Below are 57671 nucleotides of genomic sequence, written 5' to 3' on the forward strand. Positions count from 1 at the left end.
GTAGCCATCGGGATTCCCCAGCCTTGGTGAGGTTCACCTGAAGGATTGAAAAGAAGATAAATAAGGGCCGGCATAACCATACCTCCGACTGCGGCAACAATAGGTAAAAGAGCCTTTCTGACATTGGAAAGCTCTCCCCCGATGATCTCCCGTTTCAGTTCCAAACCGACTACAAAGAAAAATATGGACATCAGACCGTCATTAATCCAGTGGTGAATGGTATAGTTAAAATAGGTTTCATTGTTCCACCGGAAGCCAAAAGATTGTTCCAGAACTTCATGGTAGCTATGAGACAGAGGTGTATTTGCCAAGATAAGGGCCAGTATAACGCTGATTCCCAATAACAGTCCTCCAGACTTTTCCTGCTGAATAAATCTTTGCATAGGCTGCACGATCTTGTCTATCGGTTTCTGATTGTAGTTATTGCTCATCGTTTCTTGTTTATATAATTGTAAATTTACGATTTTTGGATGTGATTTCCGCTGTAGCCAATTTTATCAGGTCTGTTTGATATACAAGGTTTCAGTGAATAATTTGATTTTTAAAACGTTGCGTATTAAAATTTAAACAATAATTTCGAAATAAAAAATAGCATTGGCAATAAATTAATTTATAATATTACAGATCAAATATAAATTAAAGATAATGTCTACAAAAAAACTTGGCGAATGGTATGCCACCGCAATCTGCGGGAATGATATCACTTCATCCTGTTTATATGTTTCTGCTTTGGCAATTGTTTCAGCTGGCCAATATGCCTGGATTGCCCTTTTACTGGTAGCCGCGGTATTGTACTTATTCAGAAAGATCTATGGGGAAGTCGTAGGTGCGCTGCCTCTGAATGGCGGGGCCTACAATGTATTGCTGAATACGACATCGAAGAGCAATGCATCGGTGGCAGCATGTCTTACCATCCTGTCATATATGGCCACGGCTGTTATCTCCTCCAGTGAAGCGATGCATTATCTTCATCACATTCTGCCTTATTTCAATGTGAACATTGCTACATTTGTGCTGTTATTGATATTTCTGGGACTTACCATTCTTGGAATCTCCGAGAGCGCAGTTGTTGCATTGGTCATTTTTATTTTCCATCTCACGACGATGGCCCTGCTTATCGGCTCATGTGCATATTTTGTTTTTGAAAACGGGTTCTCCATATTGAGGGAAAATTTCCACCTGCCGGTACGGAACGGAAGCATCATGACAGCTATCTTTTTCGGATTTTCAGCTGCAATGCTGGGAATCTCTGGTTTTGAAAGTTCATCGAATTTTGTTGAAGAGCAGAAGAGAGGAGTATTTACCAAAACATTACGTAATATGTGGATTGCTGTTTCCATATTAAATCCGCTGATTGCATTTCTTGCCATCTGCATTATTCCTATATCACAAGTCGAATCACATCAGAATTCTTTTTTAAGCTATGTTGGTACACTTACGGGTGGTAATTGGTTGGCCACTGTTATTTCAATCAACGCAGTATCTGTTTTAAGTGGAGCTGTTCTTACCTCTTTTGTAGGAGTAAACGGGTTGATTAAAAGAATGACTCTGGACCGAATTCTTCCCAATTATTTCCTGAAAGAAAACGGAAGAGGAAGCACATATAGGATTCTCATTTTATTTTTTCTTCTCTGCTGTTCGGTATTGTTGGTTACCCGTGGTCAGCTTGGGCCTTTAGCAGCGGTATATGCATTATCTTTTTTAACGGTGATGGCTTCGTTTGCTTTAGGGAATATCTTGTTGAAGCTGAGACGCTCACGCCTTCCGCGACCTGAGAGTGCAAGACCCGGAGCTGTAATCATTGCTTTGTTTGCCATTATTATTGCTCTCTATGGGAATATTAAGACCAAACCCCAATATTTGGTTACCTTTCTGCAATATTTTATTCCTTCTGTGTTGATTATTCTTGCGATGCTGATGCGAAAAGATATTATGCACTTTGTGGTCGATATGCTGGAATCTGTATCCCGAGGATATAAAAAATATACGGTTACAAGACAACGATTTCTGAACAGGAAACTTAAAAAACTCTATGAGCAGAATTTTGTGTTCTTCTCAAAAGGAGATGATATTGCTACCTTAAATAAAGTGATGATGTATCTTCATGAGAATGAAGTGACTAATAAAATGAAAATTGTTACTGTTCTTGAAAAAGAGCAAAATCCCGATCCTAAGTTTCTGGCCGATTTCGAAGTTCTGGATAGGGCATATCCGGATGTCGATATGGAATATATAACTCTTGTAGGTCGGTTTACCCCCGAACTTGTGGAGGAACTTAGCCAAAAATGGAATATCCCAAAAAACTTTATGTTTATAAGCAGTCCCGGAGAAAGATTCAGCTACAGAGTTGACGAGCTGGGTGGAGTGCGGCTTGTTCTATGACAGATGTTATTTTTGATGAATACGTTTATATTACTCAACAATAACCATCTTTTTAATAATTAGTTTTGAAAATTGTTTGATTTATTCAAAATTACTGTATAATTTTCATTGGTAAGATGTTTAAAATTTTCTTGTGAAGCGGTGATTTAATTATCGTGAACAACAATTATGTCTCTGTTGACTATGTCGTGAACAGAATTTAACGGCATGTATACCTGGCTTTTGGGTAAAGAAATATCGATAAGGTACAATGTAATATCTTACCTGAACCTAATTTTAGATTCTAAATATAAAGTGTATCTAAAACTGACATGAACTGCAAAGTAACATGATAAGTCAGTTTTTCGTATTAAAGATTTTTCGGTTGCTCAAGATGATAAGCGGGAAATAATAGAAGGTTTACTTATTGTACAGTCTGAGAATTTCTACCAATTCGGGGACGGATCGTATTTTCAGCTTCTCAAACAGCCTGTTTTTGTAAGTGCTGACCGTTGAAGAATGGATGTTCAGTTGATTAGAAATTTCTTTGAGGGGAAGACCTTCTGCAAGCTTATTGGCAATTTGCAGTTCGCGGTCTGATAACGCTTCAAAGGGCGAATCTTTTGCAGCACCGTTTAATGATTCTAAAAACATCGCTTCCTTTACCTGGTCACTGAAATATCGGCCCTTGTCGAGCATTGCCGTTACAGCAGTCTTAACCACTTCAGAAGAGCTTTGTTTGCTTAAATAGCCACCGGCACCCATCTTTAGGTAACGCATTGCATACAACTCTTCATCCTGTGAAGAAAATATTAAAATTTTTAATTCAGGTTTATGAATTTTTATGTAATGTATTGCTTCCTGAACAGTACCATTAGGCATATTGACGTCCATAATGACCAGATCAAACTCTTCTTTCAGAATTACTTTGTAGAGTGATTTATAATCTTCTACTTCTGAAATTACTGCTTCGGGACTAAGTCGTTTGATCGTTTGTACCAGACCCATCCGGACAATACCATGATCATCTGCCACCACAATCCGGGTATTTAATTTTAAATCCTTCATGCGGTAAATTTAGGCAAAAAAAGAGATATGATTCTATTACTTTCAGACGAAAGAATACCACATTTCTGCGCACTAAGGATATAAAATTTTCACAATTTTTTCAAACTTAGTCCAGCTCCTTTCCCGCAATAGTTACCGGAATTTAAAATAATCAAAAATGTAAATCGCTCATAAATGCTTTTCGTCTATTCCTATTATTGCTGTTAAAAAAGCAAAAAAGAGCTTTTTAGAAGTATTGTTAAATTGCCGTAAAGCTATAATAAACATTGATAGAGTACGTGGTATTTTCCTTTCCTACCAAACTTTGGGCACCTGCAGGCGGTATGGTGTACATTACGTCCAGTTGCCTGTCCAGGACCGGGGTTCCGTTAAAAAGTATTTTTTGAGGCGTTTTGGATAAGGGAGCATTTACAGAACTTCCATCCACGCCTATTTGTAATATGTTGGAGTTAATGTCAGTCTGCAGACCGCCTTTCTTGAAATAATTTTCGTCTGATTTTACGTACAATTCAAAACTTTCATTATTAGACAATATAATTTGGCTTGGTATGACCTGTGACTGGCCATTGGCGTAATGTGAAGCGGTATTAAAATTGAAGTTTACATTTCGTCCGGAACTGGGAATGGTGATCTCCGACCGGGGAAGCACCTTTAGCTGAACCGCCGTATTTTGTAAACTGTTAATTGAGTTATCAGTACTTCTTACACTGAAGTTCAATTCAAACGTATACGTTCCTGCTTCAAAAAAATAGTTTTTAAAATCTTCTGCAGACACATAAAGCTCCGGCATGAAGCTGTTTCTGTTTCCTGCTCCCACACTGAAGCCGGCTGGGGAGAAATTCTGAAAATCAGCAGATAAGGCTTTGGTTGTGAGTGCAGATCCACTACTGCCCAATTTAATGCTTGCTATATTTCTGGTTCCAGGAACGCCTTTGGAAGAAGTAAACTGAATATTAGCAGCAGCAGCTTTCGCCCATAAATTAAAATCGACGGTATGTGCGATCTCCGCATTATCCAAATTCAGAACCCGAGTGCCTGTAATTCGGTAGTCACTCAAAGAAGATATTTCTATGTATTTTGTTAACGATGTTGTAAGCCATCTGATGGATTGGGGAATGACTAAAATTGTTTTAAAATTACGGGGCGTGAAATCATTATAATTCTGAGTAATATCCATAGAGTAATTCCCGGCCCGGAAGGTATTGGCAGCAAACTGTGCGGCAGGGATTTTAAACGTGAAATTGATATTTCCCTTGTTGAATCCTCCTCCAAAAATAATGGACCCGGGCGGTTCAAACCATCTTACAGCGCTTGTACTGAATGATTGAAAACCTGGTAAAGAACCCGAATATCCGGTAGATGGCAGCTGCCCGCCCATACTTTCCAACTGCCACAGAAGAGCGGAACTGGGTAAAGTAGATGAAGACGAAGAGTGCGTAAAAGCTGGTCCCGACACAGAAGTAAATGTAGGAGCTATCGGCGCCAATCCGAAAAAGGCATAATCCCAGTTTGTTCTGTAGGCGTTCACCATTACCCTTGTCGGTACTGAGGTAAATTCACTCCTGTTAAAAATATTATTTTCAGGAATCGTCAGGTACACATCCTGAGCGTTCGTGAATGCTGACCCGCAGAACACTGTAAAAATTCCTATTAAAAATGCCCTCATCGTTTTCATACCTTTAAATTTAAAACTTTTTCACCTTAATGGTGGTGTCTTTCTTTTTATATTCAAAAATCACGGTTTCTGAATAACCTTCTTTCGTCACGTGAATAGTTTGGGTAGGTTGTGTATAGCTGTATTTGTCGTTTTCAATATAGAGATCGTACTTTCCATCTTTAAGGAAAAACTCAAACTCATTTTTTTGGTTAACCACGGCAGTATAGATCATCCCATCTTCACTTTTTGCATACACCACGATTCCGGTTACATCCGTTTCCACGACATCATAGTCCTGTTTGATCTCTTTTAATTTTCCGCTTACCCTGATGTTTTTTACCAAGCCCACTTTGCGGTTGATATTGTTATTTACCATAATTACAGGATCCATCATCAATCGGGAACCCGCACTTTCGTTCACCTTTAATTTGTAAATGCCTTCAGGTACATTTTGAAAGACTACTTTTCCGTTCTTATCCGTCATCGCTACATAATTGTCCAGCTTCACTATTTCATTCGCAAGAACCAATTCACCCGCATCCAGAAGTCCATTGAAATTTTTATCTTCAAATAACTGGAACGTCACTTTATGATTTCCCAGAGCCGTTGCTGCGGCAAAATATTTTTTTATCCCCACTCTGAACTGGTAATAATTGCCACTGCTGGCATAAGCAGCCGTAGATTTATAACCGGATAAATTAAAATAACCTGTGGTGGACCATGAAGGTGAAATCTTATATTCCAGGTTACCGCTCACATTGCTGTTTAAGTTTTTATAAAGTTGCGAATAGGACGTTCCGGCTGAAAAAGATCCCGTCAGGTTATTATTAAGCATATGGAAATTATACGAAGCGTATAAATTGTAGTTGGCGAAATTACGGTCTGCATCGTAATAAGAATTTAAATCAAATACACTGGTTGCATTCCATTGGGCTGTTCCGTTGAGGGAAAAAGATTTATACCTGTAAGATAATGTTGCTTTCAGACTGTTGAACCAATCGGCCTTATTATTCTCTTTGGAATAAGAATATTCCGCAGTTAAATTCAATCCGTGAGCACCCAATGTAGTGCTTATGTTGGCCTCAATACGGTAAGAAAAAAGTTCCTGTGAGTTGTAAAAATTAGCTGTTTTTTGTCTTTCAACCTTTGGAGCAAGTAGAAAATTCCAATTATTTAAAGAAAACTGGTACCCTGATCCCAAAGCCTCTGTACTGTTGAAATAATAACGTAGATTATCGGTATTCCCCGTTTCGATAGGCGCACTCTGAATACTCAGGAACTCCGGATCTATCTGCGAATTCTGATATTGTATAAACGCGCGCTGCGTAGGAGAAAATTGGCGGCTGATCCGCTGATTTAAGAAAAAAGATCCCCGTTTGATTCCTGCATAACTTTTGGTGGCAAAAGAATTAACAGATTGTATATCCCATTTTCCTACTTTTCCTTCGTAATTGGCTCCCATTGAAGCGCCTGCATTTTCATCTTTGTTCAGAAGGCCTTTTTCGTGGCTCAGGCCCGCCTCCGTGCGGATGGTATGCTTATCGTTAATTAAAAATGATGTTACCGCATTTGCCACCTGTGTATCTACGTTAAGGCGCGGATCATGTTCAAATAGATAAGACACTTTTCCACTGAAAGATTTAGCATTCCCAAAATTATATTTTGCACCCGCTATGGTGGATCCTTTTGTTTGTTGGAAATATGTACCATACAGGTTATAATTATTTTCCAGCGCAAGAATTTCAATCTGATTATTTAGACCGAATTTGGTAGAAACTTTTCCGCCTCTCCCGAAAACCGGATAATCGTAATCGTTGCTGTTAACATTTCCCAACCGTAATACCGTATTCTTTCTCTCCAGCTCCAGCCAGGTATCATACAGGTTATAGCGGCCGTCTTCAAGATAGTAATCCGCACCAATATTGAAGCGCGATTTTAGATTTTCCGTCATCCGGAACACTGTGTTTCCCCTCAATTGAAGAAAATTGAAACCTGAACTGTTTTCGTTATAGCTAAATTCTGCAAAATTACTTCCGTTTGACGCTTCATTTTCGCGAGCAATTTGTCTGTTGTTCGATAAAATGACTAAGTGGAGCGTATTGCCTCCCACAATTTCATTATTAAGCACGTCTGTGGCGTTTGCATTAATATTAAATTCTGGAAAAAGCATATTCTGTTTTCTGACCACAATTTTGATCTCAACCGTTTGCTTTTCTAAACCTTCCAGCGATACGGTCTGTTGTTTTGGCATCATTTCCAAACCGTCAGGAATGGATTGCAAATCAATCTTTACGGTTCGTTTACTATAGCCTTGGTTTTCTACTATCAGCAGAATTGAGGAGTCCGGCGCAGCAGGATTAATAAAATTCTCGTAGGCTGCCGTATAAATTGCGATATTATTGTTCTCTTCTTTTTTAATGAAGAACGAGGCACTTTCAGTTCTGGTGACCGATGGAGTGGTGTACGAAACCTGGAATCTGATCTCATTGGATCTCAGTTTCATAAAATCTACGTTGGCGATCAGTTTTACGGGAAGATTTTTAGACTGGCCCGCACCTAAGGTAAAGTCATTTTTAGAATAGAAAAGCAAACCCGGGTAATTTTCCTGAGGCATGATATTCTGAATTGTAATTTCTTCAGAGCTTTTATTCTCAACAACCAGGAAATTAGTAAAAGTCGAACCCTTTTCAACAGCTACACTGTCATTTTCAAAATGGATTTCGACATCCTTCTTTTCCTGCGCAAAAGCTAACGAAAAGTTCAGAAGAACAAATGCAAAAAGTAAGATTGTTCTTTTTATGATTGACATCGACATTCCATTTTGGGGTTTCAAGACTTAATTTTTAAAATTTAAAGTTTTTTTCGCCTACGCGTAAATCGTTGGATCCTGCCATTTTGATAATAGCCACGCCAAGGAAGTTCCCGGAAATGTTATCCGGTAAAGAAAAATGAACCACCTGATCGGTATTGGGAAGCATGGAGATGGAAATTGCGGGTAATTTTATTTCCTTACCATGATCTGTGTCGGTTAGTTCAAGCTCAACGGTGGCATCATTGACGGTGTTTCCATCGTTATGAATGCTTACGGCGACTTTTCTGTTCGCTGCACCTGCATTACTCACCTCTGAAATATTGGTAATATCCAAACTTTTAACATTGTTCCCTGGTGGAGTATAAAAGATGTGAAGTCCCACTTCGAATAAGGTGATAATACCAATCCCGTTTTGAGCCCGTACCTGATCTGCCTGTTGAGGAAGCTGCGTAAAAAACAACATGCTGTTCGTCACGGCAGACTTTGATGCGTTTGTCGGAATCTGCATGGTTACTACGATCTCCTTTGTGCTTTTCGCAGGAACTGTGATAGCGTTTTCTAAGGTAGATACCCAAGAAGCATTGGAGGTTTTTGAACTGCCTGCATCAAGATATACCTTATTTCCATCCTCATCTCTAACCCAGTCTTTATAGTTGAGATTAAAAACATAATCCTTATCCGAGCTGTTTTGAAGTGTGACTGTCTGTGTTACTTTTTCTCCTGGATTACCGGTAAAAAATAAGCGTGTAGGCGACATAGAAATACTTTGTGCCAGAAGTGAAGAAGACCCTGTAAGGATGAAGAAAATGAAAAGGTGAATAAACTTGTGCATGGTGTAAATTGTTTAAAAATAAAGATTCCCAAAACTACTGAAACTTAACTAAAGGAACCTTCACAAACTAAAGAAATTATTATAAAGCAGTCGCAGTATACGTTACGGTTTGTGTATATGTTCCTGCTGGTTTTCCTAAAATATCAGAAGAAGAAGATTTTGCTGCTGGAATCGTGTAGTCCAGATTCAATGTCAGTGCGCTTCCCAGCGGGGCATTTGCCACTAAAGTCTGATCAGCTGCGGATAACACAACCGCATTTTTTGTACCGCCCATGGTTCCGGCCGCTGCTGAAGTTTTAATGGTCAAAACATTTACAGGAATTAAGTTGGTTCCATTGATAAAATTCGCACCCCCTGCTTTTACTTTTACATCGAAGCTCTTGGTTGAAGTCACTTTCAAAGCGTTGGCTTGGGCCACTGTTTTTTCTGAATTATAGTCCGCTGCAGTAACATAGTTAAAAGCAACTGCACCACCACCTGCAGTACTTCCGTTATCGATAGAGATTACATCATTCAGGGTAATGTTTACAGTGGTTGTTGCCGTAGTATTCTGAGCCTGGATAGTGTTTGTTCCTAATACGAATGCTCCGATAGTTAATGCTGCGATAGCGATTTGCTTTTTCATAATGATATTATTTTATTTTTTATTCTTGTTTAGTTGTTCCCTTTTGAACATTACAAATGTACATCGGCAATACATTTTTCTCTGTAGTGGAACATGGAAGTTGATGTAGTGAAATCGCCACAGATATTTCGATTATTCGTTTAAAATATAAATCGTCATTAAATGATAATTCTTTTTAAGGTACATTTCTCTATATCGAATTAAGACATACAAAAATCAAAGGCCTCCCGTAGGAAGCCTTTGAACACCAAATCACAAAATATTAATATGAAATTAATTTACTTTTAGTCAGGAAATAAATTTTATAAAGCAGTCGCAGTATACGTTACTGTTTGTGTATATGTTCCTGCTGGTTTTCCTAAAATATCAGAAGAAGATGATTTTGCCGCTGGAATCGTGTAGTCCAGATTCAGTGTCAATGCGCTTCCCAGCGGGGCATTTGCCACTAAAGTCTGATCAGCTGCCGATAACACAACCGCGTTTTTCGTACCGCCCATGGTTCCGGCCGCCGCCGCCGCTTTAATTGTCAGAACATTTACAGGGATTGTGCTGGTTCCGTTCATGAAATTCGCACCTCCTGCTTTTACTTTTACATTAAAATTCTTTGTTGAAGTCACTTTTAAAGAGTTGGCTTTAGTAACCGTCTGATCAGAGTTGTAATCTGCTGCAGTAGCATAGTTAAAGTCAACTGTATTGCCGATTGCAGTACTTCCCGCGTCGATAGAGATGACATCATTCAGGGTAATGTTTACAGTGGTTGTTGCTGTAGTATTTTGAGCCTGGATAGTGTTTGTTCCTAATACGAATGCTCCGATAGTTAATGCTGCGATAGCGATTTGCTTTTTCATAATGATATTATTTTATTTTTTATTCTTGTTTAATTGTTCTCTTTTGAACATTACAAATGTACATCGGCAATAAACTTTTCTCTGTAGTGGAACATGGAAGTTGATGTAGTGAAATCGCCACAAGTATTTTCGTTTATTCGTTTAAATAAGAAAGCCCTCAACACTTTTAAGTGTTGAGGGCTTTCCTCAAATAGTTGTTTGATATAATTATAAAGCGGTCGCTGTATAAATAACTGTTTGCGTATACGTTCCGGCAAGGGTTTTAAGAGTCATCAGCTACAATTACTGCAATAAGAGGATAAATGATGCTGTATCAGCAAATTTTTAACTGGCTTTACGATTTCGGCAAAATGGTTTCAAAAAATTGAGCAATATTTTTTTTCAGTTTCTCAAAAATACTTGAATTTTCAAACTCTTTATTGTCATATCCTATCGGAAATCCTTTCTCAACATATTGATTATTTTTCTCAACCGTAAGATTTTGAAATTCATTGTTGACCATTCCGGTTTCATCAGTGTGAATATCTAAATATTTTACAGCAGCATTTTTAGAAAAATCCAGCTTTCTGATATTGATGGTCTTTATCTCTTTTTTGAGATCTGATCTAAAATACAGATTCATTGTCTTGGTATCGATAACGGTCTGCCATTCGCCCGGATATATCGAATTTAAAATATTCCAGGCATAGTCTACAGGCTTTTCATCATACGTATAATTTTTCAGCATGTAATAAGCACGGTTGTAGCGATCTTCCCAGTTTTGGTTTTGTTTAACATCAAACTTTTCAGGTCCGCCGAGAAAATCAAATTTTTTGGCCGCAGTTAAATCCTTTTGGTATTGATTATTGCACAGAAGCGGCATCGGCATTTCCTTATTGGTCAGAACCGTATACTTACCATTCAGCAAAGCGATCGTTGCTGAGTTTCCTTCTGCATCGGTGAGGAAAAAGTGACTGCCGGCCGCGTTAGGCCACCAGTCGATATTGGGCCCGTCATTAAGATGGTTGATTACTTCTTTCACCGTTTTGTAATTATCCAACTGGTATTGGATCCATTGCGCCCAGAACATATTGGCTTGTTTTGGATTATATACCTTACTGGTTTCTTCCAGGTATAATTCAACTAAGAAAAGACCTTTTTCATTGATTCCATAGCAGGGAAAATCGTATCCTAAAAGATTAAAGGTAACAGACCCGAATTTTGAGGTCCACTGTTGATGAGGCTGAAGCTGATCTGTTGTTAAATTCTGCCAGCTTATATTCCTTTTATAAACATCACGTTTATTGACCACGATCATTCCCGGCATTGTTTTCCAGTTTTCATTGAAGCCAACGATGTTGTAATTTTTACCAGTAAGCAAAAAAGCGGAGCATGCCTTACTTTGAACTGAGTATAGCATAACACAAAGCATGATATGGCGGAGAAAGAAAATTTTCATAAACAAATAATTATATTGATTAATGGCCCTAGCAATAGGAAGATTCACAGACTTTATTTCTAAGAACAAATATATCATAATCAACCACAATAGGTCAATGGTTATTTCTAACCAAAATGGATAATTAACCAGACTTAAAGCCCATAAACCTCGAGAATCAAATGATTAACTGACCATAATTACTAAAAATCCCGGCTTTGTTTGCCGGGATTCTAAATTTTTGATCTTATTTTTCTAATTTTCAGAGAAACTTTCCCTGATATTAGAAGAAATATTGATCCAGTTCTTCAATAAAACTATTTTCAGAAGGTTCCCATCCTAATTTTTCCCGAGTCTTCACACTTGTTGCCGGACAATTTGCCCCAACAAAAAACGTCATCCAGGTGAAATATTCTGATGCCTCTTCCTGAGACAAAGATTTAACAGGAATATCAAGTTTTTGACCGATTAATTCTGCAAAATCTTTCATTGACAAGGGCTGATCATTATTAACAGCATTATATCGCGCTCCAACTTCTCCTTTTTCAAGGGCCAGACGAAATAGTTTTGCGGCATCTGTACGATGAACAGAAGGCCAGACGTTATTTCCCTCTCCAATGTAAGCTGCTAGTCCTTTAGTCTTCGCCTGTTCCGCAAGCATCACTCCAAAACCTCCTTTGAAACCTGATTCAGAATTTCCGTAAACACTTGGGGATAGACGAACGATAGATGCCCTGACACCAGATTCCGACAGACTTACAAATGCTTTTTCAGAAAATCTGATTGATTCTGCCGGTGCTTTACTTTCCTCCGTGACTTGTCCGTTGATAAGGGGAAGCCCTAAAGTCCCGCCTGTTACCACAATGGGTTTGTCGGTTCCTTTTAACACTTCACCCATTGCTTCAATAGCTTTCTGATCTTTGAGCGCATTGCTTTGATAATCTGAAAAATCGTGTATAAAAGCGGTATGAATGACACCATCCGTTTCTCTTGCTCCTTTTTGCAAAATATCGAGAGTCTCCAAATCTCCTCTTAAAACTTCTGCTCCGGCTTCTCTGATGGATTTTGCAGATTCTTCCGAACGCGCCAGTCCAACTACCTGATGTCCGTTTGATAACAACTCTTTTACAACTGCTGAGCCTACAAATCCTGAAGCTCCTGTTACAAATACTTTCATATTCTTAAATTTTGTTTTTGTAATAATTTCTACTGCAAATTTAGTTGTGAATAAATCCCGAAAACGAGGTCATTTGACACAATTTTCATATTAATCCAATAAAAAGGATTAATTTTAAATATAATTTCAGTTTTTGAAAATGTCAGAGATTCTTAAAAATTACTTTCAGAGAGTTCTTCCCGATTTCACGGATGAAAAGTTCAATTTCATCCTGTATAAAAGTCAATTGATAAAACTTCAACGGAAAGAGATTGTATGCCGGCAAGGTGATATTTGTAATCTGAAAATCTTTGTTGCCAAAGGACTTCTTCGAAATTATTCAACCTCTGAAGATGGCAATGAACATATTCTCCAGTTTGTTAACGAAATGTCATGGACAACCGACCCCGAAAGTTTCTACAACAATACACCTTCTAAGCTGACGATTGAAGCAATGGAATCTTCGGAAATCTTCGCTTTTAATCTTGAAGATTTTGCTGTACTGCGAAAACAAATCCCTGAACTCAATATTTTTGTAGAGAACATCCTGACAAGAAAGTCCATGGAAATCCATAGACGGCTTTTGATGAATATCAGCAGCAGTCCGGAAGAGAAATACCTGGATTTCATCAATACGTATCCTGATATTTTCAACCGGGTTCCCCTGCATATGGTAGCTTCTTATCTTGGGCTTTCGAGGGAAACATTATCGCGTGTCCGCAGAAATATTCTGAAGACAGTGATTTGAAACTTTTATAATCCAGTCGCCAGGACTCGTTTATAAGAATTACGAAATGGAAATTTCTTTATTTTTATATCTAAATATTACCATCTTTAATGTAGATCTTAATACCATTTCTTATAGTGATAATACATTTGCATTCTTTCTTATAGGTATTTTATAAGGAAGTTCGTTTAAAAAAGAAAGCCCCCAACACCTTGAAAGCATTGGGGGCTTATATAAAATTCCCTTTTTTTTATTATAAAGCAGTCGCAGTATACGTTACGGTTTGTGTATACGTTCCTGCTGGTTTTCCTAAAATATCAGAAGAAGATGATTTTGCCGCTGGAATCGTGTAGTCCAGATTCAATGTCAATGCGCTTCCCAGCGGGGCATTTGCTACTAAAGTCTGATCAGCTGCGGATAACACAACCGCGTTTTTTGTACCACCCATGGTTCCGGCCGCTGCTGAAGTTTTAATGGTCAAAACATTTACAGGAATTAAGTTGGTTCCATTGATAAAATTCGCACCCCCTGCTTTTACTTTTACATCGAAGCTCTTGGTTGAAGTCACTTTCAAAGCGTTGGCTTGAGCCACTGTTTTTTCCGAATTATAGTCCGCTGCAGTAACATAGTTAAAAGCAACTGCACCACCACCTGCAGTACTTCCGTTATCGATAGAGATTACATCATTCAGGGTAATGTTTACAGTGGTTGTTGCCGTAGTATTCTGTGCCTGGATGGTGTTTGTTCCTAATACGAATGCTCCGATAGTTAATGCTGCGATTGCGATTTGCTTTTTCATAATGATATTATTTTATTTTTTATTCTTGTTTAATTGTCCTCTTTTGAACATTACAAATGTACATCGGCAATACATTTTTCTCTGTAGTGGAACATGGAAGTTGATGTAGTGAAATCGCCACAGATATTTCGTTTATTCGTTTAAAAATATAAATCGTCATTAAATGATAATTCTTTTTAAGGCACATTTCTCTATATCAATTAAGACATACAAAAATCAAAGACCTCCCGTAGGAAGCCTTTGAACACCAAATCACAAAATATTAATATGATAAAATTAACTTTTCAGTCAGGAAATAATTTTGCTAGCATCCTGAATCTGGATTTGCAGAAAAAATTCAGCAATTTATAAAGCAGTCGCAGTATACGTTACTGTTTGTGTATACGTTCCTGCTGGTTTTCCTAAAATATCAGAAGAAGATGATTTTGCCGCTGGAATCGTGTAGTCCAGATTCAGTGTCAATGCGCTTCCCAGCGGAGCATTTGCTACTAAAGTCTGATCAGCTGCCGATAACACAACCGCGTTTTTCGTACCGCCCATGGTTCCGGCCGCCGCCGCTTTAATTGTCAGAACATTTACAGGGATTGTGCTGGTTCCATTCATGAAATTCGCACCTCCTGCTTTTACTTTTACATTAAAATTCTTTGTTGAAGTCACTTTTAAAGAGTTGGCTTTAGTAACCGTCTGATCAGAGTTGTAATCTGCTGCAGTAGCATAGTTAAAGTCAACTGTATTGCCGATTGCCGTACTTCCTGCGTCGATAGAGATCACATCATTCAGGGTAATATTTACGGTTGTAGTTGCCGTAGTATTCTGAGCCTGGATAGTGTTTGTTCCTAGTACGAATGCTCCGATAGTTAATGCTGCGATAGCGATTTGCTTTTTCATAATGATATTATTTTATTTTTTATTCTTGTTTAATTGTTCTCTTTTGAACATTACAAATGTACATCGGCAATAAACTTTTCTTTGTAGTGGAACATGGAAGTTGATGTAGTGAAATCGCCACAAGTATTTTCGTTTATTCGTTTAAATAAGAAAGCCCTCAACACTTTTAAGTGTTGAGGGCTTTCCTCAAATCGTTGTTTGATATAATTATAAAGCGGTCGCGGTATAAATAACTGTTTGCGTATATGTTCCGGCAGGTTTCCCCAGAAGCACCTTCGATGCTTTTTCCGCCGGAATAGAGTAAGCAATATTTAAAGATTGTTTAGCGCCTGAAGCTGCATTACTTACCAGTACCTGATCATTTGTAGATAAGGTAACCTCATTCAGGGTTCCCACTAAACTTCCGCCCGGTACTGCTTTTACCTGTAATATATCTACCGGAATTACGTTCGCGCCACTTACAAAGTTTGCGCCTTCAGATTTTACTTTGACATCAAAATTTTTGGAGGAAATGATGACCAAACTGTTGGGAACCGTCACATTTTTTGATGAATTATAATCTTTCGTACTCCCATAATTAAAATCTATAGTGCCTCCTGACGCAACAGTGCCTGCATCCAATGCAATAACATCTGCTAAAATAATATTTACTGATGTAGTTGCCTGTTCAGAATTTTGTGCCAGAACCTGGTTGGTTCCTAAAGCGATTGCTCCCAAAGACAGTGCAGCGATAAAGATTTGTTTTTTCATGATAGAATAAATTTAAAGGAACTGTAATTAAAATGATGCCATTCAAATAAATTATACTGACAAATATCATTAAAATCAAATCTAGTAACATTATTTGATATTACCAAGAGTTATTTTATATAAATTAAAATGCTGTAAATCTGGTTTTTATAAGTATTTTTCTCTTCATTCAGGTAATTCTTGCCGTGATATTTCACCCTAAAATGATAAACAAATGTCGATTTTCTGAATTAAGAACAATTATTTTCTCATTCAGCAGCAACGATGTATCCTACACCTGACCGGTGTAGTTTATGAACAGGAATCGTTAAGCTACCAATATATTAATTCCTATATGATTCTTGATTTTGCAACAACCGTAGAGGGTTTTACGGTAAAATGCTGACGGGTAACTAAGTATAAGTGATTACAAAAATAATTACTGGGTCATGGTGAGATTAAGATCATGTTGCAGATCGATCCAGGCTCCTCCGTTGTACACATGCTTAAAGCCTCTTTCTTTTAAAATCTGCTCTGCCTTTACACTTCTTAATCCATGTGAACAGACCGTAATATAAGTTTTAGCAGGATCCAGCTCAATATATCGATCCCGGATCGTACCCAGAGAAATGTTTTTTGAACCTTTTATGTGTCCTGTTCTATATTCTCGTTCAGTTCTTACATCGAGGATTACAGCTCCTTTTTCCACCAGCCGGTCAAGTCCGTTGTCCAGCGTTTGGAATTTATAAATTCTGTAGGCAATATATAAGGCAATAATGATTACGCAGCCTAATAAAACGCTCTTCATAGCCTGCTTAATATTTTCCGGTCAATATAAAATGTGCCAAACGGTATCATGCAGGCGAGCAGTACGATCCAGGTTGTTTGTTTAAATTTCCAGTTTTGTTCGACACCTACACTCAGCGTACTGAACAGAAACAGCAAAAATAAAGAACCGTGAATAGGCCCCATTGTTTTTACCATGGCCGGATTACCCAATCCATATTTTAAAGGTACTGCTATAAACACAAGCACCAATAAAGAGATACCTTCAAGAATGGCGATCAATCTTAATCTTCCGATTTTAGTTTTTAATAAATGTATCATATTATCTTAAATAAGGTCTATTAGCTAAAGGCGAAAATGGCCAGGGAATGGCAATAAATATAATTACCAGAGCGATACCATAATAGAGGAGTATGGTTCTAAACTTTTCTTTATCAGAAACTTTTCTTTTTGCAAGCGCAGATCCAACGGTGATTAAGGTAATGGAAAAGAGCATTAAAATCATATGAATCAATCCAAAAAAAAGAAGATCGAGTGATTCTTTAGCTACTCTGAAATTTTTCCAGAAATAGGTTACCAATGGACTTTGGGAATACAGGATAATACCAAGAATCAACTGGAAATGGGCAATCGTGGCAGTCCAATGTCGTAACGTATTGTCATTTCCTGAAAACTTCTGATTATTAAAATAGCCCTTGCATGATCTGAAGATAGAGAAGGTTATGCTTACAAGAACTAACCAACGCGTAATAGAATGTAAAAAAATCAGTGTCTGATACATTATTATATTTTAATAATGAGACAAAGGTAAATAAAAAACATACTAACTGGTATGTTTTTGAGTAAAAAAATTATCTCTGACTGTTAAGATATGATTTAAGTCCCTTAAGGAAAACCAGATACAACGACTTGGACGTTTCCAGCTTTCCCAGGTTTCTAATGCCCCAATAGCCTGACAATACAAAAACAGTAATCTCTTTCGGATCAGCATTGGTATTAATGAGTCCTTTCTCCTGGCTGTTTTTGATGGCTTGGATCATGGCCTGTTCCCAGTTTTGCGAGAGTTCGTTCAAAGTCATTGTAAAATCCCTGTTCCAGGGTGCCATTTCCTGAGTCAGGTTGGATGCAGGACATCCGCTTTCTAATGTCATCAAAGGATCATTAATCAAAAGATGATAGATTAGGTTATAAATAGTTTCCAATGCGTCATCTGCACGTTTTAAGGGTTCGATAAAGTTGGTTGAAAAAATAGGTTTTAACAGTTCGTTCAGAATGGCAAGGCCCATCTCATCCTTAGTCTTGAAATGATAATAGAATGCTCCTTTTGTAACGTTAGTTTTTGCAATGATCTCATCCACACTGGTAGTCTGGTAACCATTATTGTAGATGAGGCCAAAAGCTGTTTGAAGAATATGAAGCCGTGTTTCCTGTGATTTTTTCATTTAAAAGTATCCTGGCACGTTTGCAAAGTAACAAATTATATTTCGTAGAATACAGCGATTCCCCAACTTGTTTTTAATAATTTTCTAAATATTTAACGTGTTAAAATTATTAAGATTACAATTCATAATAATAACATTTTTATTTTTTAAATCTTTTAAATTTTTAAATTTTTCCGGTCGAAAATTCTCAGCAGTTCATTTATAATATGCAGTTATTCAGGTTGGATGATGACAAAACGAACGAGTGGAAACTCACGTTTTACCGTCTCGCGGATGCGCTGTATGGCTTGTGTAATCTCTTCCGTATCAAGATGGTCCTTAAAGTCGATGATGAGCATCAGAACCACTTCTTCGGGAGACTGGTAGGTGGATAAAATGTTCCGTGTTTTCACCACAGCGGCATCCTGTTCGCTAAGCTTTATAATCTTTTCCCTTGTTTCGGGTGCGATGCCTTCTCCCATCAGCAGGCTTCTGCTTTCCCTTGCAAGAATCAGCGAGACAAACACCAGAATCAATCCCACAATAACGGAGGCGACACCATCCAGTTCAGGGATATGGAAATAATAGCCGATTCCCATTAAGATCATAACCACCACCAGACCCGCTACGGCTGCGCCGTCTTCAAAGACGACCAGAAAGCTTGCAGGATCTTTGCTTTTGACGATGGAGTCCCACCATCTCTTACCATTACGGGTCTTGTTGAACTCCTTTGAGGAAATCAGCAGCGACGTACCCTCAAACACAAGAGAAAGGATAAGAACGACATAGTTCCAGAAAATATTTGTCACGAGTTCAGGTTCCCTGATATGTAATATTCCTTGGTAGACAGACAGTCCTCCGCCCAGCCCGAATATCAGGATTGAGACCACAAAACACCAGAAGTAGAGCTCTTTTCCGTATCCTAAAGGATGAGACTCATCCGGCGCTTTTTGGCTTCTCTTTAATCCATAGAGCAGCAACAGCTGATTGGTGGTATCAACGGTGGAGTGTATTCCTTCTGAAATCATCGAGGAGCTGTTGGTAAATGCTCCTGCTATAAACTTTGTCAAGGCGATCAGCAGGTTGGCAGCGAGTGCACTGTAGATAGACTTGCGGTTATTGGCCATTTTGTATAAAATTTAGCATAAAGTGAAAAATTATATAATGAATACACTTAAACATTGATCTATAGACTGGTGAAAAGATAGCCGATCAGAAAAATGCTGACAGACATGATCAGGACTGTCACGGTCAATATCAGCGTATTATTTCCGATAAAAATGTTCTCTTTGATCTTCCTGTGAGTGCTCCGGTAGTTGAGGTAGGAGAGGAACAGTGTTGCCATACCCGCGGCAACCAGAACCATGCCGGTCAGTCCGGAATAGTCCTTTTGAGTATGGATAATCACGCGATTCGAGTCCAGTAGGGTGATTTGTTTAAGGAATACGGAAAACTTCACGAGAATCAGCCCGAAACCCATTAGTGCTACCGAGGTCCTGAGCCAGGCCAGGAAGGTCCTTTCATTGGCGAGGTAGTCGCCGGTCTTGTTTTTATCGTCATTCATAACGCTGTTGTATGATATTCTTAAAAACCAATGCAAACGGTAATCCATTAAAAGCTAATACGGATAATTTCTTTTCTTAATATCCTAAGCCCTGCTCATATAGTCATTTAGCACTAATATTTCTGGCATTTCAGCGACTCTCTCCGTTGGGAGAAGCGTCTTGCTCGCTTTGGCAGATAAAACGATCTACTGCAAATTGACCTCATCCGAAGTTTACAAGTAGTAATGATCGTAACATAAGTCGTGCTTCACGCGACAAAACCCTCAATCTGGCTTCATATTTCATCAATTGGGATACATCAATTGTTTTTTATGGATGCATCTTTGTAATGTAAATTTAAAATAATTTGAAAATGGTAAATAGAAATGAAACTAAAATAGCGCTGGTATCGGGTGCCAATACGGGCGTTGGTTTTCAGATTGCAAAAGCCCTTACAGAAAACGCTTATATTGTGTATTTAGGGTCTCGTGATGTAAAAAAAGGAGAAGTTGCAGCAGCTGAATTAGGCGAAAAAGCAAAAGCTATCCAGCTGGATATTACGGACACAGAGTCGATCAGAAGGGCAGTGGAAACCATTGAAAATGAATATAATTACCTGACGCTGTTAGTCAATAATGCAGGGATCTCCCATGTTGGTAAAGAAGGCCGAACTATGGAAGAAGTTCTGGGTTCACAGCGTGCAAGCATTGCATCCATCAGCGAACTGAAATCAGTCTGGGAAACGAATGTTTTCGGAACACTTGCATTAACACAGGCCTTTTTACCGCTGCTTCATAAAGCGCGGGGCGCACGCATTGTAACGGTTTCCAGTGCATTGGGCTCTCTTGGAATCAATGCCAATCCGGAAAATCCATACCGGGAAAATTTTGATGCGGTGTATGGTGCTTCTAAAACAGCACTCAACGGAATTTTTCTTTCATTGGCCATAGATCTGGAAAAAACCAATATTAAAGTACATCTGGTAAGTCCAGGATTTACCGCAACAGCACTTAATAATTTTCAGGGAACAGATTCTGTGGAAGAAGGCTCAAAAGAACCGATCCGTGTAGCACTGGCAGAAGATCTCCCGAATGGAAGTTTTACAGGCCCGGCCGATTTTAGCGGAAAGGATCATGTTCTTCCCTGGTAAATTTTAAACTGAAACCTGTAATCTTTGATCATGGGTTTTTTTATACATTTAAGTCATGAAAAATAAAGAGGATAAAATAGTGCGTTTTATATCCATATCGGAAAGTCATAGAGCTTTCGGGTTGCCTGCGCCGCAGCATCCGCTTATCAGTCTCGTACATTTCAATCAAGACAATCCTTTCAATACGGACATGGCGCCTATCTACGATATCCTAAGTTTTTATAAAATCACTTTCATCACAAGAAATAAGGGAAGACTGAAGTACGGACGGAGTTATTATGATTATAATGAAGCCAGCATGCTGTTTCTTGCGCCCAATCAATTAGTTGGCAGCACCGACTATAACAGCGAGACATACTGCTATATTTTGCTTATTCATCCTGATTTTCTGTTGGGTTACCCTTTGTCCAAAAAGATCAAACAGTACGCTTATTTTTCATATTCATGGAACGAGGCACTGCATTTATCCGATCCGGAGAAAGAGATCATTCTTTCCGTTTACAAAATGATGGAGCAGGAACTTGGAAGCAGAGTAGATGAATTCAGCCAGGAAGTGGTAATTGCGCATCTTGAATTGCTGTTGAGCTATGTCAATCGGTTCTACAAACGGCAGTTCATAACGCGAAAAGTAATGAACAATGATATACTCCATAAATTAGAAACGATTCTTGATAATTATCTTAATGATCAGAATTCTTTAGAACTGGGACTTCCTACCGTACAGTTTCTTTCTGATCAGTTGGGCATCTCGCCGGGTTATCTTAGTGATGTTTTACGCTCAGTGATCGGGAAGAATACACAGCAATATATTCGCGAAAAGCTTACTGAAAAAGCAAAAGAAAGATTGGCTTCCACCAATCTGACAATAAGCGAAATAGCATATGAACTTGGATTTGAACATCCGCAGTCATTCAGCAAAATGTTCAGATCACAAACCGGTCTTTCTCCAATAGAATTCCGGAAAAATACGATTTCTTAATGTGTTGAGTATGCGTGCTTAATTTTTGTATTTATTCAGGAACCTATCAACGCTATCTGCTTTACCCAACCTTTAATTTTAAGGAATGAGTACTTTACTTGTTCAGACTCCCTTTAAAATAAAAAACCTCTGAAAATCAAATGATTTCAGAGGTTTTTTTGTACCCAGGACCGGGATCGAACCGGTACTCCTAAGAACTGGTGTTTGAGACCAGCGCGTCTACCAATTCCGCCACCTGGGCAAGTGTGTTACCTTGTTTTGAATCGGTGTGCAAATATAGAAACTTTTTCTTAATACCGAAAAAAAATCAGGAAAAAAATTAAAAATTTATCTCCAGACCATCGTAGGCAAGGTGCATTCCGGGCGGAAGCTGTTTGTCTTCAACATCATGCAGACCCAGATGATGGCTGATGTGTGTCAGGAATAATTGTTTGGGCTTCAGTTCTTCGAAAATCCTGATTACATCGGGAAGAATAAAATGCGCAGGATGCGGGTCAAATTTTCTGATGCAGTTCAAAATAAGTATATCAAGATTTTTTAATTTTTCTTTTTCCGTGTCAGAAATAAAGCCGGCATCCGTAATGTAAGCAAGATTTTTAAATTTATAACCGAAAACAGTAATCTTATAATGAATCACTTCAACCGGGGTAATTTCAGTATCCAATACAGTAAAAGGCTTGTTCTCAATTTCATGTAATTCAAAAGCCGGAGCGCCCGGATATTTTTCATCGGCAAATGCGTAAGGAAAACGTTTTTTTACTTCATTTCCCACTCTTGGATAGCAGTACAGCGGCATATCTTTTCCGCTTTTAAAAATTAATGGACGCATATCATCAAGCCCGATTACATGATCATTATGCTCATGCGTAAGCAATGCAATATCAACCGTATTCTCATGCTGGGAAAGCATTTGCTGCCTGAAATCGGGACCGCAGTCGATCAGTATTTTTTTATTTTCATCCGTGGTGACCATGACAGAAGATCTGAGTCGGCTGTCTTTTGGATTTTCCGAAGTACATACCTCGCAGGTGCAGCCAATCACGGGTACACCCTGGGAAGTTCCCGTTCCTAAAAATTTCAACTTCATTTCTTTTGAGGTTGTTTTAATTTTGGTAAATTTACGAAAAATTTAATGTCCTAATGTATCAGAAACTAACTCCTAAACAAAAAGCATTAACAATTAATCTAGATCCTACTATTTATGGTACTTTCGCGGAAATTGGAGCAGGGCAGGAGACTGTTCGGCACTTTTTTAGAGCAGGGGGAGCTTCAGGTACAATCGCTAAGGCAATGTCGGCTTACGACAAAGATTTTAGTGATGCAATCTACGGAAAAGAGGTTAAAAACCGATACGTAACCCAAAACAGGCTTCGAAAAATGCTTCGCTACGAAGTAGCATTGATTGAAGAACGGATTTCCAGGGAAAATAACCCGAACAGGAAGTTCTTTTCATATGCAAATACCGTTACAACCATTAATTTTGACAAAACGGTTAAAGGCCACGGTTGGGTAGGTATCCGTTTTCAGGTGAAGGAAAATGAAGATTACAATGAAATTGTTATTCATGTAAAATTTAAAGAAAATGATGCCACATTACAGCAGGAAACGCTGGGGAATCTTGGGGTAAACCTTATTTTCGGGGCATTCCATTATTACGACAATCCGAGAAATTTAATTGAATCTCTATACGACGATGTAGCCAAAGACAACCTTGAAATCGATATGATCGACTTCAGCGGACCAGCCTTTACCTATGTCGATAACAGGCTGATGTCATTACAGCTGGTAAAAAATGGAATGACGGATGCGGTGATCTTCAATTCCGAAGGAAACAATATGCTTCCTGCTGATATTTTATATAAGAAAAATATTTTTGCCGTAAGAGGAAGCTTCAGACCCGTAACGAAGGTAAATATTGATATGCTGAAAAACGGACTGGATATGTTTCTTACAGATGCCATATGCACACCCGACGAAACGGAAGTTCTTATCGAAATTACCATTTCAAACCTTCGTGCAGACGGCGATATTGACGAACGAGACTTTCTTGACCGGGTAGATATTCTGGGTAAACTCGGATATACTGTTATCGTTTCCAATTACTCTGAATATTACCGTCTTATCGATTATTTTGCTTCCTATACAAGCGGGAACATAGGTGTTGCCATGGGAGTAAATAACCTTCTGATGGTCTTTGATGAAAGGTATTATAAAAATCTCTCCGGAGGAATACTGGAAGCTTTCGGAAAGTTCTTCAGAAACGGAATGAGGGTATATCTTTATCCTTATAAAGATCCAGAGACACATGAACTGCTGGATTCTTCCACCCTGAAAGTAGAGGAAAACCTGAAAGAACTATATAAATACTTCAAACATAACGAACGTATCGTAGATATAACCAGCTACAATCCGGAATATCTGGAGATCTATTCAAGAGATATTCTGAAAAAGATCGCATGCAATATCAAAGGCTGGGAAACACAGGTTCCCGAGGGAGTCGCAGAAATGATTAAAGAACGCGGAATGTTCGGATATAAAGAAGAATTTTCGCTAAAACAATTCTCTTAAACAATATAAAAATGTCAGAATTAAAAAAAAGACTTTTATCCATTCTGGAAAGTCCAAAACATAATACGGAAGAAAAGCTTGAAAAAGTTTGTCATCTTTTAGATCAGGAAATTTCTTATTTCAACTGGACTGGTTTTTACTTTAAAAACGGAGATAAAGATGAATTGAAATTAGGTCCTTACGTAGGAGCTCCTACCGATCATACTATTATCCCTTACGGAAAGGGGATTTGCGGCCAGGTAGCTGTTTCCAATGAAACTTTTGTAGTTCCTGATGTGAATGAGGAAAGCAATTACCTAAGCTGTTCCATCGATACAAAAGCGGAAATTGTAGTTCCTATTTTCAAAGACGGAAAAAACATCGGTCAAATTGATATCGATTCTCATACCGTTGATCCTTTCACAGCGGAAGACAGAGAATTGTTGGAATGGCTTTGTAATGAAGTTTCCAAGATTTTGTAATCAAATTTAGTTTGTTTAAAATATTGACTCCGGCCCGAAGGGTCGGAGTTTCTTAGTTTTCGTTCTTTTTTTCTTTCGAATTTTTACCTGACTAATTTCTATATTAATATTATTATCTGCGTAATCACTGAATCCGCGGGAGCTAAAAAAACAACACAAATCATACGTCTAAGACAATCCGTGTAAATCAGTAAATCCGTGTAAATACTATTTATAAAGCATTATCGATTATAAAAATAAGTTAAGCTGCCCTTATATTTGTGTAATTCGTGAAATCTGTGGGAAATAAAGAAACAGCTGCAATTTTACCGATTACATTTAATTGCTTCTACTTCAGTAATCAGTTCTTTAAAGTAATTTTCACATTTTGCAATATGCGTTCCGTACCAGGAAAAAGCTTCACCATCAACAATCATTATTTTCTTATCAGGATAAAAAGCTTTCAGTTCTTCAATATGTTTCTCTTTAAAAGGAAAAGGCTCTGAAGAAAGCATGATGACTTCGACATCGCTTAAATCTTCAACTGTAATTTCAGGATAGCGTTTCCGATCTTTAAAAATATTTTCAAAACCGATCTCATCCATGATTTTATGAATAAAAGTATCTGATCCTATCGTCATATAAGGGTTTTTCCAGATAAGATAAGCTGCTTTTACAGAAGACTGAATTTTTGTTTCATTCAGAATTTCATAAATTTTGAGGTTAAAACATTGCGCTTTTTCCTTTTTATTAAACAGCTTGCCTAACGTTTTCAGCAAATAATAATTGTCCTCTATATTTTCAACATTCGTAACAATTACCTTAAAGTCGTCCATTAACGTTTCAACCTGCTCTTTTACATTTTCTTCCTTGTTGGCCAAAATCAGATCAGGCTGTAAAGCTTTTATTTTATCAATGTTGATATTCTTTGTACCGCCTATAACAGATACATTTTTTACTTTTTCAGAAGGGTGAATACAGAATTTTGTTCTGCCGATGACTTCATTTTCAGTTAAACCCAGATCAAAGAGAGCCTCGGTAATGGAAGGGACAAGAGAAACAACTTTCATAACGATATTTTAGAGGTTGCCTAAAATTACAAAAGTTTTAAAAAAGGACAATACTAGAATATATCAATGATAATAACAAATTTTAATAATTAATTCATTTTAAATTACAGTCTTTTTTTATTTAAAACATATCTTTGTATAGTGAAATAAAATAATTTTTTATGAGAAAAATTTTAATACTGCCTGTTTTATTTATGTTGGTGGTTTCTTGCTCAAACAACGATGATTTAATGGATAATCAACAGACCGTTGATAATGTTACTCCAAAAGTAATATCAAAAGGTGCTCCTCCCTCTCCATACATTGCCTACAATGGAGATTTCGCTAAAGTGACAGATCAAAATCCTAATGGTTTAGTAAGCGTTCTATATTATGTGAAATTTATGGGTAAGTGGAGACATATTGATAATCAGGCCACTTGGGACGGGTTGTTTATTGATAAGAGTTTTAGATACGATTTTGGCTCAATTAGCTCTTTATCAGTAAGTACTCAGACAGAAATTGGTTCTCCAATTTATATTGATAATGGGTTGCTTCAAAATCCCAATAATGGAAGGATTTACTTTAGAGAAGGAAATACATTGAGATGGATTCCATCGATGGAGATTTTTAATCAGTATCATTTTAACCCTAATGTAATCATTCAATCTACGGCAACTGAAACTTCACAGTATGTACAGTTACCGGATATGTCACATACCCTGTTGTAAAAGAAATTTTTATTAGACTGCTCCAAAAGTTAAAACTTAGGAGCAGTCACTTAAGACTTTATTGTTAGATTACAAAAGTTTGCCCGTTAAGAAAAGCCCGGCAACTGAAAAATAGATAATAAGTCCGGTAACATCCACTAACGTTGCTACGAATGGAGCCGAAGAAGTTGCGGGATCAAGCTTTAATTTTTTAAGAATAAACGGAACCATAGAGCCGGAGAGCGTTCCCCAAAGAACAATCAGGACCAGGGAAAATCCTACGCTTAAACCTACAAAAGCCCAGTGCATCCCGTAATCAAAAAATCCTGCTTTGTGCCAGATCATAATCCTCAGGAATCCTATAATCCCCAAAATACCGCCAAGAAATAACCCGGTGAATATCTCTTTTCTCATCACATACCACCAGTCTTTCAGTCCGATCTCCTGGAGCGCCATCGCTCTGATGATCAGTGTAGCAGCCTGAGAACCGGAATTTCCGCCGCTGGATATAATCAGAGGAACAAAAAGTGCCAGAACAACTGCCTTTTGAATTTCATCTTCAAAATAGCCCATCGCTGAAGCAGTGAGCATTTCGGAGAAGAAAAGGATAATCAGCCACATTCCTCGCTTTTTTACCATTTCGATCAGTGAAGTCTGGGTATATGGAAGATCCAGTGCTTCAAGACCCCCAAACTTCTGAATATCTTCCGTGTTTTGCTGTTCGATCTGGTCGAGAATGTCGTCAATCGTTACAATGCCTACCAAAACTCCGGCTTCCGTAACAATCGGGAGAGCTGCTCTGTCGTATTTTTCAAAATACTGAACGGCATCTTCCTTTGAAGTCGTGGTAGTGATGGCAACGAAATGGTTATCGGTAATTTCAGAAACCAAAGTATCTTCTTCGGCAAGAAGTAAACTTCCTAACGCAATATCATCAATCAGCCGGTTTCTTTCATCAACGACATATAGGTAATTCATCGTTTCCACCTTGCTGCCCACTTTTTTGATCTGCTGAAGACATCTTTTGATCGTCCATTCCTTACGGATCTGAATATAATAAGGCGTCATCAGCCGGGCAATGGAATCGGAATCATATCCCAATAACTTCAGCGCTATCCTTCTTTCCTGCGGATTCAGATGATTAATGGAATATTTGATAAGCTCATCCGGAAAATCTTCAAATAACGCCGTTCTGTCATCGGGAGTCATGGCATTGAGGATCTCGGATACTTCATCACTTCCGATGCTTCGGATCGTTTCTTCCTGAAAATCAGGATCAAGGTGGGAAAAAACTTCAGCTTTGTATTCTTTCGGAACTTTCAGGAACGCCAAAAGCCTCTCGTCAGCGTGCAATTCGCTAAGAGTTTCGGCAATATCGGCGGGATTGAAGATAAGTTCGTCTTTAGAATTCAACACGTTGTTTTTTTGGATATGCAAAAATAACTCAAATTTTTAAAACAAGGCAATACTGCTATAAATTTAAGAATTTATTAAACTCCTGCAATTGAAAATTGCACATTCCGGTTAAATAAAAAACACCCACAATACTGCGAGTGTAAGAAGAATTTTGAATTGAGATAGTTTGAAATGAATTGTATAACTAAAATAATAAAATAAATTTAATTATTCACTAAATGTTGAATATAATTTAATGAAATTCAATGATGTGCATACAATTTATTGTAATCGGTTTAGGTAAGATTTAGTCGGATTGAATTAATCAGAGTTAAAAACCATTCTCAGAAGAAGGTTTGATCTTGCGCAGCTGTTTCAGGATATCTTTAATCGCTCCGTTGGTGCCGATTTTTACAGAATTCACCGTAGACCCTAAAAGTCTCATGTTTTTCCTGTACGTGTCGTAATCGGTCTCTGTAATGAGATTTCCGTGGGCATCAAAAAGTTTCATGCTTACGACTACCTGATTGGAAAAAACATATTTTCCGATTCCCACTTTGAAATATTTTACTTTTGGGATAACGGCAAAATCAGCATCATTATTCAGACAGTAATCTGCGATGGTTTTTTTATCAATGCTGTCAAAAGAAATCTGGGTTTCAGTTTTCAGCATTCTGTTTTTTCTTTCGCTTAAATTATCGGAAACAGCACTGAAAAATGCCGTATTGGTAGGTTCTTTAATCTCCTCGATATCAGGTTCAACCTGCGGATTGAAGTATAAAACTTTTTTTATCTTTGTCTCATGGTTGTTCTGCGCTTTCAGCAAAGAAGAGCCTGAAAAGATAATAATGGCGAGTAGTATGAAAGCAGTAGATTTTCTCATCATGAAATACCATGCAAAATTACTGCCTTTTAACAGAATTACATAATTTTTTTAAGAAATATTTAACATTTTTTTCTATCAAAATCAATTTATGAAATCAATAATTTTTGCAGAATTAAAAAAATGTCGTACTTTTGCAGCCGTTACATAATAATCATTTAAATAATATTGGAATGTACTTAAATACAGAAAAAAAGCAGGAAATTTTCGCAAAACACGGAAAATCTGCACAAGACACAGGAAGTGCTGAAGGACAAATTGCACTTTTCACTTTCAGAATCAACCACCTTTCTGCTCATTTAAAGAGCAATCACAAAGATTACAACACAGAAAGATCTTTGGTGAAATTGGTAGGTAAAAGAAAAAGATTATTAGATTATCTTAAAAATAAAAATATCGAAAGATATAGAGCAATTATTGCTGAACTAGGTTTAAGAAAGTAATCTACAAAGATTTTCAAAAGAGCAGCTTCGAAAGAAGTTGCTTTTTTTTGCTCTGTAATGAGCCGCAAAATGATGAACTTTGCAAAATGTAATTCCGGTCTTCCGAAATCTGTTTTTCTGGAATCCGTTTTAATGAATATAGTTATTAAAACATAAAATTAGCCGCCATTTTCATACGGATTTTGGCTCAATGAGGTGCTATATCCAAATAATTACATTAAATTTGCATCGAAAATTTAAAAAGTTTAAATATTAATCGTACTCAATACGGGGTACAAGAAGACAATTTTTATGAGTATACCTCAAGCGTTTACAGAAACGATTACTCTTGCAGACGGCAGAGAAATTATTATTGAAACGGGGAAGCTGGCAAAACAGGCCGACGGATCCGTAGTTGTAAAATGTGGCGGAACAATGCTTTTAGCCACTGTTGTTGCCAATAAGGAAGCAAATCCGGGAGTGGATTTTTTACCATTAACAGTAGATTACAGAGAAAAATTCTATGCAGGAGGGAGAATCCCAGGAAACTTTTTCCGCAGAGAAGCAAGACCTTCAGATCAGGAAATTTTAACGATGCGTCTTGTAGACAGGGTACTGCGACCGCTTTTCCCTGAAGATTTCCATGCTGAAGTTCAGGTGATGATTTCACTTATTTCTTATGACGGAAAAACAATTCCTGATGATCTTGCAGGGTTGGCCGCTTCTGCAGCTATTGCCATTACCGATATTCCTTTCAACGGACCGATGTCTGAAGTGAGAGTAGTAAGATTTGACGGTCAATTAGCCATTAATCCAAGCTATGAACAGTTGAAGGATTCTGAACTGGATATCATGGTTGGAGCTACCAAAGATTCTATCGTAATGGTAGAAGGGGAGATGAAGGAAATTTCTGAGCAGGAAATGCTGGAAGCCATCATCTTCGCACACGCTGAAATCAAAAAGCAGATCGAAGCTCAGGAAAGACTTGCCGAGAAGGCTGGAAAAGCCTTCCCTAAGAGAGAATATTCACATGAAATTCATGATGAAGCGATCCGCGAAAAAGTATGGAAAGAATGCTATGATAAAGTATATGAAGTAGCAAAAACACCATCCGGAAAAGAAGAAAGACACGAAAAATTCAAGGCGGTGTTTGACGAGTTCCTGGCTCAGTATGTTGAAAATGCTGAAGAGCTGGAAAGAGTAACGCCTTTCGCCAAAGTATATTACCACGATGTAGAAAAAGAAGCAATGCGCCAGATGATCCTTGAAGACAATATCCGTCTGGACGGCCGTGATCCGCAAACGATCCGTCCGATCTGGTCTGAAATTGACTATCTTCCGGGAGCTCACGGTTCTGCGATCTTTACAAGAGGGGAAACCCAGTCTTTAACGGCTGTAACACTAGGATCCGTAAAAGATGCCAACATGGTAGACAGCGTGATTTCTCAGCACGATGAGAAATTCTTTTTACATTATAATTTCCCGCCGTTCTCAACAGGTGAAGCAAGACCTTTAAGAGGTACTTCCAGAAGAGAAGTAGGACACGGGAACCTGGCTCAAAGAGCACTACAGGCTGTAATTCCTGAAGAAAACCCATACACCATCAGAATTGTTTCCGATATTCTTGAATCCAACGGTTCGTCTTCCATGGCAACGGTTTGTGCAGGAACATTGGCATTGATGGATGCAGGGGTGCAGATTACAAAACCTGTTTCCGGGATTGCAATGGGATTGATCACCGATACGAAATCCGGTAAATTTACCGTACTTTCTGATATCTTAGGAGATGAGGATCACCTTGGGGATATGGACTTTAAAGTAACCGGAACTGCAGACGGTATCACAGCTTGCCAAATGGATATCAAGATCCAGGGGCTTTCTATGGACATCATGGAAAAAGCGTTGATGCAGGCAAGAGACGGGAGATTACATATTTTAAATAAAATCACGGAAACGATTGCTGAACCTAGAGCAGACGTAAAACCACACGCTCCGAAAATGGTGGTGATGGAAATTCCGAAAGACTTCATCGGTGCTGTAATCGGGCCTGGTGGAAAAATCATTCAGCAGATGCAGAAAGATACGGATACGGTTATCGCGATTGAAGAGATCGGAGAAATCGGACGTATTGAAATTGCAGGTACCGACAGAGAGAAGATCAATGCTGCTGTGGCGAAGATCAATGAGATCACTTTTGTACCGGTTGTAGGACAGGTATACAACGGAAAGGTAGTGAAGATCATGGATTTCGGTGCTTTCGTAGCGATCGCAAAAGGAACGGAAGGACTTCTTCACATCTCGGAAATCGAGTGGAAGCGTCTGGATAAGGTTCCTTATAAAGAAGGAGATGAAGTGGAAGTGAAATTTATGGGTTATGACGACCGTAAGAAAATGAAGCTTTCCAGAAAAGTATTATTGCCAAGACCTCCGAAGCCGGAAGGGAAACCAAGGCCGGAAGGAGAAGGAAGACCGAACAGACCGGAAGGACAAAGACCTCAGGGTGAAAAGCCTGCGGAAAACAATGATCCTTCAGCTGAAGCATAAGACGTTATGATCTTAAATATAAAAATCCCTCAGAAGTATTTTCTGAGGGATTTTCTTTTTGCCATACGGCTTTATGAACCGGTATGGATGAGTAAGATTATTTTCGTTGGGAGAAATAAATTTTACCGCGCAAGAATATTAATTCTTTATAGTTCCTTATTCTATTTTACTTTAAAAAAGATAAGATTAAAATTTGAGCTTGAAATGACTGATCTAACATTAAGTTTTATGGTTTTTAAAAGTTTTAAATTAGTTTTTTCAAATATATAGTTCTATAAACAAAAAGATACTGAAAACCATAATCTTATTTATAAGAGATCGTTCGTTCCTCGTAATGACAGAACGCGTAAAAATTGATTTGACTTTTGAGGTAGTTCATTCACTTAATTTTTGCTCATATGTATACTATTTCATAAAGCTTTAGCCTAAAAACAAATTGAGATCCAATTCATTAATAGGAAGTTTGGATGTTTTTTCGTATCTTTGTATGATAATAAAAGGAAACAACCTTTCTCTGTAACAGTTTAGATTTCTATTTTCAATCGGTTTTTTTTGCTTTTACAGCTGACAGATTTTAATACTATTTCATTTTAAGCGCTTATTGTAAGGCATAATCAGAGATCTTATTCAAACTTTTTATTTCTTTTCCTGCAACGGAAAATGTATTCAGGTAACAACTAAATTTTATAATAATATATGGCGGATTCTTTTTCTAAAAAAGAAAATTTCAAAAAGAAAGTTCAAAAACAAAAGGAAAAAGCTCTGAAACGTGAAGAGCGTAAATCGAGCAACAACAAAGGTAAAAGTCTTGACGAGATGTTTATGTATGTAGACGCAAACGGTCAATTGACTTCAACTCCACCGGATCAGGGGGAAAAAGCTGAGATCAACATTGATGACATCCAATTGGGTGCAGCTCCTATCGAGGCGGAGGAACTCAGAAAAACAGGAATCGTTACTTTTTTAAGCGAAAAAGGATACGGTTTTATCACGGAAGACAAAACGAAGGAAAATATTTTCTTCCACAGTAACAACTGTGCAGAACCTGTGAAAAAAGGAAACAAAGTTTCTTACGAGAAAGAAAAATCACCGAAAGGATTTTCCGCAGCGGAAATTCAGCTGGTGAAATAAAATTACCCGGAAGCTTCTTCCGGTGTACCGAATAAATTTTTAAATTTGTCGAAATTCAACCTATGAATTTCGACTTTTTTAATTTTTTAGACCTGTGTAGTAATGCGCTTAACCTGTTTAACGGTGGTTCTTCAGACTCGATTCATTATGATCTGCCTGATAAGAAGAAGAAAAGAAAATATGTCTTTGAAAAGATAAGCGCAGTATTGTATATCATTTCAGCTGTTCTTTTCTTTTTTGTTTTTAGAAATCCTCCTGTTTCAGGAAATTATATCCAGTCCGTTGCTATAGTTTCGGTTTTAGGCTTTGCTGTTTCGGTGGTTATTTTCTTTGTGTTGTATCTTTTTGGGAAGTATTATTTTAAAAGTGTTTTTCAGTGGCTGTTGTTCAGTCTTTCGATAGCTACGCTGTGTGTATCTTTATTTCTGTGGATTTATTTTAAATCGGTGATGTTCTGATCATTTCCAGTTCGGCACTCTGCTGAGAAGAAAAATAGCGATATATCCAAAAAATACAATGAGTATAGCCCGTATCATGGATATTATTTCCTCCTTTGCTTTTTCTTCTACAGGCGTAATAACGGGTTTTAAAAGGACTGCCTTTTGACCTTCCGGTAGTGCTTCCGAAATATCGCGATATTCAGGAGACATTTTGGTGATGTATTCAAAGTTTTTTATTTTTTGAAAATTATAATTTTTCATTATCGTATCTCTTGTGTATACAACAAGTTCATTCAGTTGCTGTTTTCGATTCTCCTCATCAGAATTTCGGTCAATTTGTTTTTTAAAGATGAGACAATAAAAGATATCTTGATTTTTTGATTGAAAAGGATATGTGAAAACAACCTGTGCATATTTGGATACCGGTTTTTTTCTACTTTTAATACCAGAATAAATCATAGGACTTATGATAATATCAAAATTCCGGATTGTAAGACCTCTGCTATTGGTAGTGTATACTTCTTCAATATTTGCTATTTCTTTTGTTTTCGTATTATAAAGTGATAATAAATCTATACTAAACAGCATGATCATAAATGTACAGAACATCGAAGAGAAAATAATAACACTTTTTCGGAAAGAAGAGTAACCGGATCGCATTACTCTGTTTTTTTTTACAAAAAAGGTTACAGACAACGAGATTACAGAGGTAATTATCCAAAATTCCCTTCCGAATTTTGGGGGGAACTGACGGATGTTAAAGATATAATAAAATAAAGTGAGAAGCGTAAGATTAGTAAGTAATGAAATGATAAAAACTTTCATTGAATACCAGAACTCTTTGAAACCATTCATGTCTTTTAATTTAATGGTAAAAGTAAATAAAAAAAAGAAATCCGTAAATTTCTCTTTTTTCATATTATCTTACCAGTGATGGAGCAAAGCCGTATTGTTTTTTAAAGGCATAAGAAAAATGCGACAGATCTTCAAAGCCCACTTCCATAAAAACATCCGACGGTTTTTTACTTTTTTCAGAAAGATGATAAAATGCAAGTTCCAGCCGTTTCTGGGTAAGCCACCGTTGCGGTGTTACCTGAAAAACCTTTCTGAAATCCCTGTTAAAGGTAGACAGGCTTCTTCCCGTCAAATACCCGAATCTCTCCAGCGGCATATTGAACATGTAATTTTTTTCCATAAAATCCACCAGATCGATTTTTCCGGGTTCTTCAAAATTACCGAGAATGCAATCAATGGTTTTGTCGATCGCCCTTAAAATACTTATGGCTTCCGTAATTTTTAATGCTGCAATATTTTCGGGGAAAGATTCCGTAAGATCGAAATAGGGAATGAGTGATGCGAGACAGCTTTCCAATAAAGGATGTTTTTCAAAACTACGAATGGTATTTTTTTCAGATGAATCTTTTTTCGGGATTCCAATATTAGAATAGAAATCCTTCAGCCGTTCTGTGGTGAGGTGCATGACTACCGCTTTGTGCGGAAGTCCGTCTTTTGGATAATTGATGATGGTTGCGAGATGATTTCTGGGAATCAGGAAAATGTCACCGGCTTTGAAAAGATACGATTTGTCTGCCTGAATGATTTTTGTTTCCCCTGAGATAAACCAGACCAGCATGTGAAATTCAAAAACCGTTTCTGTTTTGAAGAGTTTGTCGTTATACGTTGAAAGCTTAATATCCGGAGTGATGTATTTAATCTGAAAATCCATAGGTAAACATTTTCCTGGGTAAATTTAATTAAAAGAATTATTCCGTTTCGAATTTTATACCGGTCATCTCTTCGCTGAGGATCCAGAGCTTTTCTGCCAAATTCAAATCTATGGAGTAGGGTTGAACTCCCCTGATTGTGGATGGGTCGTCATATCTGTGTTCAATTTGTCCGCGATCAATTTCGGCGATATCACAGTTTTCACAATAAACGCCACCGATATCTTTCAGTTCAGGACTTGTAGCACACCAAATTGTTGTGGCAGCTCCTTGCGGGATGGTTTTTAATTGAGCCTGAACTTCGGGTTTTATTTTCCCGTCTGCATCATGAGTTCCCATCTGGATATACAGATCGATGGGTTCCTCTCTTCCCAGATCTGTGCCGTATACTGAGCCGGGATGTACAGCATAGGCACGAACATTGAATTTTTTTGCTCTTTCATCAAGAGCCACTGCAAAAAGATTGCTGGCTGTTTTCGATTGTCCGTAACCCAGCAGCGTTTCATAGGTCCTGTTCTCGAAATTGGGATCATTAAAGTCAAATGGCGACATCTGGTGCCCGTAAGATGAAACATTGATTACTCTTGCTTCGTCTGCATTTTTCAGGCTTTCCCATAATGCTGCAGTAAGATGGAACTGCCCCAGGTAATTCGTTGCCAGTTGCGATTCGATTCCGCGGCTGTCCCTTCTCAAAGGAACCCACATAATGCCTGCGTTATTGATCAGCATATCCAGATTTCTTCCCGAATCTAAAAACCGGTCTGCAAAATTACTGATAGATTGCGGATTCATTAAGTCCAGTTTTTCAATTTTGATATTGTTTAAACCTGAAAGATTTTTTTCTGCCTTTTCAAGGTCTCTTGCGGGTACTATGACGGAAGCTCCGGCTTCTGTGAGTGTTTTTACTGTTTCAAGTCCTATTCCGGCATAGCCCCCCGTTACGATTGCGGTTTTTCCGGATAAATTAATTTCGGTGATGACTTCTTCTGCTGTTGATTGTGCGTTAAATCCCGAATTGATAGGACGTTGTGATTTACTAAGTCTCATTTTTAAATATTTTTATTAACTGAGACAAAGGTAGATTAGCCAGCGTTTTTTCGTTTTGTTTAAAATGTCAATTTATTTTGTTTAAAATTTCACAAGAAAAAATGTTTTTTAGCATCCTGATCTAATTCTGTTAAATCCTCCTTTCAATTTATAAATTATCATAAATGCGTTGCGCATTCCTTCGTGAATAAGTAATTTTGAAAAATTTTCAGATTTGAGTCCTACCATTTCCATAGTTGTTGCTATTTTTAACCGTAAAGATGAGCTTTTTGAGCTCCTGACTTCTCTTACTTCACAGACTGATAAAGATTTCGAAATTATCATTGTAGATGATGGTTCGCTGATTGATCTGCGGCCTGTGATTGAAAATTTTAAAACATTTTTAACGATCAGGTACTTCAGGAAAGACAATTCCGGGCCGGGACTTTCCAGGAATTACGGGGCGAGAAGGGCAGCCAATGAATGGCTGGTTTTTGTTGACAGTGATGTGATCGTGGAGAAAGATTATATCGAAAATATTAAAAAAGATATTCTCGAAATCCCGTGTGATGCCTTCGGCGGTGCAGATAAGGCGCATAAAGGCTTTAACCTGATGCAGAAAGCCATTTCCTATTCCATGACTTCCGTTTTTACTACCGGCGGAATCAGAGGGAATAAAAAGGCTGTATCGAAGTTTCAACCGAGAAGTTTTAATATGGGTGTAAAGAAAGAAGTTTTTGAAAAAGTAGGTGGTTTCTCTGAAATGCGAATAGGAGAGGATCCGGACCTTTCCATGACGCTTTGGGAAAACGGATATACCACTGCTTTCTTCGATAATATTGCCGTTTATCACAAGAGAAGGGTAGACTTCGGAAAATTCTCAAAACAGGTGTATCAGTTCGGATGTGCAAGGCCCATCCTGAACCAGAGACATCCAAATTACGTGAAAATATCCTTTGCTTTTCCAACCTTGTTTTTATTGGGTTATATCATGGGCTTCCTTGAGTATTTCTTCATGGGAAAAGGCATTATTCTTGCCTTTTATGGGTTGTACACCTTCACGGTGCTTTTTCATGCACTGTTTGTTACCAAAAATATCAGCATTGCCGGAATGGCGGTAATATCTACATACATCCAGATGTTTTCATACGGGTACGGATTTTTAAAATCCTGGGTCTTGCTGAATGTTTTCAGAATGAAACCGGAAGACGCGTTTCCGAAGCATTTTCATAAAAATTAATTTAATTACTTTATAAACATTCAAATTGTCATTCTGGAAGAATCTGAGCAACAATTTTTTATATTTAAAATGTTTCACTTCAAAAATGTAAATTTTAAAATTTTGTTGGCTTTAGCTTTCAACCTTAATCATCCGTCTTTTGCTGTTTAATATTTCAAATTCTTGATTTTTCTTCCGTAGATTACATAGATTTTGCAGATATGGTTTAATTTTCATTTAATGCAGTAAGTTTCTCTCTTAGAAGTATCTCATCAGTGCATTTCAAAAACTATGTCTGGATGCTTTTAAGATAACGTCAAAGCGTTAAACTTTATTAAAAAATAAAAGCTGTCGTGATCACGACAGCCTTGACAATAAAATTAAGATGTAAATATGGTTTCATGGTTGAGAATGCCTGTTTTGAGCATGCATTCCCGCATCTTTTCGTAAGTTCTTTCGATATCATGGTCGAGACCAATGGAAAACCGGATCAGTCCGTCCGAGATTCCCATTTCTGCACGTTCTTCCTCCGGAATTTCAGAAGAAGTTGAGCTTCCTGAACATGAAAATAAAGTTTTATAGAATCCCAGGCTTACGGCAAGATATCCCAGGTTTTCCTGCTGCATCATCTCCATCAGTTCGTTGGCTTTTTCAGTAGTGCCGGCATCAAGAGTCAGCAAACCTCCAAAGCCATATTCTTCATGCATCATGCTTTTCATCAGTTCATGGTTTTTGTGAGATTTCAGTCCGGGATAAGAAACTCTCAGCCCGTCGTTTTCAAACCTTTCAGCAAGATACATGGCATTATGGCTGTGCTGCTTCATTCTGATATGAAGGGTTCTCAGGTTTTTCAGGATACTTGCAGAACGCAGGCTGTCCATGGTAGGTCCCAACAACATACATGCTCCGGTATTCACATTTTTGGTGTCGTTGATGAACTCCTGAGTTCCACAGTATACACCACCAACGGTATCGCTGCTCCCGTTGATGAATTTTGTAAGGGAATGGATCACAATATCCGCTCCCAGTAAAGAAGGTGAGATGGAAAGTGGTGAAAACGTATTATCAACAATCAGTTGTAAGTTATGTTTTTTACAGATTTCAGATAATTTTCTAAGGTCAGCAACCTCAAGAAGCGGATTGCTCACACTTTCACAATATATAATCTTTGTGTTTGGCTGGATGGCATTTTCAATAGAGTCAAAATTATTGATGTCTACGAATGTTGTTTCAATATTAAATGGCGGAAGAAAATTTTTCATAAAAGCATACGTTCCTCCGTAAATTGTTCTGCTGGAGATTATATGATCTCCGCATTTACATACCTGTAAAAGAACAGAAGTAATGGCACCCATTCCTGAAGCCGTAACGTTTGCAGCTTCCGTATTTTCCATTTTGGCAAGGGCCTCGGAAAGATACAGATTCATGGGAGAAGAATGTCTTGAATACAAATAACAGCCTTCCGCATTTCCTTCAAATGTATCGAACATTGTTTTTGCAGAAAGAAATGTATAGGTTGAACTGTCTGAGATTGATGGGTTCACACCACCAAATTCACCGAAATACTGTAAATCCTGAATTTCGTTTGCCGCGTTAAAATCTTTCATATGATATAATTTTTCCGTTGCTAATATGAAAGTATTCCCATTTTTTTACAAGGTAAAATGAATTTTATAGAATATAAATCTATTAAGTTGTATTTTGGTAGAAATAAAGTTTATTATATTTGATGAATATAAATTTTTAACAAAAAATTATCTATGGCACTTGATGATACGGATAAGAAACTGCTCCTTTTTTTGCAGGAAGATTCTAAGCAGACCACCAAAGAGCTGTCTTACAAACTGGGTTTGTCTGTAACCGCTGTTTATGAACGCATACGGAAACTGGAAAACACGGGCGTGATTTCGAAATATGTTGCCATTCTGGACCGTCATAAAATTGACAGGAATTTTATCGTGCTGTGCCACGTGAAACTGACACAGCACAAAAAAGAATACGTCCTGCAGTTTGAAAGGGAAATTATGAATCTGCACGAAGTAACGGAATGTTTCCACGTAAGCGGTGATTACGATTATATCCTGAAAATTGCCGTAAAAGATATGGAAGATTACCGGAATTTTATGCTCTCCAAACTTACTACCCTGCAGCATATTGCAAGCACCCACAGCTCGTTTATGATCTCTGAAGTGAAAAATACAACGGCCATTGTTTTGTAATTGTAATATAGTATTTCCAGAATCCTTTAACTCGAATTGTTCCTGATTTTATTTTTAAGGAGCCATTCCCGCTTTCCGCACTCGCTATTTTTTTGGTTTCAGCGCGGCGGCGAAGCCGCCGCGCTGAAACCAAAAAAATGAGCTCAGACAAAGCTGCAATCGGGGCTAGGCCTCAGTCTTTTATTTCAATAAAAGTTTTAACTATACCAAAACACCATTTTTAGAAGCAATCGGATCCGGAAGTTCTGTGTCTCCGGTCATTTGCAGTAAATCTATTTCTATCGTTCTGCAGATCGAAAGCATCGGTATATCAAACATGAGCCCTTCAAAAGGGTTTTCCGAATAATCACCAACCAGTTCCATGATGATGTAAATCCATCCGATTGTAATACAAAAAGGAATAGACGCCCAGATTCCCCAATCGCCCAGTTTGGCGAATTCGCTTACCAGACCTAGCGGAAGCAGCATGATAAAAATAACATTAAATACAAAAGCAGTACTGGCAAACTGTCTCGGCAATGGGAATTTCTTGATTCTCTCAGCCTGTCCCTGTAACGTATAAAATTCATTCAGGCAATCTTGTAGCTGCATGTGATTAAATCCTGAAATTACCCCCATATTCTTTAGTTCATTAATGTCCTTCGACTGCTGTGCGATAAGGTAGGTGGTAAAATTTTTGTAGTGGGCCTGCTGTTCTGCTTCTTCTTCAGATAAATATTTATTGAGGAATATAGGAGTTCTTCCATAATCGGGAAATCCTGCTTTAATCAAGCGATTTCTTTTCTGGTCAACATTTTTTAACTGATCTTCTTCTACTTTAATATGCTCCCATTCAGTGGGGATTAGGAGCTGTTCACGCAATTGGTAAAGCCACGCAATATGTCGGTATACTATTTTCTTTCTGTGGTCTTCGAGATCAAACTTTCCAACCTGTTCGTTACCGGTATCAAAAGCAGAAACCATAGAACCTAGCATCCGGCTCGAGTTCACGATTCCGCCCCATATTTTTCTGGCTTCCCACAATCTGTCGTAGGCCTGGTTATTTTTAAAACCAACCAGGAAAGCTTCCGCTGTACCGATCAATGCGACGGGAACCCAAGGTATGATCATCCATTGCCAATTAAAAAAGTGAAAAAGAACAGCTATCAGCGTGCACCAAAGAGATATAAGAATAAGATGAAATCCTGATAAATTGAGAACCTGCCTGTAATTGACGTATTTTGTAGTGATCATAATTGTTACACATTTTCTAAAGATGATTAAATGTAACAAAAAGCATACAAAAAAAGCCCCTAATTTTTTAGAGGCTTATTTTTTATTTTATTCTGAATTAATATTTCAGCATTTCGTCGATTTTTGCGCTTAGCTTTTCTGCGTTTGGCAACATTTCTTTCTCTAAAATGAGATTGATAGGAACTGCCGGAACATCAAGGGAGCCCATAGTTTCCACAGGAGCATCAAGATATTTGAAGCAGTTTTTGGAAATTCTGTGGGCAAAAGCTTCTGCAAATGAATTGTTAAGCTGCTCTTCCGTTAAAACGATACATTTTCCGTGTGCCTTTACTCTTTCAAAAACCAATTCTTCATCAAGCGGAATTAATGTTCTTAGATCGATCACTTCTACTTTTCCGCCGAAATTTTTTGCGGCTTCTTTAGCCCAGTAAACACCCATTCCATAAGTTACAACCAGTAAAGTTCTGCCTTTTTCTATTTCCTCTTTATCCGCTTCGATGATGATTTTTCCTTTCCCGAAAGGTAAGATGTAATCTTCTGCCGGTTCTATTGTTTTTGCATCCTCGGTTCCCGGAACTTTGCTCCAATAAAGGCCTTTATGCTCCAGCATAATAACCGGATTCGGGTCATAATAGGCTGCTTTTAACAGACCTTTAAAATCTGCGGCATTGCTTGGATATGCTATTTTTATTCCTTTGATGTTGGCAAGAATGCTTTCCACGCTTCCGCTGTGGTAAGGCCCGCCTCCACCGTAAGCACCGATTGGCACCCGGATGATATTGCTTACCGGGAATTTTCCCTGGCTCAGATAATTCGACTTTGAAATTTCCGTAATCAATTGATTGATTCCCGGATAAATATAATCGGCAAACTGAACTTCAACAATCGGTTTCAGTCCTACTGCGCTCATCCCTGTGGTAGAACCGATGATATAAGCTTCCTGGATGGCAGTATTGAACACTCTTTTGCTCCCGAATTTTTTTCCTAATGTCACGGTTTCACGGAAAACTCCGCCAATTCTTTCTCCAACATCCTGTCCGTATAACAAAGCTTCCGGATGTTTCCACATCAACTCCTGAATAGCATGAATGGCAGCATCTACCATCACGATCTTTTCACCGCCTTCCGGTTCGCGTGTCCCAACCTCCTCTGTAATCGGAGTAGGCGCAAAAACGTGATTCATTACGGTTTCAGGTTTCGGGTCTGCTGCATTTTTAGCTCTTTCGAAAGCTTCTTCTGCCTCAAGCCGCGCTTTTTTGGTTATTTGTTTTAATAATTCTTCATCAACGCCAGAATCAAGCAACTGGTTTCTGAGGATTTCTCCCGGATCTTTGGCCCTGTGTTTTGCTAAATCATTCTCATCTCTGTAAAATTCTCGTCTTACTCCCGAAGTATGGTGTCCGATAAGAACGGTTTTTGCACAAACAACCAAAGGTTTTCTTTCATTACGTACAAAATCTACCGCTTTTTTCATGACTTCAAAACTTTCGATAAAGTCGGTGCCGTCTACTCTCATTCTGCTGAGACCTGTAAATCCGGCTACAAAATCGTAAGCATCGCAGGTTCTTGCTTCATCCTTGGTAACGGAAATTCCCCATTCATTATCCTGAACCAGGAAAATAATCGGAAGCTGATGTAATGCTGAAAACTGAAGCGCTTCACTCACTTCGCCTTCTGTAACGGAGTTGTCTCCGAGACTGCATACAACAACAGGATTGTTCTCAAACTGCTGAAGATTAAAATTCTCGATATATTTTATTCCTTGAGCTACACCGGCGGTAGGAATCGTCTGCATTCCGGTCGCAGAGCTCTGATGAATAATCTTAGGTTTGTTTTCGTCTCTGCTTGAAGGGTGGGAGTAATAAGATCTTCCTCCGGAAAACGGGTCTTCAGCCTTTGCGAGCAACTGCAGCATCAACTGATAAGGTTCAAAACCAATTCCCAGAAGAATGCTTTCGTCTCTGTAATAAGGTGATACCCAGTCTTCTTTTTTTAATTGATAGGCAGTGGCCAGCTGAATGGCTTCGTGGCCTCTTGACGTGCTATGAACGTATTTGGTAACATTTCTGTTTTCTTCGTAAATATCTGCCATTGCTTTGGCCAGCATCATATGATTGTAAGCTTTAAGCAGAATCTCCTGAGAAACTTTTTCGTGAAGTGTATTTTCCATAGAAAGCAAAGATAAACAAAAAAACAAAAACACTAACAAGTGTTAGTGTTTTTGCTTATTGTTTTAATTTAGATAACAAAACTGTTATTCTTTAATTACTTTTTTCGATACAGTATCTTTATCTGTTTTAACCTCTATTACGTATATTCCTTTTGTATAAGAACTAAGGTCGATAATCTCTTCGTTATTTTTAATCGTTCCGGTCTGAAGTTTTTTGCCTGAAAGGTCATAAACATTAAAGACAGCTTTCTTAGGAGCTTTTAATACTTTTACAAAATCTTTTGTAAGAGTCGGTGCAATAACTAATCCATCCTCTTTTGTAAGATCATTGGTTGCCAGTACGGATGCTGTTTGTCCGGTTACCATAATCGAATAATTCTGTGGTGCAGGGGTCCCTGCATCATTAACAAGCGTACCTTTGTTTGTAATTTCAATTCTGTAATTTCTATTAGCCACAGCATTATCAATGACAACCTGCTCAACATTGTCCACTGTATTATCTGCTTTTGTTGCAGGGTTTAATGGATTATTGGCATCAAGTTTCCAAGGATAATATATAGTATTGGTAGTAAGATCTATAATTCTCAGATCAAGATCATTAATAAGTTTTGATGTTCTGTTGTTGTACACATCAGATACAAGCTGGTAATTTGGCGTATATTTAGGGTCAATCCAGCTGATAGTAACTTTTAATGGCTCGCCACCTTTTGCAGTAACCGTTTTACTGTTTTTAACTCCGCTGCTTAAGGTTTCATCAGCAAAAATAACAGTATTGTTAGACTTTCCTACCAGTAATTCTGCTCCTTTTTTAGCATCAATAAATCCCCATCCGAACCATGGATCTGGCCCGATATTTCCTGCCTCGGATGCAGAGTGAATGGTAAGTACTTTCGCTGATGCAGCATTCAATAATGCATTATTGAAAAGCTGCTTATTAATTTGTGTCCAAAGTCCGATAATTCCTGTTACAATAGGTGCGGAAAAAGAAGTACCGCTTCCAGATGACCATGTAGTACTTCCTGTTGCCGAAGTAGCTGCGTACAAAACATTTGTTCCTACAGTAGAAATATCCGGTTTTATTCCTCCATCATCTCGCGGACCAGCGCTGCTGTAATCTGAATGCACTACATCAAATGAATCTGTATAACGAAAATTATTGTTGGAAATAATATCAGTAGCCCCTACCACAATAATGTTTTTTGCAAGAGATCCGGTTCCTATACAGTCGTATCCTTGAGAACAGTTATTAGGCGGTATGGTATCGCTTGCGGTGAATGCTACTGCACTCCCTGAAGATGCGTAATATTTGGGAATGGCTGAAGAAGCATTCGCTGGGCCCATGTTGAAATAATTTCCTGCCGATTTTACAATTATAAGGGATGGATTATTATTTACCAGCATGTCATAATTATAATCATTTGTATTGTAAGTACCCTGAAGGTCATAGAATATATTTCCTGCCTTAGAGCCATTGTATACATAAGAACTGATATTTCCATTGGTGTCGTAATTTTCTGTCCACCCTGAATTTACTCCATATGAGTGGTTGGAAATATTAGGTTGGGAAACGAGTATTTTTTGGAAAACATTACTGGTCGAAAGATCTCCAGGCAGAGTGGTAGTGCTGAACATGTAGCTGTCCATTGTAGAATTTATTGCAACACCTTTCGCATTTCCTACAGTAACACCTCCACTGGTTAAACTAACGCTTTTCCCTCCGATAAAGCTCCCTACTCCTGTTGAATGATCAGAATAGCTTTGTGTGCTTGCTTCTTTATTGCTAATTCTTCCTGCTGCATTATTGAACGCTGTGTGAGCTTCATATATTCTTCCGCCATCAAATATCGTATATTTAATATTTTCGCCGTTAAATGCACCCGTAAGTCCAGTAATGTTTCCGGATGTATTGAGCAGATCAGAATTGGAATTCATTAATTGTCTTGTATCTTGTTCCTGTAAAAAATAAGGTACGTCAAAATTAAATCCTCCTAAACGTGACTTTAATGAATCTATTTTTTTCTTTGTTTCCGGATCAGGATTTTTCCCATATACTCTCTCAGCATAAGTATCAAACTTTTTTTCATTTTCAACTTTTTGCTGTTCAAACTCCCTTCTTAAATTTTCATTGTTTTTTTGTGCATACGCTGATAAATATAACAACGTACTGATCAAGATTAGATTTCTCTTCATGCCAATTAATAATTACAATAATTAATTGGCAAATATATATAAAACTCATTAATTCACATAATTAATTGATGATATTTTGAATGATACTGCTAAATTTTAATTAATCTTAAAATAATATAATAATTATGCTTTTTTATTTGTAAATATTGATAAGCCAAAAATGTCGTTTGTCTTCAAAACAACTTAAATTTGAGACTGACATCGGAAAAATTAAAGTAACTTTACATACTCTTTTAATAAAAGCTAGAAAGTACATGTATTTAGTTTTTGACACAGAAACAACAGGTTTACCAAAGAATTTCAACGCTCCGTTTTCAGACTCAGACAACTGGCCAAGAATGGTTCAGATTGCATGGCAGCTGCATGATGATGATGGAACACTTATTGAAAATCAGGATTATATTATAAAACCGGAAGGATATGATATTCCTTTCAACGCTGCAAGAATTCACGGAATTACTACTAAAATAGCCAATGAAGAAGGACGAGACCTAACGGAAATTTTAAATGAATTTTCTAAAGTATTAGAAAAAGTAAGAGTGGTTTCCGGACATAATGTTGAGTTCGACTACAATATCGTTGGAGCCGAATTTTACCGTAAAAATATTAAAGACAACCTTCAGGAGAAACCAAGAGCAGATACCATGGTGCTGGGAACCGATTTCTGTCAGCTTGGAGGAGGTCGGGGAGGCAGATTCAAACCTCCGAAACTGGAGGAGCTTTACGAAAAGCTTTACGGACATAAATTTGATGAGGCTCACAATGCCGCAGCTGACGTAAATGCTACGGCTCAGGTGTTCTTTGAGATGATGAGAATAGGCGTGATTCCGGCAGAAATTTTAAAGATTTCCGAAGATCAGCTTGCTTATTTCAAGACGCTCTATCCCGAACCGATTAATCCTTTCAATATTGTTATCAGAAGGCAGGTTGCGGATTTCCATAATAAAAAGAAACAGCAGGATTTTGGAAGTATTGATGAAATTGATCTGGGAAAATATTTCAATTTTGATAATCACAGTGTTTTTTCAACATTATCGGCGACTTCCAGCATTAATGATCTGATTAAAAAAGCCACCGATGATAACTTCCCGGCTGTCGGAATGGTGGATTTGGGAAATATGATGGGCGCTTTCAAATTTGTTTCCGCAGTAGAAGGTGCTAATTCAGATCGTGCTAAAAAACATAAGGAATATTTAGCAAAAAAACAGGAAGCCGAAGAAAAAGGCGATGCATTCAATGAAGCTGAACCTGTGTCGGAGCCATTAATTCCTGTTGTTGGCTGTGAGTTTTATATTTCAGACCGTTACGAGCAGAAACAGTTTACCAAAGATGATCCGGACCGGAGGACGCAAGTTGTGCTGCTGGCGAAAGATTTTAACGGATATAAAAACCTGGCAAAACTTTCAAGTATCGGATTTTTGAAAGGATTTTATTTTGGAGTTCCCAGGGTTAGCCGTGAGCTGATTGCTCAATATAAAGAAGGAGTTATTGCTTTAACTTCGGGAATCAACGGAGATATTCCCGATGCTATTTTAAATACTGGTGAACAAAAAGGAGAGGAGCTTTTCAAATGGTGGAAAGATACTTTCGGAGATGATTTTTATGTTCAGATACAAAACCACAAACTGCCTGAAGAAGAACATTTGAATGATGTACTCCTTCATTTTGCAGATAAATATAATGTTAAAATTCTGGCGCAGAACGAAACGTTTTACACCAACAAAGACGATTCTAATATTCAGGATATTGTCAGCTGTATCAAAGATGGTGAAAAGCTGTCAACGCCCGTTGGTAAAGGCTTTGGTAAAAGAAGAGGTCTTGCCACAGGCGAATATTACATTAAAAATTCAGATGAGATCAAGGAAGCATTTCTTGCTTATCCTGATGCTTTTGATGCGTATGAAGAATTTACTGCGAAGTTCAAGCCTTATACCCTTAAAAGGGATGTTTTGCTTCCGAAGTTTGATATTCCTCAGGAATTTGTGCATGCTGAAGATGAACTTGACGGAGGAAAACGTGGAGAAATGGCTTATCTTACCTACTTAACGTATGAAGGCGCTAAAAATAGATATAAAGACACGGGAATCACAGAAGAAATTAAAGAACGTCTTGATTTCGAGCTTGAAGTAATTGCCAATACAGGTTATCCCGGATATTTCCTTATTGTACAGGATTTTTGTAATGAAGCCCGAAAAATGGGAGTATGGGTAGGCCCGGGAAGGGGGTCTGCTGCAGGGTCTGCGGTGGCGTACTGTATCGGAATTACAAATGTAGATCCTATTAAATATGATCTCCTTTTTGAGCGTTTTCTCAATCCGGAGAGGGTTTCCATGCCGGATATTGATATCGACTTCGACGACGAAGGTCGTGACAGGGTTATTAAGTGGGTAATTGATAAATATGGTCAAAGCCAGGTTGCCCAGATTATTACTTATTCTGTTTTGGGAGGGAAATCTGCGATTAAAGATGCCGGAAGAGTACTGGATGTACCAATTCCTGACACCAATAATATAGCCAAACTGATTCCTTCCACACCCGGAATGAATATTGCGAAAGCATTGGCAAAATATGATAAATTAAAACCGGAAGAGCAGATGCTCGTTGATGAAATGAGGTTTGTTCTGGATAGTCCTGCAGACCCTCGACATGATGTTCTGGCAAGTGCGAAAAAAATGGAAGGGTGTATCCGTAATACGGGAATTCACGCATGCGGGGTGATTATCACGCCGGAAGACGTAAGTAATCTGGTTCCCGTTACTATTGCGGCAAAAGATGCGGATATTTTAGTATCCCAGTTTGATAACTCCGTTGCGGAGAGTGCGGGTCTTCTGAAAATGGACTTCTTGGGTCTCAGAACCCTTACGATCATTAAAGATGCATTAAAGCTGGTGAAAGAAAAGCACGGTGTGGATATTGACCCCGATTTGATTCCGCTTGATGATACAAAAACTTATCAGTTATTTAAAGAAGGGCGTACGATCGGGATTTTCCAATATGAAAGTCCGGGGATGCAGAAGTATATGAGAGAACTGAAACCTACGGTTTTTGCAGATCTTATAGCCATGAACGCATTATATCGTCCCGGCCCGATTAAGTATATCCCGAATTTCATCAACAGAAAACACGGAATCGAAGAAATTGTTTACGATTTACCGGAAACCGAAGAATATTTAAAAGAAACTTACGGTATTACCGTATATCAGGAGCAGGTAATGCTTTTATCCCAGAAGCTGGCCAACTTTACCAAAGGTGAAGCCGATACGCTGAGAAAGGCAATGGGTAAAAAGCAGATTGATGTTCTTAATAAGATGTATCCAAAATTCATCGAAGGCGGAAGAAAAAATAATCTTGATGAAGAGCGATTAGAAAAAATCTGGAATGACTGGAAAGCCTTTGCAGAGTATGCTTTCAATAAATCGCACTCTACCTGTTACGCATTTATTGCCTATCAAACAGCCTTTTTGAAAGCAAATTACCCGGCTGAATATATGGCGAGCGTAATGAGTAATAACATTAACAATACCGAATCAATTACCATGTTCATGGAAGATTGTAAAAGTATGGGCGTGGATGTTTTAGGGCCCGATGTTAATGAATCCCAATATAAATTCTCGGTAAACGAAAAGGGGCAGATCCGTTTTGGTCTGGGAGCGATAAAAGGAATTGGAGAAGGTCCCAGTGAAGCTATTACAAGAGAAAGAGCCAATGGGAGATTCAAAAATATTTATGATTTTTTTGAAAGAATTCTTCCTTCACAAATGAACAAGAGGGTAGCAGAAAGTTTAGTACTGGCCGGAGCTTTTGATGAATTGGATTCTTTCCACAGAGGCCAGTATTTTGACATCGACATGGCTGGAAGAACAAATCTGGAAAGATTAATCCGCTACGGGCAGAGCTTTCAGGAAAGTAAGAATGAGATGGAGAATTCTCTTTTTGCTGATTTTGCGGAAGAGGTTCAGATTGAACAGCCGAAATTGGCGCCCTGCCCGGAATGGCCGAATATGCATAAATTAAATAAGGAAAAGGAAATTATCGGATTCTATCTTTCTGCTCACCCACTGGATGAATTCAAATATCAATATCAGTTTATGCAGGGCCAGCTTTCTAAAAAAGCCGTTCTTGAAAAAGAAGAAGAAGTGAAATTGGTAGTAGATGAAACTCCAGTTCTTGAGCAGGATGCTCCTGAAGATGTGACTGCACTTGTAGAAATTGTCTCCGATGATATAGTGGCGGGCGAAGAAGAAGAGCTTATTGAAGAAGTTACTAAGAAGGCAGAACCTAAAGGCGTGTTTCATTTTCTGAATCTCGATGAGGTGGATGCTTATAAAGAGCAGGCTTTCTCCGGTACTCAGGAAGAATTGTTTGAAGAAAAAAAGAAAGACTGGAAAACCATACAGAAAGAAAGAGAGAATGGCGGTGGCGGAAAAGAATATACCGTTGCGGGTCTGATTACTGAATATGTGGTCAAAGATGGCTTCAGAAGCGGTGAAAAGGTGGCTTTCGTAACGCTTGAAGATTATTCGGGATCTTATTCTTTCAGGTTGGGAGACCGTGATTACATGCGACTGAAAGAAAAGCTGGAAGTACAGCGTTTTGTGATCTTTAAGATCAAATTTGCTCAGGTTAAAGACGGAAGGGTTTTTGTAAATGTAACAGATGTCATTGAGCTTCAGGAAGCATTTGAGCGATTTGCCAAAAGTATTTCTCTGGTAATGGATGTGATGGATTTCAGGCCTGAAGATCTTACCTTTTTCAGAACTGTTCTTGATCGTAATCAGGGCAGTCAGAAACTTAAGTTTTATATTAAAAGTACGGAAGAGGAGCGTGAAGAGCATCTTGAAGTCCAGTCGATGAAGCATTCGGTGCATCTCAGCGGTGAGTTGATTAAAGAAATTCAACTGCTCAATAAGTATGAATTTTATTTAAATTAAATTTTAAAAGATATATTATAAAACGGCTATTAAGCCGTTTTTTTTTGCTTAGTGGTAATCCTGGAAATACGAATTTTTAATATAAAAAGATACCACATTAAATTATATATTATTCACTTTAGTATGATTTTATTTGTTATTTTAATAATTTAATTGCATTATTTTTATTTATTTTTTACATAAATTTAAATTTATGTGTATTAAATGTTTTTTATTTTCTATTTTTAAGGTCTAATTTAAAACAAGTCTTTATGAAAAAACTTTACACGGGTACGTGGCAATGGTGTCGTGGCTTACAAAGAAAGGGAATTATTGCCCTTGCATTTTTTGGAGTTATGCAGAGTATGAATGCGCAGGTGAGCAACTATACATTTGCACAAACTACAGGAACGTTCAACAGTATTGCCTCTTCCGGTGCTCTTGTTTCCGGAAGTGATGCTACAACATCAACCACTAATGATACATCCGGATGGGCGGTTACCATTCCTTTTAACTTTAATTTCAACGGAACCGATTATACCTCAATGTATGTAAACTCCAACGGAGGAGCTACGTTTGGCACTACAACAAGTACGGGAAGTACTTTAATATCTTCAACTACCGGTTATTCGGGGGCTGTAGCTGTTATGAACAGAGATTTATGGGGGGTATTTATTACTTCGGGAGTTACCACAAGTGGATCTGATGTAATTACCAATGTGGCTTCATTCAAAGGAATTGAAATAGGAAAGCAGTTGAATAGTGTTAATGGTATTCCCGCTAATGCTACCGTGACGGCTTTTGATGAAACGGCAGGTACAATTACCATGTCTGCTCCGGCTACATCAAGTTCTTCGGCTGCTGTAGTAAGATACGGAACTGGTAAGGTGCTTACTGCAGTGGAGGGAACTGCGCCGAACAGGGTTTTTGTTATTGAATGGATCGGTTATAATGATTATAGTACTGCTGCAACAGGAAGTAATTATCTTAACTTTCAGCTGAGACTGGCTGAGACTTCCAATCGTGTTTCCATTGTTTATGGACCCAGCTACAATATCAATACAACGGTCAGAACCAATCAGGTTGGCCTGAGAGGATCTTCAAACACTGATTTTAATAACAGATCGAGTGCGGCCGGTATTCTCTGGGATTCTACAATAGCCGGTACCAGTAATAGTGCGACGGTTTCAAGAGATAATACGAATTTCCCTGCTTCAGGATTAACATTTAACTGGGTGCCTCCTACGTGTTTTCCTCCGACTGCGTTAACGGTTCCTGCCGCTACGGTAACCCCAAATGGAGCTGTTGTATCCTGGACGCCTCCTTCAGTAGTGCCTGGAACTGGATATGAAGTGTATTACAGTACATCAAACACTGCTCCTACATCAGCTACTGTTTTAGGTACAACAAATTCTACGACTTCTACAACGGCTTCAGCTTCTATCAGTGGTTTATTGCCATCCACTACATATTATGTATGGGTGAGATCGGCGTGTTCGGGATCGGATAAAAGTGTTTGGACTTCGGCTTCTTCATTTGTGACATCATGTCAGCCTCCTGCTATCTTAAGTGTAAGTGGTGCGACTGTTTGTGGTGCATCGGGTTCTGCTGCTATATCTGTTACTGCAGATTCGGGGGCAGTCGTTACTTGGTACGACTCTCCGACGGGTGGAAATGTATTAAATACCGGAAGCTCTTATACGACACCTGTAATTTCAGCCAATACTACATATTATGTTTCGGCTAAAACTCCTGGTGCAAACGGGCAGGTAGGCCCTGCAAGCCCATCTGTTTTAGGTAGTGTGAGTGCAACTAATTATGCAATTGGTACCTATTATCAGATTTTTGATGTTACTGCTCCTACTACTTTGGTAAGTGTAGATGTTTTCCCGGTTTCTTCTGTTACAATCGGTACGGCTTCTGCTGTAGAGATCAGGAACAATGCAGGAACAACATTAATTTCCGTTCCTTATACTGTTGCTGTAAATGATGGAGTTACGCCACAGACGGTTACCATTAATTATCCTTTGGCTGTAGGGACCGGATACAGAATAGGGCAGGGTGTAGGAATCAATCTGAACAGAAATACGGCCGGAGCAACTTACCCATATACATCTGGTGCTATAAGTGTTACAGGGAATAACTTCTCTTCAGGTCCGAATTACTGGTATTATATCTATAACTGGAAATTTTCATCCAGCTGCGAAAGTGCCAGACAACCTGTGAATGTAACTGTAAATGCTGCCTGTCTCGGGACTTCAGAAACTTCCAGCTTAAAAGACAGTATCAAAGTATATCCAAATCCTTTTACCGACATGCTGAATATTTCTGAAATAGAAAATGTAAAATCAATTGCTGTTATGGATCTTGCAGGAAGATTAGTTAAAACACTTGAAAAACCTGAATCTGTAATTAATCTGTCTGATCTGAAATCCGGAATGTATATGATTACCTTATATTTAAAGGACGGAACTCAGAAAACAATTAAATCAATCAAAAAGTAATTTTATCACTATATATTGAATAGCGGCCGTTTTCGGCTGCTATTTTTTATGATGTAAAATTGCATAGGTTGAGATTAGATGAAATGATTTTAAATTTTATGTTATTAATAATCAGTTATCTAAATAATTCATCTTTTTGAGATAAATTATTAAAAATCTAAATTTTATTCATTTTTATTAAATTATTAAGTTGTTTTTATAAATTATATTAAAAATTTTATTATAATATTTGATAATGTATAATTAAATTAATATTTTTACTGCCTAATTTTAATTTAACTAAGTATGAAAAAACTTTTACTTACGTACCTTTTATTTCTGGGTACATTACTGTCGGCTCAGATTACCTTGGGATCTGGGACGACATCGGGTGGTGTCTCCACTTCGGTAGCCACGGTTCCATGGAGTACCTATTACGGGTACAGTTATGCACAGCAGATTTTACTTAAAACCGATATTAATGCTGCCGGTGCTGGAAATATTACAGGATTGAGATTCTTTTTAGGGGCTTCTGCGAGTCTTTCGAATTCCAATGACGTTGTCGTTTATCTGGGTCAGACTACAAAAACATCTTTTTCATCAACTACGGACTGGGTTCCTACAAGTGCAATGACCCAGGTTTACAGTGGTACTGTAACGAATAATGCAGGGGTTGTAGAGATTACTCTTACAGCGCCTTTTGCATATGACAATGTGAATAATCTTGTTATTGCAATAGATGAAAATAAAGCTGGTGACGATGGAGGCGAGCTTTTCTATACCTATACCAGCGGAACAAATAAAACATTGTATTACAGAAGTGATACTACAAACCCGAATCCTGCATCCATTACGCAGACAGGTACAAGATCTGCCACTCAGTCAGTAGTTACATTATTGGGGCTTGCTCCTAATCCAGTTCCTGCGTGCCCTGCAGTTACCGCTCCAACTGCTGCTGCTACAGGAGTTTCTGTACTGCCTACCATTACCTGGAATGCCGTAAGTGGTGCAACAGGATACAGGCTTTCTGTTGGTACAACATCAGGAGGGACTGATGTGTTAAATAATGTTGATCTTGGCAACGTTACCACTTATACGCTTGCATCATCTCTGCAATTTAATACTCAATATTACTATACCTTAAGTTCTTATAATGGTGCTATTCCTTCTGTAGCATGTTCAGAGAGATCTTTTACAACTTCAAACATTACCTGTCCGGCTGTTACTGCTCCGGCAGCGGCAGCTGTTGGTCTTTCTGTTACACCTACTATCACATGGACGGCATCACCAGGAGCTACAGGATATAAAATATCTGTAGGAACAACTGCGGGGGGAACAAATGTTTTGAATAATGTTGATCTAGGAAACGTTACCTCTTATACATTCGCTTCCGCTTTGATGAATAGTACCAAGTATTATTATACTGTAAACTCTTACTCTGCGCTTGCAACTTCATCAGGTTGTACAGAAAGAAACTTTACGACTATCTGTACTCCTGTAGCATCTTTCTCTGAAAACTTTGACACAGTTACAGCAGGGACATGGCCGAATTGCTGGGCAAAAGTAGGAGCAAACGGCTCTGCTTACACTCAAGCCAGTACAGTAATGAGTGCTCCGAATAATATGTATATTTATACTACGACAGCTTCTACTCCGGCAGTAGTTTCTATGCCTCCGGTAAGTACCCTTCAGCTGGGAACGTACCGTTTGAAATTTAAGATGAGAGGAAACTTTACAGCTGGGGATAAAATAGATGTAGGATATCTTACAGACCCTGCAGACGCATCTACGTTTGTATCTTTTGGATCTACTTATACTGCAAACAGCATAACAGCAATAGATAATTATACCATTAACAATATCACTGCACCGGCTGGTGTTACCACAATGGCATTCAAGCATATTGGTCCATCGGGATACAGTATTTTGATTGATGATGTTGTTTATGAATTAATGCCTTCATGTATAGAGCCTTCGGCTGTTACAGTTTCAGCTATTGGTGCAAATAATGCAACTGTTTCATGGACTGCTCCTTTATCAGCCCCAGGCAATGGCTATGAGTTTTATTACAGTACGACAAATACAGCGCCAACGGCTTCAACTACAGCATCCGGTACAAGCAGTACTACTTCTGCACCTTTATCTGGATTGACAAGTTCCACAACTTATTATGTTTGGGTTCGTTCTGTATGCAGTACTTCAGATAAAAGTGTCTGGACGGCAATGGCAACATTTACCACGGCATGTAATGCTGTTAACATACCATATACTTTAAATTTCGACGGTGTAACCACGCCTGCGTTACCGGTTTGTACATCAGCCGTAAATTTAGGAACAGGTAATATATGGAATACTTCTACCGCAACGGGCTTCACCGGAAATGTGTTGAATTATACTTATAACTCCAGTAATGCTGCAAATACATGGTTCTTTACTCAGGGAATTAACCTTACAGCGGGAGTAAGTTATAGAATTAAGTATAAATATTCAAATGCTACAGGAACCACACAGTATCCTGAAAAAATGAAAGTTTCTTATGGTAGTTCAGCTACTGCTGCCGGAATGAACAATCTTTTAAAAGACTATCCGGTTATTACGGGAGGTGTTATTACTAATGATTTCGTTGATTTTACTCCTGCATCAACTGGTGTTTATTATTTTGGATTTAACGCATATTCTGCTGCCAATATGAACAGGATATATGTAGATGATATCAATATTGATGTTACGCCTACATGTTTTGAACCTACTGCTTTAGTATCTTCCAATATTACAGCTTCTTCTGCAAATGTTGCATGGACTGCACCGGCACCAGCTCCTGGAAACGGATATGAAATTTATTACAGTACAACAAATACTGCTCCTACGGGTACAACAGCTCCAACTATTACAGGAATTACAGGTACTTCTCAGGCTTTAAGCAATCTTTCTCCTGTATCAACATATTATGTTTGGGTAAGATCAAAATGTTCTGCAAATGAGGTAAGCAGCTGGTCAAGTAATTTTGTAAGTTTTAGTACGCCTTGTGCTGCGGCCGTGCCTACATATACCAATGACTTTGCTTCAACAGCGGGATCATGTACTTCTAATGTTTCAGGAGGTTCTCCTACGGGAGGTGCAGCAACCGGAACAACAGCTTATTGGGTACAGAGTAACTGGTTGAATACGCCTTCAGCGAATACAGGAACAGGTTCTATGAAAATGAACTTATACTCTGTTAACAGAGCAGGCTGGCTGAAACTGGCTCCTTTGAATCTGTCAGCAGGAGGATACAAAGTAAAATTCGATTATGCTGTAACAACATATTCAGGTACTGCTGCATCTGCAATGGGTTCAGACGATGTTGTTCAGTTTGTAGTATCACAGGATGGAGGAAATACATGGACTATTCTTCAGACATGGAATGCTGCTAATGCTCCTTCTAACACATCTAATACTTTTTCTTTGGATCTAACAGGTTATACAGGTGCTAATACAATTTTTGCATTCTATGGAAATGATGGAACGGTAGATGATACGGAGGATTATAACTTCTATATTGATAATTTTGTTGTAGAATTAAGCAATATATTATCTGCGAGTGATGTTAAGGTAAATGCAAATAATGGCATTAAACTCTATCCAAACCCATTCAGTGAAGTATTGAATATTTCTGATGCCTCTAATGTGAAAAATGTTTTGGTAACAGATTTCTCAGGAAGATTGGTAAAAACTATTGCAAATCCTGGTAAAGAACTTCATTTGGGAGAACTGAAACAAGGGATGTATTTAGTAACTTTAGAAATGAAAGATGGTTCTAAACAAACCATTAAAGCAATTAAAAAATAGTATTTATCACTATATATTGAATAGCAGCCAGTTTTTTGGCTGCTATTTTTTTATGTTAAATGTGAAAGTAGGGATTTGATTATATTAGATTGTTTTTATTAAATATATGATATTCAGTTATAAAAATTAAATTAATAAGTGTATATTTATTATTAAAAATTAAATGTTTGTTTGGTTTTATTGGTTATATTGATAGTTTTTATGATAATTTTTTATAAACTTTATTATATTTTTTGCTAATTAATAATTAATCTATATTTTTACTTACTAATTTTAATTTAACTAAGTATGAAGAAAACTTATCTTTGGCTTTTATTAATTTGCTGTTTTGCAACGATGAAAGCACAGGTCACGTACTATTCCAAAGCTTCAGCGACGGATTTTACAAGTGTGGCTTCGTGGGGAACCAATACGGATGGTACGGGTACATCTCCTGGTTCTATCAGTAATGCAGATAATTTTGTTATTCAAAATTCTTCTGTAATGACACTGCCTGGTAATGCTTCAGTCAGGCAGCTTACCATTAATAGCGGAAGTTTAACGGTTGCAGCAAATACGCTTACCGTAAGTAAAGCGGGAACGTTTGACTCTACATTAAATTTAGCAGGAGGGACACTTACTGTCTCTGGAGGAAATGTGAATGTCAATGGAAATGTTGTAATTGCTTCAGGGGCTACTTTCAACCAAAGTGGAGGAGCAATTACTGTTGACGGAAATAATGCAGGTTCGGCTACGGGGAGTGTAGCAAGTGGAACTGTTTTATTTGAAGTGAAATCATCTTTAGGTGCTGTAAATGGAGGAACAATAACGATCGTGGATCCGCCAGCTACGGGTACTGCCAGAAGTTTCGGATTTAATCTTACTTCAGGTAATGTGCAATGGGTAGGTCATACCATACGATTTGGTAATGGTATAAGTACAGATGCTTCTGCAAATGTAAACGGTTTTGAATTCGATACTTATATTGGTAGTTCTGGTACACAATCTCTTACAGGTAATATTGTAGTAGATGGTGGAAATGTTACCAATAGATGGGTTTCAACTTCTTCAGCTTCAGTAAATGGAAGTTTTATAGGAGGTGATTTAACAATTAATGCAGGTTCTGAACTAAGAAATATATCCGGTGGAGGAACATTAAGTGTTGCAGGAAACATAATTAATAATGGTATATTTACAGCAATAACTACATTAAGTTTAAGCAGTAGAAATGCTACAGGAGGAGCTATAGCATCAACAAATACTCAGGCTATATCGGGAAGCGGTGTCTTCAGAAATTCAACAACGGCCT

General features: G+C 38.1%; 46 protein-coding genes and 1 tRNA gene (2 of these 47 cut by a window edge). 17 read left to right on the forward strand and 30 right to left on the reverse strand.

Translation table 11 applies throughout. The features are described from left to right. Positions 1-431, reverse strand: partial view of a Na+/H+ antiporter NhaA gene (gene nhaA, locus HHL20_RS02890; protein WP_169229685.1) — the 5' portion only. It extends 895 nt beyond the left edge of the window; 431 of the gene's 1326 nt are visible here — the first part of the coding sequence; the start codon lies at positions 429-431; its stop codon lies beyond the left edge, outside the window. Positions 432-645: 214 nt separating this feature from the next. Between nhaA and HHL20_RS02895 the strand changes: the two genes are divergently transcribed. Further along, positions 646-2382 carry an APC family permease gene (locus HHL20_RS02895; RefSeq protein WP_169229686.1) on the forward strand — a complete coding sequence of 579 codons (1737 nt, stop codon included), beginning with the start codon at positions 646-648 and terminating at the stop codon, positions 2380-2382. Between the two features lie 399 nt (positions 2383-2781). On the opposite strand, the gene HHL20_RS02900 is transcribed toward HHL20_RS02895, so the two are convergent. From HHL20_RS02900 to HHL20_RS02935, 8 genes are all read right to left on the reverse strand, one after another. Further along, a complete protein-coding gene (locus HHL20_RS02900; RefSeq protein WP_169229687.1) occupies positions 2782-3429 on the reverse strand; it encodes a response regulator in 648 nt (215 codons plus the stop codon). A 238-nt stretch (positions 3430-3667) separates the two neighbouring features. Continuing rightward, positions 3668-5104 (reverse strand): hypothetical protein, encoded by a 1437-nt coding sequence (locus HHL20_RS02905; RefSeq protein WP_169229688.1) that lies wholly within the window; start codon positions 5102-5104, stop codon positions 3668-3670. Positions 5105-5114: 10 nt separating this feature from the next. Continuing rightward, complete coding sequence (locus tag HHL20_RS02910) at positions 5115-7895, reverse strand: TonB-dependent receptor (RefSeq protein WP_169229689.1); 2781 nt, start codon at positions 7893-7895, stop codon at positions 5115-5117. Positions 7896-7929: 34 nt separating this feature from the next. Then, a complete protein-coding gene (locus HHL20_RS02915; RefSeq protein ID WP_228463077.1) occupies positions 7930-8730 on the reverse strand; it encodes a fimbrial biogenesis chaperone in 801 nt (266 codons plus the stop codon). Between the two features lie 79 nt (positions 8731-8809). Further along, entirely contained in the window at positions 8810-9355 is a 546-nt protein-coding gene (locus tag HHL20_RS02920; protein WP_169229690.1) for a peptidoglycan-binding protein LysM, read from the reverse strand. Between the two features lie 302 nt (positions 9356-9657). Beyond that, a complete protein-coding gene (locus tag HHL20_RS02925; RefSeq protein ID WP_169229691.1) occupies positions 9658-10203 on the reverse strand; it encodes a peptidoglycan-binding protein LysM in 546 nt (181 codons plus the stop codon). A 334-nt stretch (positions 10204-10537) separates the two neighbouring features. After that, positions 10538-11641 carry a linear amide C-N hydrolase gene (locus HHL20_RS02930; protein WP_169229692.1) on the reverse strand — a complete coding sequence of 368 codons (1104 nt, stop codon included), beginning with the start codon at positions 11639-11641 and terminating at the stop codon, positions 10538-10540. A gap of 262 nt (positions 11642-11903) precedes the next feature. Next, a complete protein-coding gene (locus HHL20_RS02935) occupies positions 11904-12797 on the reverse strand; it encodes an SDR family oxidoreductase (protein WP_169229693.1) in 894 nt (297 codons plus the stop codon). A gap of 139 nt (positions 12798-12936) precedes the next feature. Between HHL20_RS02935 and HHL20_RS02940 the strand changes: the two genes are divergently transcribed. Continuing rightward, a complete protein-coding gene (locus HHL20_RS02940; RefSeq protein WP_169229694.1) occupies positions 12937-13524 on the forward strand; it encodes a Crp/Fnr family transcriptional regulator in 588 nt (195 codons plus the stop codon). A gap of 232 nt (positions 13525-13756) precedes the next feature. Here the strand turns inward: HHL20_RS02940 and HHL20_RS02945 are convergent, their stop codons facing one another. The 9 genes from HHL20_RS02945 to HHL20_RS02985 all read right to left on the reverse strand — a co-directional run bounded on the left by HHL20_RS02945 (position 13757) and on the right by HHL20_RS02985 (position 19690). Continuing rightward, on the reverse strand, positions 13757-14302 hold the full coding sequence (locus tag HHL20_RS02945; RefSeq protein WP_169229690.1) for a peptidoglycan-binding protein LysM: 546 nt from the start codon (positions 14300-14302) through the stop codon (positions 13757-13759). A 345-nt stretch (positions 14303-14647) separates the two neighbouring features. Then, on the reverse strand, positions 14648-15190 hold the full coding sequence (locus HHL20_RS02950) for a peptidoglycan-binding protein LysM (RefSeq protein ID WP_169229695.1): 543 nt from the start codon (positions 15188-15190) through the stop codon (positions 14648-14650). 207 nt (positions 15191-15397) lie between these two features. After that, complete coding sequence (locus HHL20_RS02955; protein WP_169229696.1) at positions 15398-15940, reverse strand: peptidoglycan-binding protein LysM; 543 nt, start codon at positions 15938-15940, stop codon at positions 15398-15400. A gap of 418 nt (positions 15941-16358) precedes the next feature. Beyond that, positions 16359-16727 carry a rhodanese-like domain-containing protein gene (locus HHL20_RS02960; RefSeq protein WP_169229697.1) on the reverse strand — a complete coding sequence of 123 codons (369 nt, stop codon included), beginning with the start codon at positions 16725-16727 and terminating at the stop codon, positions 16359-16361. Then, positions 16724-17026: a DUF3817 domain-containing protein gene (locus HHL20_RS02965; RefSeq protein ID WP_169229698.1), complete on the reverse strand. Its 303-nt coding sequence runs from the start codon at positions 17024-17026 to the stop codon at positions 16724-16726. Before HHL20_RS02965 ends, HHL20_RS02960 begins: the two co-directional genes overlap by 4 nt. 1 nt (position 17027) lies before the next feature. After that, positions 17028-17486, reverse strand: a complete 459-nt coding sequence (locus HHL20_RS02970; protein ID WP_169229699.1) for a hypothetical protein — start codon at positions 17484-17486, stop codon at positions 17028-17030. A gap of 70 nt (positions 17487-17556) precedes the next feature. Further along, positions 17557-18147, reverse strand: a complete 591-nt coding sequence (locus tag HHL20_RS02975; RefSeq protein ID WP_169229700.1) for a TetR/AcrR family transcriptional regulator — start codon at positions 18145-18147, stop codon at positions 17557-17559. Between the two features lie 212 nt (positions 18148-18359). Beyond that, positions 18360-19253, reverse strand: coding sequence for a cation diffusion facilitator family transporter (locus HHL20_RS02980; protein ID WP_169229701.1), 894 nt, complete (start codon positions 19251-19253; stop codon positions 18360-18362). 59 nt (positions 19254-19312) lie between these two features. Beyond that, positions 19313-19690 carry a YidH family protein gene (locus tag HHL20_RS02985; protein WP_169229702.1) on the reverse strand — a complete coding sequence of 126 codons (378 nt, stop codon included), beginning with the start codon at positions 19688-19690 and terminating at the stop codon, positions 19313-19315. A gap of 353 nt (positions 19691-20043) precedes the next feature. Between HHL20_RS02985 and HHL20_RS02990 the strand changes: the two genes are divergently transcribed. Both HHL20_RS02990 and HHL20_RS02995 read left to right on the forward strand, forming a co-directional pair. Next, a complete protein-coding gene (locus tag HHL20_RS02990) occupies positions 20044-20820 on the forward strand; it encodes an SDR family NAD(P)-dependent oxidoreductase (RefSeq protein WP_169229703.1) in 777 nt (258 codons plus the stop codon). Positions 20821-20875: 55 nt separating this feature from the next. After that, positions 20876-21799 carry a helix-turn-helix domain-containing protein gene (locus HHL20_RS02995; RefSeq protein ID WP_169229704.1) on the forward strand — a complete coding sequence of 308 codons (924 nt, stop codon included), beginning with the start codon at positions 20876-20878 and terminating at the stop codon, positions 21797-21799. 161 nt (positions 21800-21960) lie between these two features. Here the strand turns inward: HHL20_RS02995 and HHL20_RS03000 are convergent. After that, positions 21961-22040 (reverse strand) — tRNA-Leu (locus HHL20_RS03000). A gap of 78 nt (positions 22041-22118) precedes the next feature. Beyond that, positions 22119-22886 (reverse strand): MBL fold metallo-hydrolase, encoded by a 768-nt coding sequence (locus HHL20_RS03005; protein ID WP_169229705.1) that lies wholly within the window; start codon positions 22884-22886, stop codon positions 22119-22121. 53 nt (positions 22887-22939) lie between these two features. Between HHL20_RS03005 and HHL20_RS03010 the strand changes: the two genes are divergently transcribed. Together HHL20_RS03010 and HHL20_RS03015 are read left to right on the forward strand one after the other, a co-directional pair. Further along, entirely contained in the window at positions 22940-24367 is a 1428-nt protein-coding gene (locus HHL20_RS03010; RefSeq protein ID WP_169229706.1) for a TonB-dependent receptor, read from the forward strand. Between the two features lie 11 nt (positions 24368-24378). Continuing rightward, positions 24379-24828, forward strand: a complete 450-nt coding sequence (locus tag HHL20_RS03015) for a GAF domain-containing protein (RefSeq protein ID WP_169229707.1) — start codon at positions 24379-24381, stop codon at positions 24826-24828. Positions 24829-25133: 305 nt separating this feature from the next. Here HHL20_RS03015 and HHL20_RS03020 read toward each other — a convergent pair whose 3' ends face one another. After that, complete coding sequence (locus HHL20_RS03020) at positions 25134-25877, reverse strand: ABC transporter substrate-binding protein (protein ID WP_169229708.1); 744 nt, start codon at positions 25875-25877, stop codon at positions 25134-25136. A 230-nt stretch (positions 25878-26107) separates the two neighbouring features. Between HHL20_RS03020 and HHL20_RS03025 the strand changes: the two genes are divergently transcribed. Beyond that, positions 26108-26587 carry a hypothetical protein gene (locus HHL20_RS03025; RefSeq protein WP_169229709.1) on the forward strand — a complete coding sequence of 160 codons (480 nt, stop codon included), beginning with the start codon at positions 26108-26110 and terminating at the stop codon, positions 26585-26587. 69 nt (positions 26588-26656) lie between these two features. On the opposite strand, the gene mgtE is transcribed toward HHL20_RS03025, so the two are convergent. Together mgtE and HHL20_RS03035 are read right to left on the reverse strand one after the other, a co-directional pair. Continuing rightward, positions 26657-27979 (reverse strand): magnesium transporter, encoded by a 1323-nt coding sequence (mgtE, locus tag HHL20_RS03030; protein ID WP_169229710.1) that lies wholly within the window; start codon positions 27977-27979, stop codon positions 26657-26659. A gap of 313 nt (positions 27980-28292) precedes the next feature. Next, positions 28293-28847 (reverse strand): pyruvate decarboxylase, encoded by a 555-nt coding sequence (locus tag HHL20_RS03035; protein ID WP_228463078.1) that lies wholly within the window; start codon positions 28845-28847, stop codon positions 28293-28295. Positions 28848-29017: 170 nt separating this feature from the next. On the opposite strand from HHL20_RS03035, the gene rpsO reads away from it, so the two are divergent. The 4 genes from rpsO (at position 29018) to HHL20_RS03055 (ending at position 33399) form a co-directional block, all read left to right on the forward strand. Further along, positions 29018-29287 carry a 30S ribosomal protein S15 gene (gene rpsO / locus HHL20_RS03040; protein ID WP_029295270.1) on the forward strand — a complete coding sequence of 90 codons (270 nt, stop codon included), beginning with the start codon at positions 29018-29020 and terminating at the stop codon, positions 29285-29287. A gap of 291 nt (positions 29288-29578) precedes the next feature. Further along, on the forward strand, positions 29579-31810 hold the full coding sequence (locus HHL20_RS03045; protein ID WP_169229711.1) for a polyribonucleotide nucleotidyltransferase: 2232 nt from the start codon (positions 29579-29581) through the stop codon (positions 31808-31810). A 696-nt stretch (positions 31811-32506) separates the two neighbouring features. Continuing rightward, positions 32507-32941 carry a cold shock domain-containing protein gene (locus HHL20_RS03050; RefSeq protein WP_072886276.1) on the forward strand — a complete coding sequence of 145 codons (435 nt, stop codon included), beginning with the start codon at positions 32507-32509 and terminating at the stop codon, positions 32939-32941. 62 nt (positions 32942-33003) lie between these two features. After that, on the forward strand, positions 33004-33399 hold the full coding sequence (locus HHL20_RS03055) for a branched-chain amino acid ABC transporter substrate-binding protein (protein WP_169229712.1): 396 nt from the start codon (positions 33004-33006) through the stop codon (positions 33397-33399). On the opposite strand, the gene HHL20_RS03060 is transcribed toward HHL20_RS03055, so the two are convergent. The 3 genes from HHL20_RS03060 to HHL20_RS03070 are packed head-to-tail and all read right to left on the reverse strand — an operon-like array spanning position 33400 to position 36152. Then, positions 33400-34299 carry a hypothetical protein gene (locus HHL20_RS03060; RefSeq protein WP_169229713.1) on the reverse strand — a complete coding sequence of 300 codons (900 nt, stop codon included), beginning with the start codon at positions 34297-34299 and terminating at the stop codon, positions 33400-33402. It abuts the gene before it with no gap. Position 34300: 1 nt separating this feature from the next. Continuing rightward, positions 34301-35107 (reverse strand): helix-turn-helix domain-containing protein, encoded by an 807-nt coding sequence (locus HHL20_RS03065; protein WP_169229714.1) that lies wholly within the window; start codon positions 35105-35107, stop codon positions 34301-34303. 37 nt (positions 35108-35144) lie between these two features. Further along, positions 35145-36152: an SDR family NAD(P)-dependent oxidoreductase gene (locus HHL20_RS03070; RefSeq protein ID WP_169229715.1), complete on the reverse strand. Its 1008-nt coding sequence runs from the start codon at positions 36150-36152 to the stop codon at positions 35145-35147. 214 nt (positions 36153-36366) lie between these two features. Here HHL20_RS03070 and HHL20_RS03075 point away from each other — a divergent pair, with 214 nt between their 5' ends. Beyond that, on the forward strand, positions 36367-37371 hold the full coding sequence (locus HHL20_RS03075; RefSeq protein ID WP_169229716.1) for a glycosyltransferase: 1005 nt from the start codon (positions 36367-36369) through the stop codon (positions 37369-37371). 359 nt (positions 37372-37730) lie between these two features. On the opposite strand, the gene HHL20_RS03080 is transcribed toward HHL20_RS03075, so the two are convergent. Next, complete coding sequence (locus HHL20_RS03080) at positions 37731-38957, reverse strand: aminotransferase class I/II-fold pyridoxal phosphate-dependent enzyme (RefSeq protein WP_169229717.1); 1227 nt, start codon at positions 38955-38957, stop codon at positions 37731-37733. Between the two features lie 153 nt (positions 38958-39110). Between HHL20_RS03080 and HHL20_RS03085 the strand changes: the two genes are divergently transcribed. Beyond that, entirely contained in the window at positions 39111-39569 is a 459-nt protein-coding gene (locus HHL20_RS03085; RefSeq protein ID WP_169229718.1) for an Lrp/AsnC family transcriptional regulator, read from the forward strand. A gap of 201 nt (positions 39570-39770) precedes the next feature. Here the strand turns inward: HHL20_RS03085 and HHL20_RS03090 are convergent, their stop codons facing one another. The 3 genes from HHL20_RS03090 to HHL20_RS03100 form a co-directional block, all read right to left on the reverse strand. Continuing rightward, entirely contained in the window at positions 39771-40802 is a 1032-nt protein-coding gene (locus HHL20_RS03090) for a bestrophin family protein (RefSeq protein WP_169229719.1), read from the reverse strand. Between the two features lie 97 nt (positions 40803-40899). Then, positions 40900-42972, reverse strand: a complete 2073-nt coding sequence (locus HHL20_RS03095; RefSeq protein ID WP_169229720.1) for an alpha-ketoacid dehydrogenase subunit alpha/beta — start codon at positions 42970-42972, stop codon at positions 40900-40902. Between the two features lie 84 nt (positions 42973-43056). After that, on the reverse strand, positions 43057-45162 hold the full coding sequence (locus HHL20_RS03100; protein ID WP_169229721.1) for a S8 family peptidase: 2106 nt from the start codon (positions 45160-45162) through the stop codon (positions 43057-43059). A gap of 254 nt (positions 45163-45416) precedes the next feature. On the opposite strand from HHL20_RS03100, the gene dnaE reads away from it, so the two are divergent. The 4 genes from dnaE to HHL20_RS03120 form a co-directional block, all read left to right on the forward strand. Continuing rightward, the gene (dnaE, locus tag HHL20_RS03105; RefSeq protein WP_169229722.1) at positions 45417-50093 is read left to right on the forward strand and encodes a DNA polymerase III subunit alpha; all 4677 of its coding nucleotides are present in this window, start codon (positions 45417-45419) and stop codon (positions 50091-50093) included. Positions 50094-50344: 251 nt separating this feature from the next. Then, on the forward strand, positions 50345-52576 hold the full coding sequence (locus tag HHL20_RS03110; RefSeq protein ID WP_169229723.1) for an Ig-like domain-containing protein: 2232 nt from the start codon (positions 50345-50347) through the stop codon (positions 52574-52576). A gap of 285 nt (positions 52577-52861) precedes the next feature. Continuing rightward, positions 52862-56383 carry a fibronectin type III domain-containing protein gene (locus HHL20_RS03115; protein WP_169229724.1) on the forward strand — a complete coding sequence of 1174 codons (3522 nt, stop codon included), beginning with the start codon at positions 52862-52864 and terminating at the stop codon, positions 56381-56383. Between the two features lie 288 nt (positions 56384-56671). Next, a protein-coding gene (locus tag HHL20_RS03120) for a T9SS type A sorting domain-containing protein (protein WP_169229725.1) crosses the window boundary here: on the forward strand, positions 56672-57671 show its 5' portion. 4133 nt of this gene lie beyond the right edge of the window; the window shows 1000 of its 5133 coding nt (coding positions 1-1000); its start codon is at positions 56672-56674; the stop codon falls past the right edge of the window.

Source organism: Chryseobacterium cheonjiense, from assembly GCF_012927265.1.
GTDB classification, from domain to species: domain Bacteria; phylum Bacteroidota; class Bacteroidia; order Flavobacteriales; family Weeksellaceae; genus Chryseobacterium; species Chryseobacterium cheonjiense.

Coding starts and splice junctions, on each gene's coding strand:
- HHL20_RS02895 (WP_169229686.1), top strand. CDS start 646: ATGTCTACAAAAAAACTTGGCGAATGGTATGCCACCGCAATCTGCGGG.
- HHL20_RS02900 (WP_169229687.1), bottom strand. CDS start 3,429: ATGAAGGATTTAAAATTAAATACCCGGATTGTGGTGGCAGATGATCAT.
- HHL20_RS02905 (WP_169229688.1), bottom strand. CDS start 5,104: ATGAAAACGATGAGGGCATTTTTAATAGGAATTTTTACAGTGTTCTGC.
- HHL20_RS02910 (WP_169229689.1), bottom strand. CDS start 7,895: ATGTCAATCATAAAAAGAACAATCTTACTTTTTGCATTTGTTCTTCTG.
- HHL20_RS02915 (WP_228463077.1), bottom strand. CDS start 8,730: ATGCACAAGTTTATTCACCTTTTCATTTTCTTCATCCTTACAGGGTCT.
- HHL20_RS02920 (WP_169229690.1), bottom strand. CDS start 9,355: ATGAAAAAGCAAATCGCTATCGCAGCATTAACTATCGGAGCATTCGTA.
- HHL20_RS02925 (WP_169229691.1), bottom strand. CDS start 10,203: ATGAAAAAGCAAATCGCTATCGCAGCATTAACTATCGGAGCATTCGTA.
- HHL20_RS02930 (WP_169229692.1), bottom strand. CDS start 11,641: ATGAAAATTTTCTTTCTCCGCCATATCATGCTTTGTGTTATGCTATAC.
- HHL20_RS02935 (WP_169229693.1), bottom strand. CDS start 12,797: ATGAAAGTATTTGTAACAGGAGCTTCAGGATTTGTAGGCTCAGCAGTT.
- HHL20_RS02940 (WP_169229694.1), top strand. CDS start 12,937: ATGTCAGAGATTCTTAAAAATTACTTTCAGAGAGTTCTTCCCGATTTC.
- HHL20_RS02945 (WP_169229690.1), bottom strand. CDS start 14,302: ATGAAAAAGCAAATCGCAATCGCAGCATTAACTATCGGAGCATTCGTA.
- HHL20_RS02950 (WP_169229695.1), bottom strand. CDS start 15,190: ATGAAAAAGCAAATCGCTATCGCAGCATTAACTATCGGAGCATTCGTA.
- HHL20_RS02955 (WP_169229696.1), bottom strand. CDS start 15,940: ATGAAAAAACAAATCTTTATCGCTGCACTGTCTTTGGGAGCAATCGCT.
- HHL20_RS02960 (WP_169229697.1), bottom strand. CDS start 16,727: ATGAAGAGCGTTTTATTAGGCTGCGTAATCATTATTGCCTTATATATT.
- HHL20_RS02965 (WP_169229698.1), bottom strand. CDS start 17,026: ATGATACATTTATTAAAAACTAAAATCGGAAGATTAAGATTGATCGCC.
- HHL20_RS02970 (WP_169229699.1), bottom strand. CDS start 17,486: ATGTATCAGACACTGATTTTTTTACATTCTATTACGCGTTGGTTAGTT.
- HHL20_RS02975 (WP_169229700.1), bottom strand. CDS start 18,147: ATGAAAAAATCACAGGAAACACGGCTTCATATTCTTCAAACAGCTTTT.
- HHL20_RS02980 (WP_169229701.1), bottom strand. CDS start 19,253: ATGGCCAATAACCGCAAGTCTATCTACAGTGCACTCGCTGCCAACCTG.
- HHL20_RS02985 (WP_169229702.1), bottom strand. CDS start 19,690: ATGAATGACGATAAAAACAAGACCGGCGACTACCTCGCCAATGAAAGG.
- HHL20_RS02990 (WP_169229703.1), top strand. CDS start 20,044: ATGGTAAATAGAAATGAAACTAAAATAGCGCTGGTATCGGGTGCCAAT.
- HHL20_RS02995 (WP_169229704.1), top strand. CDS start 20,876: ATGAAAAATAAAGAGGATAAAATAGTGCGTTTTATATCCATATCGGAA.
- HHL20_RS03005 (WP_169229705.1), bottom strand. CDS start 22,886: ATGAAGTTGAAATTTTTAGGAACGGGAACTTCCCAGGGTGTACCCGTG.
- HHL20_RS03010 (WP_169229706.1), top strand. CDS start 22,940: ATGTATCAGAAACTAACTCCTAAACAAAAAGCATTAACAATTAATCTA.
- HHL20_RS03015 (WP_169229707.1), top strand. CDS start 24,379: ATGTCAGAATTAAAAAAAAGACTTTTATCCATTCTGGAAAGTCCAAAA.
- HHL20_RS03020 (WP_169229708.1), bottom strand. CDS start 25,877: ATGAAAGTTGTTTCTCTTGTCCCTTCCATTACCGAGGCTCTCTTTGAT.
- HHL20_RS03025 (WP_169229709.1), top strand. CDS start 26,108: ATGGATAATCAACAGACCGTTGATAATGTTACTCCAAAAGTAATATCA.
- HHL20_RS03035 (WP_228463078.1), bottom strand. CDS start 28,847: ATGATGAGAAAATCTACTGCTTTCATACTACTCGCCATTATTATCTTT.
- rpsO (WP_029295270.1), top strand. CDS start 29,018: ATGTACTTAAATACAGAAAAAAAGCAGGAAATTTTCGCAAAACACGGA.
- HHL20_RS03045 (WP_169229711.1), top strand. CDS start 29,579: ATGAGTATACCTCAAGCGTTTACAGAAACGATTACTCTTGCAGACGGC.
- HHL20_RS03050 (WP_072886276.1), top strand. CDS start 32,507: ATGGCGGATTCTTTTTCTAAAAAAGAAAATTTCAAAAAGAAAGTTCAA.
- HHL20_RS03055 (WP_169229712.1), top strand. CDS start 33,004: ATGAATTTCGACTTTTTTAATTTTTTAGACCTGTGTAGTAATGCGCTT.
- HHL20_RS03060 (WP_169229713.1), bottom strand. CDS start 34,299: ATGAAAAAAGAGAAATTTACGGATTTCTTTTTTTTATTTACTTTTACC.
- HHL20_RS03065 (WP_169229714.1), bottom strand. CDS start 35,107: ATGGATTTTCAGATTAAATACATCACTCCGGATATTAAGCTTTCAACG.
- HHL20_RS03070 (WP_169229715.1), bottom strand. CDS start 36,152: ATGAGACTTAGTAAATCACAACGTCCTATCAATTCGGGATTTAACGCA.
- HHL20_RS03080 (WP_169229717.1), bottom strand. CDS start 38,957: ATGAAAGATTTTAACGCGGCAAACGAAATTCAGGATTTACAGTATTTC.
- HHL20_RS03085 (WP_169229718.1), top strand. CDS start 39,111: ATGGCACTTGATGATACGGATAAGAAACTGCTCCTTTTTTTGCAGGAA.
- HHL20_RS03090 (WP_169229719.1), bottom strand. CDS start 40,802: ATGATCACTACAAAATACGTCAATTACAGGCAGGTTCTCAATTTATCA.
- HHL20_RS03095 (WP_169229720.1), bottom strand. CDS start 42,972: ATGGAAAATACACTTCACGAAAAAGTTTCTCAGGAGATTCTGCTTAAA.
- HHL20_RS03100 (WP_169229721.1), bottom strand. CDS start 45,162: ATGAAGAGAAATCTAATCTTGATCAGTACGTTGTTATATTTATCAGCG.
- dnaE (WP_169229722.1), top strand. CDS start 45,417: ATGTATTTAGTTTTTGACACAGAAACAACAGGTTTACCAAAGAATTTC.
- HHL20_RS03110 (WP_169229723.1), top strand. CDS start 50,345: ATGAAAAAACTTTACACGGGTACGTGGCAATGGTGTCGTGGCTTACAA.
- HHL20_RS03115 (WP_169229724.1), top strand. CDS start 52,862: ATGAAAAAACTTTTACTTACGTACCTTTTATTTCTGGGTACATTACTG.